This is a genomic window from Flavobacterium daejeonense DSM 17708 (assembly GCF_000425425.1).
GTDB classification, from domain to species: Bacteria; Bacteroidota; Bacteroidia; order Flavobacteriales; family Flavobacteriaceae; genus Flavobacterium; species Flavobacterium daejeonense.
The window spans coordinates 57,672-114,433 of record NZ_AUDK01000014.1 but is presented as its reverse complement, the minus strand read 5'-3'; the positions used below and the strand labels follow the sequence as shown (position 1 = coordinate 114,433).

At 34.0% G+C, this 56,762-nt stretch carries 59 protein-coding genes and 1 other RNA gene (1 of these 60 only partly in view); 34 read left to right on the top strand and 26 right to left on the bottom strand.

The window, feature by feature from the left end:
- From H599_RS0111220 to H599_RS0111205, 4 genes are all read right to left on the bottom strand, one after another.
- Positions 1-2,396 (bottom strand): alpha-2-macroglobulin family protein (locus tag H599_RS0111220; protein ID WP_026714224.1); only part of this gene is annotated, 2,396 nt, incomplete at its 3' end.
- 307 nt (positions 2,397-2,703) lie between these two features.
- Positions 2,704-4,365, bottom strand: a complete 1,662-nt coding sequence (gene menD, locus H599_RS0111215; RefSeq protein WP_026714223.1) for a 2-succinyl-5-enolpyruvyl-6-hydroxy-3-cyclohexene-1-carboxylic-acid synthase — start codon at positions 4,363-4,365, stop codon at positions 2,704-2,706.
- A 179-nt stretch (positions 4,366-4,544) separates the two neighbouring features.
- A complete protein-coding gene (locus H599_RS0111210) occupies positions 4,545-5,141 on the bottom strand; it encodes a glutathione peroxidase (RefSeq protein WP_026714222.1) in 597 nt (198 codons plus the stop codon).
- A 74-nt stretch (positions 5,142-5,215) separates the two neighbouring features.
- Entirely contained in the window at positions 5,216-7,429 is a 2,214-nt protein-coding gene (locus H599_RS0111205; RefSeq protein ID WP_026714221.1) for a TonB-dependent receptor, read from the bottom strand.
- A gap of 192 nt (positions 7,430-7,621) precedes the next feature.
- Here H599_RS0111205 and H599_RS0111200 point away from each other — a divergent pair, with 192 nt between their 5' ends.
- Positions 7,622-8,152 carry an RNA polymerase sigma factor gene (locus H599_RS0111200; RefSeq protein ID WP_026714220.1) on the top strand — a complete coding sequence of 177 codons (531 nt, stop codon included), beginning with the start codon at positions 7,622-7,624 and terminating at the stop codon, positions 8,150-8,152.
- Positions 8,153-8,156: 4 nt separating this feature from the next.
- On the top strand, positions 8,157-8,942 hold the full coding sequence (locus H599_RS0111195; RefSeq protein ID WP_026714219.1) for an anti-sigma factor: 786 nt from the start codon (positions 8,157-8,159) through the stop codon (positions 8,940-8,942).
- 73 nt (positions 8,943-9,015) lie between these two features.
- On the opposite strand, the gene H599_RS21105 is transcribed toward H599_RS0111195, so the two are convergent.
- Together H599_RS21105 and H599_RS21100 are read right to left on the bottom strand one after the other, a co-directional pair.
- Positions 9,016-9,201 (bottom strand): hypothetical protein, encoded by a 186-nt coding sequence (locus H599_RS21105; RefSeq protein ID WP_211253751.1) that lies wholly within the window; start codon positions 9,199-9,201, stop codon positions 9,016-9,018.
- Positions 9,170-9,391, bottom strand: a complete 222-nt coding sequence (locus tag H599_RS21100) for a hypothetical protein (RefSeq protein ID WP_051590716.1) — start codon at positions 9,389-9,391, stop codon at positions 9,170-9,172. Before H599_RS21100 ends, H599_RS21105 begins: the two co-directional genes overlap by 32 nt.
- Positions 9,392-9,655: 264 nt before the next feature.
- Between H599_RS21100 and H599_RS0111185 the strand changes: the two genes are divergently transcribed.
- The 3 genes from H599_RS0111185 to H599_RS0111175 all read left to right on the top strand — a co-directional run bounded on the left by H599_RS0111185 (position 9,656) and on the right by H599_RS0111175 (position 15,303).
- A complete protein-coding gene (locus H599_RS0111185) occupies positions 9,656-13,174 on the top strand; it encodes a nitrate reductase (protein WP_026714218.1) in 3,519 nt (1,172 codons plus the stop codon).
- Between the two features lie 107 nt (positions 13,175-13,281).
- Positions 13,282-14,724, top strand: coding sequence for a rubredoxin (locus H599_RS0111180; RefSeq protein WP_026714217.1), 1,443 nt, complete (start codon positions 13,282-13,284; stop codon positions 14,722-14,724).
- Between the two features lie 27 nt (positions 14,725-14,751).
- The gene (locus tag H599_RS0111175; protein WP_026714216.1) at positions 14,752-15,303 is read left to right on the top strand and encodes an acyl-CoA thioesterase; all 552 of its coding nucleotides are present in this window, start codon (positions 14,752-14,754) and stop codon (positions 15,301-15,303) included.
- Between the two features lie 203 nt (positions 15,304-15,506).
- Here the strand turns inward: H599_RS0111175 and moaA are convergent, their stop codons facing one another.
- From moaA to rocD, 10 genes are all read right to left on the bottom strand, one after another.
- Positions 15,507-16,514: a GTP 3',8-cyclase MoaA gene (moaA, locus tag H599_RS0111170; RefSeq protein WP_026714215.1), complete on the bottom strand. Its 1,008-nt coding sequence runs from the start codon at positions 16,512-16,514 to the stop codon at positions 15,507-15,509.
- Positions 16,501-17,415, bottom strand: a complete 915-nt coding sequence (moaCB, locus tag H599_RS0111165) for a bifunctional molybdenum cofactor biosynthesis protein MoaC/MoaB (RefSeq protein ID WP_026714214.1) — start codon at positions 17,413-17,415, stop codon at positions 16,501-16,503. Before moaCB ends, moaA begins: the two co-directional genes overlap by 14 nt.
- A 3-nt stretch (positions 17,416-17,418) precedes the next feature.
- A complete protein-coding gene (locus H599_RS0111160; RefSeq protein WP_026714213.1) occupies positions 17,419-17,850 on the bottom strand; it encodes a molybdenum cofactor biosynthesis protein MoaE in 432 nt (143 codons plus the stop codon).
- A gap of 69 nt (positions 17,851-17,919) precedes the next feature.
- The gene (locus tag H599_RS0111155) at positions 17,920-18,990 is read right to left on the bottom strand and encodes a HesA/MoeB/ThiF family protein (RefSeq protein ID WP_026714212.1); all 1,071 of its coding nucleotides are present in this window, start codon (positions 18,988-18,990) and stop codon (positions 17,920-17,922) included.
- Positions 18,991-19,018: 28 nt separating this feature from the next.
- A complete protein-coding gene (locus H599_RS0111150; RefSeq protein WP_026714211.1) occupies positions 19,019-19,255 on the bottom strand; it encodes a MoaD/ThiS family protein in 237 nt (78 codons plus the stop codon).
- On the bottom strand, positions 19,255-20,055 hold the full coding sequence (gene cobA / locus H599_RS0111145) for a uroporphyrinogen-III C-methyltransferase (protein WP_026714210.1): 801 nt from the start codon (positions 20,053-20,055) through the stop codon (positions 19,255-19,257). Before cobA ends, H599_RS0111150 begins: the two co-directional genes overlap by 1 nt.
- A 5-nt stretch (positions 20,056-20,060) precedes the next feature.
- Complete coding sequence (locus tag H599_RS0111140) at positions 20,061-20,630, bottom strand: molybdenum cofactor guanylyltransferase (RefSeq protein WP_026714209.1); 570 nt, start codon at positions 20,628-20,630, stop codon at positions 20,061-20,063.
- 7 nt (positions 20,631-20,637) lie between these two features.
- Positions 20,638-21,810, bottom strand: a complete 1,173-nt coding sequence (locus H599_RS0111135) for a molybdopterin molybdotransferase MoeA (RefSeq protein WP_026714208.1) — start codon at positions 21,808-21,810, stop codon at positions 20,638-20,640.
- A 219-nt stretch (positions 21,811-22,029) separates the two neighbouring features.
- Positions 22,030-22,992, bottom strand: a complete 963-nt coding sequence (locus tag H599_RS0111130; protein ID WP_026714207.1) for an arginase — start codon at positions 22,990-22,992, stop codon at positions 22,030-22,032.
- A 5-nt stretch (positions 22,993-22,997) separates the two neighbouring features.
- Complete coding sequence (gene rocD, locus H599_RS0111125; RefSeq protein ID WP_026714206.1) at positions 22,998-24,248, bottom strand: ornithine--oxo-acid transaminase; 1,251 nt, start codon at positions 24,246-24,248, stop codon at positions 22,998-23,000.
- A gap of 216 nt (positions 24,249-24,464) precedes the next feature.
- Between rocD and H599_RS0111120 the strand changes: the two genes are divergently transcribed.
- The 5 genes from H599_RS0111120 (at position 24,465) to H599_RS0111095 (ending at position 28,347) form a co-directional block, all read left to right on the top strand.
- Positions 24,465-25,481, top strand: a complete 1,017-nt coding sequence (locus H599_RS0111120; RefSeq protein ID WP_026714205.1) for a M28 family peptidase — start codon at positions 24,465-24,467, stop codon at positions 25,479-25,481.
- A 105-nt stretch (positions 25,482-25,586) separates the two neighbouring features.
- Positions 25,587-26,237 carry an HAD family hydrolase gene (locus H599_RS0111110; protein ID WP_026714204.1) on the top strand — a complete coding sequence of 217 codons (651 nt, stop codon included), beginning with the start codon at positions 25,587-25,589 and terminating at the stop codon, positions 26,235-26,237.
- Positions 26,238-26,253: 16 nt separating this feature from the next.
- On the top strand, positions 26,254-26,889 hold the full coding sequence (locus tag H599_RS0111105; protein ID WP_026714203.1) for an HAD family hydrolase: 636 nt from the start codon (positions 26,254-26,256) through the stop codon (positions 26,887-26,889).
- A gap of 11 nt (positions 26,890-26,900) precedes the next feature.
- The gene (locus tag H599_RS0111100) at positions 26,901-27,449 is read left to right on the top strand and encodes a DUF1697 domain-containing protein (protein ID WP_026714202.1); all 549 of its coding nucleotides are present in this window, start codon (positions 26,901-26,903) and stop codon (positions 27,447-27,449) included.
- A 199-nt stretch (positions 27,450-27,648) separates the two neighbouring features.
- On the top strand, positions 27,649-28,347 hold the full coding sequence (locus tag H599_RS0111095; protein ID WP_026714201.1) for a Crp/Fnr family transcriptional regulator: 699 nt from the start codon (positions 27,649-27,651) through the stop codon (positions 28,345-28,347).
- Position 28,348: 1 nt separating this feature from the next.
- On the opposite strand, the gene H599_RS0111090 is transcribed toward H599_RS0111095, so the two are convergent.
- On the bottom strand, positions 28,349-29,398 hold the full coding sequence (locus H599_RS0111090) for an AMP-binding protein (RefSeq protein ID WP_026714200.1): 1,050 nt from the start codon (positions 29,396-29,398) through the stop codon (positions 28,349-28,351).
- 3 nt (positions 29,399-29,401) lie between these two features.
- Positions 29,402-30,325 (bottom strand): CPBP family intramembrane glutamic endopeptidase, encoded by a 924-nt coding sequence (locus H599_RS0111085; protein ID WP_026714199.1) that lies wholly within the window; start codon positions 30,323-30,325, stop codon positions 29,402-29,404.
- A 95-nt stretch (positions 30,326-30,420) separates the two neighbouring features.
- Here H599_RS0111085 and arsC point away from each other — a divergent pair, with 95 nt between their 5' ends.
- Positions 30,421-30,771, top strand: coding sequence for an arsenate reductase (glutaredoxin) (gene arsC / locus H599_RS0111080; protein WP_026714198.1), 351 nt, complete (start codon positions 30,421-30,423; stop codon positions 30,769-30,771).
- Between the two features lie 88 nt (positions 30,772-30,859).
- Positions 30,860-33,427: an outer membrane beta-barrel family protein gene (locus tag H599_RS0111075; RefSeq protein ID WP_026714197.1), complete on the top strand. Its 2,568-nt coding sequence runs from the start codon at positions 30,860-30,862 to the stop codon at positions 33,425-33,427.
- A gap of 139 nt (positions 33,428-33,566) precedes the next feature.
- On the opposite strand, the gene H599_RS0111070 is transcribed toward H599_RS0111075, so the two are convergent.
- Positions 33,567-33,758: a hypothetical protein gene (locus H599_RS0111070; protein ID WP_162174256.1), complete on the bottom strand. Its 192-nt coding sequence runs from the start codon at positions 33,756-33,758 to the stop codon at positions 33,567-33,569.
- A gap of 152 nt (positions 33,759-33,910) precedes the next feature.
- On the opposite strand from H599_RS0111070, the gene fumC reads away from it, so the two are divergent.
- Positions 33,911-35,296, top strand: a complete 1,386-nt coding sequence (fumC, locus tag H599_RS0111065; RefSeq protein ID WP_026714195.1) for a class II fumarate hydratase — start codon at positions 33,911-33,913, stop codon at positions 35,294-35,296.
- 139 nt (positions 35,297-35,435) lie between these two features.
- Here fumC and H599_RS0111060 read toward each other — a convergent pair whose 3' ends face one another.
- Positions 35,436-36,638 (bottom strand): NAD(P)-dependent oxidoreductase, encoded by a 1,203-nt coding sequence (locus H599_RS0111060; RefSeq protein ID WP_026714194.1) that lies wholly within the window; start codon positions 36,636-36,638, stop codon positions 35,436-35,438.
- Between the two features lie 202 nt (positions 36,639-36,840).
- Between H599_RS0111060 and H599_RS0111055 the strand changes: the two genes are divergently transcribed.
- From H599_RS0111055 to H599_RS21370, 5 genes are all read left to right on the top strand, one after another.
- On the top strand, positions 36,841-38,049 hold the full coding sequence (locus H599_RS0111055; protein WP_026714193.1) for a serine hydrolase domain-containing protein: 1,209 nt from the start codon (positions 36,841-36,843) through the stop codon (positions 38,047-38,049).
- 75 nt (positions 38,050-38,124) lie between these two features.
- Positions 38,125-38,522, top strand: a transfer-messenger RNA (tmRNA) gene (ssrA, locus tag H599_RS20575).
- A 246-nt stretch (positions 38,523-38,768) separates the two neighbouring features.
- Positions 38,769-38,963 carry a hypothetical protein gene (locus H599_RS21420; RefSeq protein ID WP_394330977.1) on the top strand — a complete coding sequence of 65 codons (195 nt, stop codon included), beginning with the start codon at positions 38,769-38,771 and terminating at the stop codon, positions 38,961-38,963.
- A gap of 50 nt (positions 38,964-39,013) precedes the next feature.
- Entirely contained in the window at positions 39,014-39,289 is a 276-nt protein-coding gene (locus tag H599_RS21375) for a hypothetical protein (protein WP_316930443.1), read from the top strand.
- On the top strand, positions 39,265-40,017 hold the full coding sequence (locus tag H599_RS21370; RefSeq protein WP_316930444.1) for a site-specific integrase: 753 nt from the start codon (positions 39,265-39,267) through the stop codon (positions 40,015-40,017). The genes H599_RS21375 and H599_RS21370 overlap by 25 nt, the downstream gene beginning before the upstream one ends.
- A gap of 140 nt (positions 40,018-40,157) precedes the next feature.
- On the opposite strand, the gene H599_RS0111040 is transcribed toward H599_RS21370, so the two are convergent.
- Both H599_RS0111040 and H599_RS0111035 read right to left on the bottom strand, forming a co-directional pair.
- Complete coding sequence (locus H599_RS0111040; RefSeq protein ID WP_026714191.1) at positions 40,158-41,216, bottom strand: sensor histidine kinase; 1,059 nt, start codon at positions 41,214-41,216, stop codon at positions 40,158-40,160.
- Positions 41,217-41,841: 625 nt separating this feature from the next.
- Positions 41,842-42,219 (bottom strand): Fur family transcriptional regulator, encoded by a 378-nt coding sequence (locus tag H599_RS0111035; protein ID WP_026714190.1) that lies wholly within the window; start codon positions 42,217-42,219, stop codon positions 41,842-41,844.
- A gap of 262 nt (positions 42,220-42,481) precedes the next feature.
- Between H599_RS0111035 and H599_RS20310 the strand changes: the two genes are divergently transcribed.
- The 10 genes from H599_RS20310 to H599_RS19545 all read left to right on the top strand — a co-directional run bounded on the left by H599_RS20310 (position 42,482) and on the right by H599_RS19545 (position 50,699).
- Positions 42,482-43,435, top strand: a complete 954-nt coding sequence (locus tag H599_RS20310; protein ID WP_051590715.1) for a CobW family GTP-binding protein — start codon at positions 42,482-42,484, stop codon at positions 43,433-43,435.
- Between the two features lies 1 nt (position 43,436).
- On the top strand, positions 43,437-43,967 hold the full coding sequence (mog, locus tag H599_RS0111020) for a molybdopterin adenylyltransferase (protein WP_026714189.1): 531 nt from the start codon (positions 43,437-43,439) through the stop codon (positions 43,965-43,967).
- Between the two features lie 2 nt (positions 43,968-43,969).
- Positions 43,970-45,904, top strand: a complete 1,935-nt coding sequence (gene thrS / locus H599_RS0111015; RefSeq protein ID WP_026714188.1) for a threonine--tRNA ligase — start codon at positions 43,970-43,972, stop codon at positions 45,902-45,904.
- On the top strand, positions 45,905-46,435 hold the full coding sequence (gene dcd / locus H599_RS0111010; protein WP_026714187.1) for a dCTP deaminase: 531 nt from the start codon (positions 45,905-45,907) through the stop codon (positions 46,433-46,435).
- Complete coding sequence (locus H599_RS0111005) at positions 46,422-46,826, top strand: phosphoribosyl-AMP cyclohydrolase (protein ID WP_051590714.1); 405 nt, start codon at positions 46,422-46,424, stop codon at positions 46,824-46,826. Before dcd ends, H599_RS0111005 begins: the two co-directional genes overlap by 14 nt.
- Before the next feature lie 22 nt (positions 46,827-46,848).
- On the top strand, positions 46,849-47,502 hold the full coding sequence (gene folE / locus H599_RS0111000; protein WP_035141473.1) for a GTP cyclohydrolase I FolE: 654 nt from the start codon (positions 46,849-46,851) through the stop codon (positions 47,500-47,502).
- A 194-nt stretch (positions 47,503-47,696) separates the two neighbouring features.
- A complete protein-coding gene (locus H599_RS0110995) occupies positions 47,697-48,452 on the top strand; it encodes a hypothetical protein (protein ID WP_035141483.1) in 756 nt (251 codons plus the stop codon).
- A 29-nt stretch (positions 48,453-48,481) separates the two neighbouring features.
- On the top strand, positions 48,482-48,961 hold the full coding sequence (locus H599_RS0110990) for a hypothetical protein (RefSeq protein WP_026714183.1): 480 nt from the start codon (positions 48,482-48,484) through the stop codon (positions 48,959-48,961).
- 12 nt (positions 48,962-48,973) lie between these two features.
- Positions 48,974-49,381 (top strand): 6-carboxytetrahydropterin synthase, encoded by a 408-nt coding sequence (locus tag H599_RS0110985; RefSeq protein ID WP_026714182.1) that lies wholly within the window; start codon positions 48,974-48,976, stop codon positions 49,379-49,381.
- 76 nt (positions 49,382-49,457) lie between these two features.
- Entirely contained in the window at positions 49,458-50,699 is a 1,242-nt protein-coding gene (locus H599_RS19545) for a GTP-binding protein (RefSeq protein WP_051590718.1), read from the top strand.
- A gap of 38 nt (positions 50,700-50,737) precedes the next feature.
- Here H599_RS19545 and H599_RS19540 read toward each other — a convergent pair whose 3' ends face one another.
- From H599_RS19540 to H599_RS0110960, 4 genes are all read right to left on the bottom strand, one after another.
- Positions 50,738-51,142 (bottom strand): OsmC family protein, encoded by a 405-nt coding sequence (locus H599_RS19540; protein WP_035141472.1) that lies wholly within the window; start codon positions 51,140-51,142, stop codon positions 50,738-50,740.
- A gap of 83 nt (positions 51,143-51,225) precedes the next feature.
- Positions 51,226-51,978 (bottom strand): SDR family NAD(P)-dependent oxidoreductase, encoded by a 753-nt coding sequence (locus H599_RS0110970; RefSeq protein WP_026714181.1) that lies wholly within the window; start codon positions 51,976-51,978, stop codon positions 51,226-51,228.
- Between the two features lie 85 nt (positions 51,979-52,063).
- A complete protein-coding gene (locus tag H599_RS0110965; RefSeq protein ID WP_026714180.1) occupies positions 52,064-52,351 on the bottom strand; it encodes a hypothetical protein in 288 nt (95 codons plus the stop codon).
- Between the two features lie 85 nt (positions 52,352-52,436).
- The gene (locus H599_RS0110960; protein ID WP_026714179.1) at positions 52,437-53,327 is read right to left on the bottom strand and encodes an AraC family transcriptional regulator; all 891 of its coding nucleotides are present in this window, start codon (positions 53,325-53,327) and stop codon (positions 52,437-52,439) included.
- 146 nt (positions 53,328-53,473) lie between these two features.
- Between H599_RS0110960 and H599_RS0110955 the strand changes: the two genes are divergently transcribed.
- The 6 genes from H599_RS0110955 to folE (H599_RS19530) form a co-directional block, all read left to right on the top strand.
- Positions 53,474-54,532 carry a flavin monoamine oxidase family protein gene (locus H599_RS0110955; protein ID WP_026714178.1) on the top strand — a complete coding sequence of 353 codons (1,059 nt, stop codon included), beginning with the start codon at positions 53,474-53,476 and terminating at the stop codon, positions 54,530-54,532.
- 30 nt (positions 54,533-54,562) lie between these two features.
- Positions 54,563-54,898, top strand: coding sequence for a hypothetical protein (locus tag H599_RS21220; protein ID WP_051590713.1), 336 nt, complete (start codon positions 54,563-54,565; stop codon positions 54,896-54,898).
- Complete coding sequence (locus tag H599_RS21415) at positions 54,820-55,029, top strand: Ldh family oxidoreductase (RefSeq protein WP_394330978.1); 210 nt, start codon at positions 54,820-54,822, stop codon at positions 55,027-55,029. Before H599_RS21220 ends, H599_RS21415 begins: the two co-directional genes overlap by 79 nt.
- Positions 55,030-55,107: 78 nt before the next feature.
- Entirely contained in the window at positions 55,108-55,491 is a 384-nt protein-coding gene (locus H599_RS0110940; protein ID WP_026714177.1) for a hypothetical protein, read from the top strand.
- Positions 55,492-55,572: 81 nt separating this feature from the next.
- Complete coding sequence (locus tag H599_RS0110935; protein ID WP_211253750.1) at positions 55,573-56,214, top strand: sigma-70 family RNA polymerase sigma factor; 642 nt, start codon at positions 55,573-55,575, stop codon at positions 56,212-56,214.
- A 23-nt stretch (positions 56,215-56,237) separates the two neighbouring features.
- Positions 56,238-56,762 carry the 5' portion of a GTP cyclohydrolase I FolE gene (folE, locus tag H599_RS19530; protein ID WP_081810546.1) on the top strand. 24 nt of this gene lie beyond the right edge of the window, so the window shows 525 of its 549 coding nt (coding positions 1-525); its start codon is at positions 56,238-56,240; its stop codon lies off the right edge, out of view.

The window sequence follows — 56,762 nt, the reverse complement described above, 5'->3', positions numbered from 1 at the left end:
CCTGTAATTCCTTCCAGAGCTACTTTTACTTTGGTTACTACTTTCGAATTATAAAATTCTACACTTGTACTTCCTGCTTTGTCAGGATGTACATAAGGATTCCAATAAATAGTATTTCTTATAGCTGCATTTTTATCCAACTCTGTATTAGGTTTTTCAGGATCTGGCGAATAAAAAACACGAGCGGTGTAAAAGCCTACTATTTCTTTTTTAATAGATTGATTAGGTGTTTGTTTAAGCTTATTACCTGTATTTTTATTTGTATAAATTGCTATAATAACTCCATTACCTGCTTGGGAACCTTGAAACAAAGCTACTTGAGCCCCTTTTACAGAATCAATTCTTAATACATCAGTAGGTATAATTACATCTAATTGAGACTTCTCAAAAATTCTATAACCATCGACTAAAATTATTGGTGCATCGACAACAAAAGAATCTTCTTCAATCCTAACATGTGGAATTTTTTGTGAAATAAGCTCATAAATATTACTATATGAATTAGTGTCTTCATCTCCAATATAACTAAAATCAGCAAATCCATAATTGCCATTACTAGCTACCATCATAGCTGTTTCAGTTTTTATCGAAGAAGATCTAATAGCCACCTCTTTCAAAACATTCTCTGGTTTAACACCAAAAGCAGTTAATTTTTTCAAAACATTTTCTGCCAATGTATTGGTTGGTTCTGATAAATCAATATCCTTTTTTTGCAACGAAACATTCATCGGTGAACGTTCGATAGAATCCAAAAGCATTTCGCCTTTGAATTTCCCTTTTTTATCCCGTGTATTCAAATACATTTTTGTTTTTCCGGAAAATTCCAGATTTTCAAATTGAAAACGTCCAATAGAATCGGTCACGGCACTGAAAATTCCGTTACTCTTTTTTCCCATTAAAGCCAAAGTCACATTATTATTTACTAATGGTTTGTCAGCAAAAAGCTGTTTCACTCTGCCGGAAATTGTGATTCCTTTTTCTTCTTTATAAAGATTAGATTTGTCAACTTGGGGTATAGTTTTCCAAACAAAATCCCGCCATCCTTGCGTTAACAATAAATTATCTAAATGTTCTAAACGTTTCGGATTTCGCGTATCAAAATAGTAGCCCGGATGATGTACTTTTCCTCTTATATCTGATTCCATTAGAAAATAAGAACAAATGTTTGATTCGTAAGCATCATCTTCTATACCATTTGTATCGGTAACACTCAATGAAAAACTCGCTGATTTTCCTTCTCCGGATTTCAATTTAGAAGAAACAGAAACAACAGCCTTTTCGTCAGGTTCGTAAGTACTCTTATCAGTAGAAAGCTCTACTTCTAAATCTTTATCTTTCTCAAAATAAACCAAGCGTTCACTTTGAGGTTTATTGGTTGCATCAAATAAAGTAATTTGGCTGATACCGTCCGAAATTTTGTCTTTTGGGATTTCAAAAGACAAACTGGTTTCGATTAAATTTTGCGTAGTTTCTAAAAAGGAAACTCCTCTGGATTTGCAAACAATTTTAAATGTTGCATTTGGATTTTGGGCTAAAGTTTCGGAATTGGTACTAATACTTACAATATTTTTCCCTTTAAAATTGCGATAACTTAAAGTATAACCCAATTTTAATGGTTTTGGGAAATCCTGTTGGAATTCAAATCCGCTTTCGGTTTTCATTTTCGCATAATAACTTTTGCCTTCAATGAGTAGCAATTGTGTTTTTCCCATGCCATCATGTACACTTTCAAAAGCACTGACTAACTCATTATCCGAATCATAAATTTCGCCTTTAATATTTATTGGTTTTCCGTTAGCATCTACGGCTTTAAAACCGATTACACTGGCTACATTTTCTATAAGCGAACCACCTTCGGGGAAAAAATCTATTTTGTAAGGATTTTGTTTGGCTACTTCACTATTCGATTTTTTAGTTTCCAAAATCGATTTTTGAGCAACTTTTGTGTTTTCTTTCGATTCAAAAACATCGATGATTTCAATATCTTTGGTAAACACAAAATCATTTCCAAAATTCCGATTCCAATTCGTATAAGCTCTTAATTGATATTTCCCTGGTTTCACTCCAACAGAATCAGCCAAGTGAAAGTCACCATTTCCTAAGCCAATTGTTAATTTGGTTTTATTACGGGCAATAATTTTGGCTTCCGGCGAAATCAATTCGACGTACAAAATTCCACTTAAATCAAACAATAAATTATTGGTTGCCCTTACCACATAGGCCTTATACCATAAATCCTCGCCCATAAAATAAGTACTTCTGTCCGTGTGCAGGTAGATTTTTTCGATATCAGAAATGGATTTAGTATCCTGTGCCTGAACGAAAATCGGAAATAAAAACAAATAGAGAAAACAAAACAAAGCTTGTTTTTGGCAACAAATAGCTTCTTTAATCATATACGTTAATTTAATGATGAACTAAAAAAGAATAAGAATAACTACCAATTACCCAATACAGCATTTAAACCAAAAACGTATATTCTTAAAAACCACAAAAAAACACTTGCAATTATTAAGCCAAACACTACAAAATTAACTTTAATTTTTTAAGAAAAACTTTAAACTCGTACCACAAAACAATCTGGATCTTTAAAAAGTAGACAAAAAAAATATCGGAAATCTATAGAAATTAATATTCTTAAGATTCCCGATATTGCTATAAACTATCAACTAACTGTTAAAAATCAGTCAGCGATTTCAATTTTTAAACCAACTCTTTAAAAAACTGTTTTAAAATAGTATCATTTTCTGTGGTTGGGGTGAAAATTTCTAAAATAGATGGTTGATTGTTATTCGCATACAACTGATTCAAACCACTTTCTAAACTTTTTTCATCGCTAGCTTTGAAATAATTCAATCCGTACATTTTAGCTAAATGTTCCGCTGTAAGTTGGTGTGAAGTTTCGAAAAAAGTATTAAAAACAGGATTTTCTTCATGCCCCGGTAAAATCCGGAAAATTCCTCCGCCTCCATTATTAATCAAAATGATTTTGAAATTTTCTGGAATATAGGCATTCCACAAGGCATTACTATCGTATAAAAAACTCACATCACCAGTAATAAATACCGTTGGCTTTTTACTTGCAACCGCCGCCCCGATAGCCGTTGATGTACTGCCGTCAATTCCACTGGTACCACGGTTGCAAAACACTTCAATTGAAGGATCAATTTCTATTAATTGCGCATAACGGATTGCCGAACTGTTACTGATTTGCAACTGCGAATGTTGTAGTAAACTTTTAATAATCGTATCAAAAACCAGAAAATCCGAGAATGGAATTTTGCTTAAATAGTACTGTTGTTTTTCTTTTCTTAAAACTTTTAACTCTGAAGCTTTTGAAAAATAATCACTTTTAACCGCTTTAGTCAAAGGCAAAAATGATTCGAAAAAAGTATTAGGATTGACTTCAAAATGCTTAGTCAAAGCATCAAAAGTATCATAAGCACGTAAGGAATCGATGTGCCAATGTTCTTTGGGTTGATATTTGCGTAAAAAAGCTTTGATACGTTTAGAAACAATCATTCCTCCAAAAGTGATTAAAATTTCCGGACAAAAATCCTCAAAATCACTTTCAGTAAATGGTGTAATGATCGTATCAATATTCGAAATAAAATCAGGATGATGCAAATTAGAAGTCGTTTCGGTCATCACCACAACCGATTCGTCTTTGGCTAAAGTTTGAATGATTTCATTCGAAATTAAATAGGGATCATTGGTGCCTACTAAGATTAATTTCTTCGTGGATTGATTCCATATTTCGACAAAAGGGGCTAAATCTTCCAATGTCTTCATCGAATTCAAACTGGCAAAATGATTGACCATCACATCAACCGTAAGCTCCGACACTGTTTCGTACAAAGGCTCTTCAAAAGGCGCGTTGATATGTACCGGACCTTTTTTATAAAAGGCTATATCTATGGCTTCGTTGACTTTATGGTCATTTTCTTTTGAGGCTTCTTCGGTTAAATTAGCATTGTACAGCGAATGATTTTCAAAAACATTTTCCTGACGGATGGTTTGTCCGTCGCCAATATCAATTTTACTTTGTGGTCGGTCTGCCGAAATAACAATCAAAGGAATCTGACTGTAAAAAGCTTCGGCAATAGCGGGATAATAATTCAATAATGCCGAACCCGAAGTACAAACTACGGCTACCGGACGCTTGATTTGTTGCGCAATACCCATAGCAAAAAATGCCGCACAACGCTCATCAGCAATACTATAACAATTAAAATCAGGATTATTGGCAAAACCAATTGTTAGTGGTGCATTTCTGGAACCTGGAGAAATGACAATATCGACGATTCCTTTGGCTAAACAAATCTGAAGAATGCTTTGCGCTAAAGGTTTTTTGGGATAAATCATTGTTTTTATTTCAAAAAAAATCAAAGATACAAAGATGCCATTAGTTTAGTATAAATTATTTGTATTATAATGTAAATAATTTATATTAAAATCATACTATTTTGTATATCTGAATATAAACAAAAAAGCGATTTCTAAATTCAATTAAAAATCGCTTTTTAGATATAATTTAAAATCAATTATTGTTTAATCCAGTTTACAATTTCCGGAGCATCAGGCTTGGTTTTAGAATAATAGACTTCTACTAAATGTCCTTTTTCGTCAATCAGGTATTTTTGAAAATTCCATTTTACTTCCGAATCTTTCACTCCGTTTTTTTCTTTTTGTGTTAAAAACTTATATATCGGACTCATATCTTCTCCTTTTACTGAAATTTTTGCCATCATTGGAAAAGTAACCCCATAGTTTAATTTGCAAAAACTGGCAATTTCAGCATTAGTTCCCGGCTCCTGTCCGTTAAAATTGTTCGCAGGAAAACCCACAATTGTAAAACCTTTGTCTTTGTATTCTTTATAAATCGCTTCTAATTGTTCGTATTGTGGCGTATACCCACATTTGGAAGCCGTATTGACAATCAATACTTTTTTGCCCTTTAATTTCGAGAAATCAAATGTTTCTCCTGATAAATCCTCAACTTTAAACTGATAAATACTTTGGGTATCCACTGCTTTTTCTTTTTTTACTATTTTTACTTTATCTGCTTTTTTACTCTGTGCCTCAATATTTCCACTTAAAAACAATAATGCGGTACAAAGGCTAAATACAATTTTTTTCATAGGTTTCTTTTTTGATAAAATTAATCAAATCAATTCTTTTTAACTGCTAAAAAAGCAAACAAAAACTGTACCTTTTAGAATCGATAGGTAATTTTAGCTTTTAAATTAAAAGGTGTTCCCGGAGTAAAATGAATTTCATCAACAGGACTAACTTCGTTTTTTAATCTTGATTCAGTTGCAAATTGGGTTTCGTTCCATTCGGTATTAAATAAGTTTTGAATGGATATACCAAAACTAACATTTTTCAAATCATAATTCAAATTCATATCGGTCACAAAATAACCTTCGGCAACAATAGAATTATCTTCGTTAGCAGGACGATTTTTAATGTAACGGTAACGAATTCCTCCTGAAAAACGGTGCCAATTTTGAAAACTTATCCCTCCTGCTGTAGTAAAATCAGGCGATAACGGAACATAATCCCGTCCTTTCGGTTCATCAATGCTTCTGGCAAAAGTATAATTGGCATCCGAATAAATATAAAAAATCTCATTTAAATGATAGCGGATTCCAAAATCGGCTCCCATTCTTTTAGTTCTTCCACTTGGCTCAATGGTTCCTCCATCGCCGGAATACACAAATTCCTGTTGCAGGTACATGTACCACAAAGCCGAATTGATAATTAAATTATGAGAAGGTTTCCAAATTGTCCCAATATCAGTCCCAATAGCTGTTGGCAATGTTTTATATCCGTTATTCGCAACCACAACGCGGGTATCATTCGAATGAAAGCCCATTCCTGATTTTAAAAAAAACTGCAAATTGTTATTGTAAGAATAAATAAAATTCAATTTTGGAGAAAATTTCACTTCACTTTCCGATTGATTCGTATAGGTATCACTTAGTTTATCCTGATAATTAAATTTAAAATAGTCGAAACGCAAGCCCGGATTAATCATCCATTTCCCAAAAACAAATTCTGAATTCAAATACACATATTGATTGCTTTCGTCGATATCCCCTAATTTAATATGCTCCAAAGTTGTTTTTCTGCTCAACGTATGGGACAATTCACTGTCTTTTGTAGCATCGGATCTAAAACCAAGTCCTAGTTGGTAATTAATATCCCAAATATTATTTTTAATTTTTTTATTGATTTCGGCATTCATTCCATAAAGCATTCTGCTCTCTTTTTGCCTGATTTGATCTCCGTTAACCGGATCCTTCAAGAAAAAAGTAAAATTAGAATACAACTCCAATGCATACTTGCTAAAAAAAGTATTGACTTTTACAAAGGTATTTTTGTCTATTGGTTTTACCAAAGAAGCAATGATATTACTTCTGGAAGTGTTTCCTCCCTCGGTATCATCGACAGCACCAAATCGGGAAATAGTCCCATCATCTACTAATCGCTGCGGAATTTGCCCGGAAGCATCCCACTTACTAGAAAAATGCGATGCCGAAATCGAAAATTTGCTATTCAGTCCTAACAAATAAGTATATTTTCCCAACAAGTTAATACGATTGAAATTTTGAGGAGATTCAAAAGGTCCATCGGTCAAAAAATATTCTGTGGCAATGTAAGCTCTTTGATTCTTAGTATTGTCCAAAAGATTAAACAAACCTACTGTACGTTTCATATTAAACTGTCCTGCCTCTACACTGATACTACTGTAATCAAGTTTTTCTTTAGTTTGAAAACCTACGTATCCAGCTGTGGCAAAATCGCCTTTATTGGCATAATACGTTCCTTTGCCATAATCTATTTTGTCTACTGTTTCCGGAATTACAAAATGCAAGTCGGCATAACCCTGACCATGCGCATGCGAAACCATATTTATTGGCATTCCATCTACTGAAATGGCTACATCAGTCCCGTGATCGATATCAAAACCTCTTAAAAACATTTGTTCGCTCTTACCTCCGCCTGCATGCTGACCAATGAACAATCCGGGTACTTTTTGCAAAATTTCCTGAGAAGTATTCACCGGTGAAGTCTGTAAATCTATTTTCGAAATTAGATTCATCGCCGAAAGTTTGTGCTGAATGACAACATCATTTAGTTTCAAAACACCATCAGCCAATATAATTTTATTCTCGCCATCAATGACAACATGATTTTTTATTTTAAATCCTAAAGCGGTAATTCTTAAAACATCACCAACATTGGTTTCCTCAATTGTAAATTCCCCCGAATCATCAGTATGCGAATGGGATTCGGTGATTGGATTCATGATAAAAGCATTTCCAATCGCATTTCCGTATTCGTCAATAACAATTCCTTTTTGTGTTTGAGAAAAAGTACAAAAACCTATAAAAACAGCAAATACTGTAAAAATATGTTTCATGAAAATTATATCATTTTAGTTGGTCTGCTGGTCAAATATAAAATGTTAAACAAAGAATAGTATCCTGTATATCATGATAAACTTGATTTTCATCATAATAAAAAGAAAAATAAGATTTTTATTCTGAATCTAATAAAAGCTATACTTTCTTAAATTAAGTTTGCATAAGTTTGTAAAACAAAAATCAAAACAATGACTCAAGACGAATTATTAGTTTTAATCCATCAAAAAGACGAAAAGGCGTTTACCGTTCTTTATGATATGTATGCCAAAAGTCTTTTTTCGGTAATTAGTGTTCTAATTAAAAATACCGAAGAAGCCGAAGACGTACTGCAGGAAGTATTTGTAAAGATCTGGAAAAACTTAGACAGTTATAACGAAAACAAAGGGCGTTTTTACACTTGGATAATTAATATAGCCCGCAATACAGCTATAGACAAACTGCGTTCTAAGAACTTTAACAACAGTCAAAAAAACCTTTCTTCTGATAATTTCGTAAATCTATTAGAAGACAATAATAAATTGACGAATAAAGTGGACGGAATAGGTTTGCAGGAATTCATCAAACGATTAAAACCTAAATGTATTCAAATCATTGATTTATTGTTTTTTAAAGGCTATACCCAACAAGAAACTGCGGACGAACTGGAAATCCCTTTAGGAACGGTAAAAACGCACAACAGAAACTGTATGAATGATTTAAGAAACTATTTGAAAGTATAGCACAATGGAATTGAAAGAATATATAGCATCAGGGATATTAGAACTTTATGTTTACGGCTCATTATCTGAAACAGAAAATGAAGAAGTAGCCGCTATGGCAAAAAAACATCCGGAAATTCAAGCTGAAATTTTAGCTATTGAAAAAGCAATACTGGCACTTTCTTCTAGCTTTTCTCCTTCGCAATCAGTTGAAAATTATGCTAAGATTAAAGAAAAATTAGCTCTAAACCAAACTGAAGTTATTCCCTTTACTCCGAAGCGAAATTGGGCTCAATATCTTGGTTGGGCTGCGGCGGTACTTTTACTGGGAGGAATTGGTTTTCTTTACAATAAATTGCAACAAAGTAATCAACAATTGGTAAACAGCACTGTTGAAAAAACAAAAACCAATACAAACCTTAAACAAATTGAATTGGAAAAAAAAGCGCTTGAAACCAATCTGGCTATAATAAAAGACAGTAACAATACGGTAATTGCACTTAGTGGTCAAACTGTTTCTCCGGAATCTTCGGCTAAAATTTATTGGAACAAAGAAACTCAAACGGTTTATGTTGATGCTTCCGGCTTACCGGAACCACCTAAAGGCATGGTGTATCAGGTTTGGGCTTTAAAATTAAACCCTTTAACTCCTGCCAGCATCGGATTATTGGATAAATTCGAAGACAATAGCCAACGCTTTTTTGCTGTCAACAACACTGCTGAAGCCGAAGCTTTCGGAATTACTTTAGAACCTGCCGGCGGAAGTATTACGCCAACATTGGAACAATTGTATGCTTTAGGGAAGGTGTAATTTTTACCATTAAGAACTTAAGTTTTTAACTAAACTTAATTTCTTAATGGTTTTACTTTAAAAATGAAATTCTTTAAACTTTTACAAATCGCATATCTACTTCTATTTCGATAAAATTCCACTCTTCTGTTTTTCGAAGTTTATACAAAAGTTCTTCAAAAGCTTCTTCATCAACAGGAGCATATTCGAACCAGATTAAAAAATCAAAAGGCTCTCCAATGTCCCGACTATGGAATAACTTTCGGGCAATGGCCGGCAAAAGTCGCTGATGGTCTTCCTAAATCTTCCTGAATGGCGACCAATTGTTCTTTTTCTGCCTTTTCAGTATATCTCAGATGACTTACAATTCCTTTTAAAGTCCAAATTCCTTCTTTAGATTGTTCCGAAGAAGCTGGTACTTTTTTTAAATATTTAATAATTTCCAGCGATTCTCCCTTTAAAAGCTGCATATTTCTTAGCTTCCATTCCCCTCATTCTCCTCCAATGAAATCAAAAATTGTTGCCGACATAAATTTTGTTTTTAATTAATACTTATTTTTTGAGCTAAAAAAAAGATAATAAGCATTATTTTAGACTTCTATTATCTTTTTATCAAACTTACAAAATATTTTAAAAAAATAAGTATTTATACGTAATTAATACGTATTTTTACACTATCAAATTTAACATTAAGTTTAAAAAAAGAAGTTCGCCATTAAAAAACACAAATGATAATGCAAAATTCAGAAATCAAAACTACCTGTTCGTATTGTGGTGTAGGATGCGGAATCATTGTCAGCAAAGATTCCGGTAACGGAGTTGCTGTTAAAGGAGATATAGATCATCCGGTAAACCGAGGAATGCTTTGTTCTAAAGGAATGAATCTACATTATGTAGCCAACGATACCTCTGACAGAATTCTTTTTCCCGAAATGCGCTGGAGTAAATCCCATCCTATGGAGCGCGTGAGTTGGGATGAAGGATTGGATCGTGCAGCGGCAGTTTTTTCTTCTATCATAAAAAAATATGGGCCTGACAGTGTTGGTTTTTATATTTCAGGGCAATGTTTGACTGAAGAATACTATTTGGTAAACAAATTGGTTAAAGGTTTTTTAAAAACGAATAATATCGATACCAATTCCCGTCTTTGTATGAGTTCGGCAGTTGCGGGTTACAAAAAAACGTTCGGAGAAGATTCGGTTCCAATTGCTTATGAGGATATCGAATTGGCCGATACTTTCCTGATTACCGGAGCTAATCCGGCCTGGTGCCACCCTATTTTGTTCAGACGTTTGGAACAACATCGGGAGAAAAATCCAAAAGTAAAAGTTATTGTAATCGATCCGAGAAAAACCGATACTGCACTTTCTGCCGATTTACATTTGCAAATTCTACCGGGAAGCGATATTATTTTATACCACGCCCTAGCCAAAAGAATTATTGAAAAAGGCTATACCGATAATGATTTTATCAAAAAACACACTGAAAATTTTGAAGCTTATAAAGAATTAGTCTTAGCTACTTCTCTAGAAAAAGCTTCTCAGTTGTGTGGTATCTCTATCAAAGAAATTGATCAGGCTGTTGATTTAATCGGAAAAGCCGAAGGCTTCCTTTCACTTTGGGCTATGGGACTGAACCAAAGTGCTGTGGGAGTTGATAAAAACACCGCCTTACTTAATATTTCACTTTTAACGGGACATGTTGGGAAACCGGGATCCGGACCATTTTCACTGACCGGACAGCCTAATGCTATGGGCGGACGAGAAGTGGGTGGAATGGCAAATTTATTAGCGGTTCACAGAGAATTAGCTAATCCGGAACACCGTCAGGAAGTAGCCGATTTTTGGGGAGTGGACAGCATTTCTGAAAAACCGGGACTCACCGCCACCGAAATGTTTGAAGCCTTAGAATCCGGAAAAATGAAAGCGGTTTGGATTATTTGTACCAATCCAATGGTAAGTTTGCCAAATTCCAGACAGGTCGAAAAAGCCTTGAAAAACGCAAAATTCGTAGTCGTTCAGGAAATCTCACATAAGGCCGATACAGCTAAATACGCCGATTTATTGCTTCCGGCTGCGGGATGGTTAGAAAAAGAAGGAACAATGACCAATTCGGAAAGACGAATTTCTTATTTGCCGAAAGGGATTAATGCTCCGGGAGAAGCTCTTCCTGATTTTGAAATCCTTACCCGTTTTGCTAAAAAAATGGGATTCAAAGGATTTAATTTCAATACACCGGAAGAAGTCTATAAGGAATATTGTCAAATGACAAAAAACACCAATATTGATATTTCTTACCTGAATTACAACCGATTAAAACACGAAGGTACTTTCCAATGGCCGGTTCCCGATTACGGACATCCGGGTACACCTCGTCTTTTTACCGATAAAAAATTCTATACGCCTTCGCAAAAAGCCATTTTCAATTTACCAACAACTATTGAAAATACTTCGGTAAAACCAGATGATAAATTTCCACTGATTCTGACTACAGGACGTATTCGCGACCAATGGCATACGATGACTAAAACCGGAAAAGTATCCCGATTATTGTCGCATATTCCTAATCCGTATTTGGAAATTAATCCTATTGATGCTTTTAAAAACGGAATCGAAAACGGAGATATCGTGGTGGCAAGCAGCCGAAATGGCGATGTTCGTGTCAAAGCAACGGTTACCGATACTATTAAAGAAGGTGTTGTCTTTTTGCCAATGCATTGGGGAAAACAATTAGAAAATGATTTAAACCGAGCCAATAATCTAACAAATACCTTAGTAGATCCGGTTTCTAAAGAACCTGATTTTAAATATACGGCGGTAGCAGTAAAAAAATACGAAAAACCATTTCAGAAAATTGCCATTGTGGGTGCCGGTGCCGCTTCGTTCCGATTTATACAAAATTACCGAGAGTTAAACATTACCGATGAAATTGTAGTTTTCTCTAATGAAGTCAATCCTTTTTACAACCGTGTATTGTTGCCGGAATATGTAACCAACGAATTGTCCTGGGAAAATTTATTAAAAATCAGGAATGATGATGGTTTAAGCAAACTGAATATCACTTTGAAATCTGGTGTAGGTATTGAAAATATTGATACTACCTATAAAACCATCAAAGACAGTCGTGGCGAAATCCACACTTTTGACCGCCTGATTTTGGCCACCGGAAGCCGTCCTTTTATTCCGGAAAATGCTCAGTTACACCTTCCGGGACGTTTTACCATGCGTAGAAAAGAAGACGCTGACCGATTGAAAAATTATTTGGATCAAACTAAATTGGCTCCTGAAAACCAACACGTGGTAATAGTCGGTGGTGGTTTATTAGGACTCGAATTGGCTGCAGCCTTAAAACATAAAAAAGTAAAAATCACCATAATCCAAAGAGCTTCCCGATTGATGGAACGCCAACTGGATCGTATTTCCTGTAAATTATTAGCCGAAGAAGTGCAACTTCGTGACATTCAAATCTATTTTGATAATGAAGTAAGCACTGTTTTCGAATCCGATCATCCAAATGAATTGGAAATTGCACTGAAAAGTGGTCGAATTTTAACTGCAAATGCCATTGTTTACGCCATTGGAACCGTTCCAAATATCGAAATTGCCAAAGAAGCCGGAATTGTTTGCGGACGCGGAGTGAAAGTCAACCAATATTTACAATCCTCTAATCCTGATATTTTTGCTATTGGCGAAATTGCTGAATTTGAAGGCAAATTATTCGGAATTACATCGGCTGCCGAAGAACAGGCAGATATTTTAGCCAACTATTTTGCCGGCGATATCAGTAGTTTTTATAAAGGCTCCATTTTAATGAATATTCTAAAACTGGAAGATATTAATCTGTGCAGCATTGGTGATTTGAGCATTCCTGAAAATGATGACAGCTATGAAGAAATCATTTTTTCGGATATGAAAAAACGTTATTACAAAAAATGTATTGTTAAAGACGACTTACTCGTTGGTGCTATTTTAATGGGAGATAAAAACGAATTTGCCGAATTCAAAACCATGATTGAAAGCAAAATCGAATTGTCAGACAAACGAAACCAACTCCTGAGAGGAAATGCTGCTGCTGCCAAACCTGTAGTTGGAAAACTGGTTTGCTCCTGCAGTCAGGTTGGAAGTGGAAACATAGAAGAAACCATCAAATCCGGAACAACCAATTTTACCGAACTATGTAAATCAACCGGTGCCGGACTGGGTTGCGGAAGTTGTAAAACCGAAGTAAAAGAGATTTTAGCAAAATGCAAATAAGTAACTAGTAAATAGGAATTTGATTAATCCTAATCACTTTTCACTACTCACTTTTCACTATTCACTATTCACTATTCACTATTCACTATTCACTAAAAAGAAACAACATGGAATTAACACGATTGATAGTAAAAGGAGGCGTTATTTCGCCGGGAGAGTTAAGAAACATTGTCAACCTGAGTTTAGAACAAGGTTTGAAAAATATTTCTTTTGGTTCCAGACAGGATATCATTTTTCCAAATGGTTTCGAATATTCTGAAACCGAAAATAATGGCAAACTGCACATTGTGTATCCCAATGAACAAAGCGGAAATAATATTGTTTCTTCTTATGTTTCGACCGATATTTTCAGAAACACGCCCTGGCTTACGGGCAATAAATTTCTGTATGTATTGGAACAATTTAAAGAGCAGCCTGTTCTAAAAGTAAATATTACCGATCCTAAACAACAATTGGTTCCGCTATTTACAGGTCATATCAATTTTATCGCTTCGGAACACGAAGATTATTGGTATTTGTACATTCGATTGCCTAACTGGCAGCGCATGGAAGTTTATCCGGTGTTGATTTACAGCTGGGATATTGCCGAAATTTACTACGAAATTGAGCGTCTGGTGAGCGAAGAATCGATGGGAATTGATATGATTTTCAATTTGGTTAGTGAAAATATTGATTCTAATAACCGAACCATTGACAAACCGTTAAATGTTCCTTTTTATCCTTTTCCGTATTACGAAGGAATGAATCGTCTGGGAATTGACCAATATTGGTTAGGCTTATACTGGAGAAATAACCTCTATGATTTAGAATTTCTAAAAGAAATGTGCGATTTGTGTTTTGATTGCAAAATTGGGAAAATATGTATTACCTCTTGGAAATCTTTCATTATTAAAGGTATCCCGAAAGACCGAAAACTGGATTGGGAAAAATTCCTTGGTAAAAAAGGAATAAACGTTCGTCATTCTCTTTTGGAATTAAACTGGCATTTACCAGTTGCTACCGATTGGTCTTTGAACCTGAAAACTTTTTTGGTGAGAACTCTGGATCAGTTTGACATTAGTACCTACGGACTTACATTTGGCATTTCCGCTTACAATCGTGAAGGGCATTATTTTACTTCTATTGTCATTGAAAAAAACAAGTTGCCTAAAGATTTGGAATCCATCAAAATCAGAGACACCTATAATGTTTTGTATGCCAAACATTTCGACCCAAATACCCGGGAATATATTGTTCACACTCAGGATATTGACAAGCTGGAATTGCCAAGTATTCTTATCGAATTGAGTAAAAAATACTTTAACGAATTAGGAAGCAACACAACAACTGACAATAATACGGCTGCAACAGTTAAAAAAGAAAATCCGGAATATGATGTTTATCAATGTTCCGAATGTTTGACGGTTTACAATCCGGAATTTGGTGATGCGGTACAAAATATCGCCAAAGGTGTTCTGTTTGAAGATTTACCTGATGATTATTGCTGTTCTTTGTGCGAAGCTCCAAAATCTAATTTTGTACTTTTAACAACCGAAAAACAAGATATTTAAAACCAAAACTATCCAAAAATACGATTTATGAGTATCGAATACAAAACTGTTGATTCTTCTAAAATAACCATAACCGAATTAATGCTTCCATCGCATACGAATTTCAGTGGAAAAATTCACGGAGGTTATATTTTATCCTTAATGGACCAAATTGCCTTTGCCTGTGGTTCTAAATTTTCAGGAAATTATTGTGTAACGGCTTCTGTGGATACGGTAAACTTCCTAATGCCTGTTGAAGTGGGCGAATTGGTCACCATGAAAGCCAGCGTAAATTATGTAGGAAACAGCTCGATGATTATCGGTATTCGGGTAGAAGCCGAAAACATTCAAACCGGAGTGATTAAACATTGTAATTCGTCTTATTTCACCATGGTTGCCAAAGACAAACAGGGAAAAAATGTAGCCGTTCCGGGATTGATTTTAACCACGCTGAAAGAAGTAAGCCGTTTTCAAAATGCCTTGCGTCAGATTGCTTTGAAAAAAGAAAAAGAATACCAAAAAACCATTGCTACTTTTGGTTCCATTGAGAACATCTTAAAATCAAAAGAATACAAAGTAAAAGTCGATTTTGAGAAATAAGAGTTGGATAGACCCGACCGGTTTTTTAAATCGGCCGAATCTATAAACAACATCTAAAAACGCGAAAAGCACAGTGTAATGCTGTGCTTTTTGTATTTGTACCGATTTTGTTTCTATTGAAAGACTAAAATTAATTAACCGCAAATTAACGCAAATCTATTTGTGAAAATTTGTGTAATTTTCGGTTAAAAAACTTTTCAAATCTACCCCCCAATAGCAATCATAGAACGATTGTCCTGATTTAAAACAGGATTATCAACATCTTCAATAGTTGTCATTCCAGATCTAATTTTTTTCTTATTTTTAATAGCTGTGGCAATTATACTCTCGATTGCTTCTCCATTTCTGTAAGCAGTAAGTAAATCGGTTTCTGAATTAGAAAACAGGCAATTCTTGATTTTTCCATTTGCCGTAAGGCGGATTCTATTACAACCATCACAAAAAGGATTCGTAATCGAACTAATGATTCCGAAGCTTCCTAAATGATTTTTAATTTTAAATTCTCTGGCGGTGAAGTTTTTTTCGTCATGTAATTTTTCCAGATTCGATTCAGAAAAATGAGCGGAAACCTGATTTAAAATTTCTGCTTGGGAAACCATTTTGCTTCTGTCCCACTGATTTCCGGCAAAAGGCATGAATTCAATAAAACGAATCGAAACCGGTAAATATTCAGTTAATTTGATAAAATCAATGATTTCATTATCGTTAAATCCTTTAATCAAAACCACATTTACTTTGACCTTAAAATCATTATTTAGCAGTAAATGCAAATTATCAATTACCTTTTCAAACTGATTACGAAGCGTAATCGTATTGAATTTGGCAGCAACCAAAGTATCTAAACTCAGGTTAATTTTTTTGATGTTAAATTGTTTCAAAACATCAAGATGTCTGTCGATTAAAATTCCGTTTGTGGTGATGGAAATCTCTGTTTCTAATTGAGCCAGTTTTTCAATAATTTCAGGAAAATCTTTTCGCAACAGCGGTTCGCCTCCTGTTAATCTTATTTTGTTAACGCCATTATTTACGAATGTTTGGGCAATAGCAAAAACCTCATCGGCGGTCATTAACTCTTTTTTTGGAGATAATGTAATTCCCTCGGCAGGCATACAATAGGTACAACGCAAATTGCATTTTTCAATCAAGGAAATACGCAAATAGTTGTGTTTACGACCAAAATCATCCGTCAATATGGTGTTATTTGGTATCATGATTACTCCCTTTTAGGATGTGAAAAACATGCAGTACATGTGGAAAAACAGCATCCATAGATTCTTTGGCTCCGTTAACCGAACCCGGCAAAGCCAAAACCAAACTGTCTCCGATTGTTCCCGCCACCGAACGCGAAAGCATGGCATACGGCATTCGGTCCTGCCCATAATTACGAATCGCTTCTTCGATTCCCGGGATTCTGTTTTCTAACAATGGTTCTAATGCTTCCGGTGTTACATCTCTTGGTGAAAGCCCGGTTCCTCCGGTAAAAATCACCAATTGATTGTCCTGAGAATATTTTAAAGTTCGCTCCCGAATAAAGTCGATTTCGTCCGGAATAATTTCGTAATGCGAAGTTGCTACTCCGTAAGATTCTAATTTTTCTACAATAATTTTCCCCGAACGATCTTCTTTTTCTCCTGCAAAAATAGAATCCGAACAAACAAAAACAGCCGCTTTTAAAACATCACGGAATCGGTTTTTATAAGACGATTTTCCGCCTTTTTTCTCTACTAATTTAATGGTAGAAATTTCAATATTTTTGTCAATCGGTTTCAGCATATCATACATCGTCAACGCCACAATAGACGCTCCGTGCATGGCCTCCACCTCTACTCCTGTTTTGTAAACGGTTTTTACCGTAAACAAAATAGCAATCGTTAAATCCTTGATCTCATAAGCCACCGCCGTATATTCAATTGGCAGCGGATGACAATCCGGAATAGATAAATGCGTATTTTTTACTGCAAATAAACCCGCTGTTTTTGCCATTTCAAGCACATTGCCTTTGGGAACTAAATTTTTCTCAATAGCTTCAATGGTTTCCGGCAAACTTACTTTTACTGTTGCCATCGCAGTTGCCGAACGTAAGGTATTTATTTTATGGGTGATATCAACCATGTTTTATTTATTTTGCTTCCAAATGAAGTTTTCGTTTTCAAAAATTTCTTTACCAAAGATAGGCACTTCGGTTTTAATCCAGTTCACAATTGTTTCGGTCGCTTCATAAACCTGTGTACGATGTCCGGCAGAAACAAAAACAAACAAACAGATTTCGCCAGCTTTTACAACACCCAAACTGTGATAAATATGCATGCAAACCAAATCAAATTGGGCAAAAGCTCTTTCTCTGATTACACTTAAAGCTTCATTCGCCATTTCTTCATAAGCAGTATATTCAATGGCTTTTACCACATTTTCCTCATGAACATCGGCGCGAACCTGACCCAAAAAAATATTGTGCGCACCAATAGTATGTTTTCCCTGGTGTTTAGCAATCGAATCGGCTATAAATTCCGGAGTAATGGCTCCTTCAATGAAAACTTTTTTGCTCATAATATTATTTTTTACCGCAAATTCGCAGATTTTAAATAATTATAATTTGTGAATCTGTGGCTATTATTTTTAAATAGAAATAGTGTTAGCGGCTATAACTCCTTCCAGTTTTAAAGCACCACCAGCAATACTTTGTACTTTTGAAAACGAATGATTTCTTAAGATTTCAACCGCTCTTTTACTTCTAATTCCCGATTGACAATAAACCAACAGCTTTTTATTTAAATCTAATTCCGATAAATTGTCTTCTAAATCAGCTAATGGAATTTGGATATGATTTGGCAAACTTATTTTTGGAAATTCCTCTTCATTTCTTACATCCAGAAAAAGAACTTCCAAATCATTTATTTGTTCCAAAGCTTCATTAGCTGTTATTTCCAAAGTAGTATTTTCAACAGCATTGTATTTTTTTTCGAAATCCAATCGGCTTAATGAACTAGTATTACTTTTAACCAACTCAAATTTTTGTTGGTCATTCGTCAGCATATTGTAAATTAACAATTCACCCGAAAGCACTTTTCCTATTCCAAGAACCATTTTCAACACTTCATTAGCCTGAAACATCCCAATAATTCCAACAGAAATTCCCATCACTCCTGCATCGACACAATTTTTACTGTTAGATTTTTCATCCGGAAAAAGACAGCGGTATGTAGGTCCGTTTTGATAATTAAACACCGAAACCTGCCCTTGGAATTTATAAATTGAGCCGTAAACAAAAGCTTTGTTGGTTACCACACAGGCATCATTAATCAAATATTTGGTTTGTAAATTATCGGTAGCATCAACCATAATGTCATAATACTCGAATAATGCAATGGCATTTTTAACATTCAAAGTATCCGTAATGGCATTAATTTGTATCGAAGGATTTAAAGACAAAGCCATTTCTCTAGCTTCCAGAGCTTTTGATTTTCCTATGGCATCATTTCTGTAAATTACCTGACGTTGCAGATTAGTAATTTCGATGGCATCATTGTCAATAATACCTATTTCACCAATTCCGGCCGCTGCCAGATACGGTAAAATTGCCGCACCTAAACCACCAGCACCAATGATTAAAACTTTAGCCTGAGTTAATTTTTCCTGACCTTTTTCGCCAACTTCAGAAAGTATAATTTGTCGATTGTATCGCATCATTTCTACCAATTAAGAAATAGTATGTTTTTTAACCTCCGGCAAATGGAGGTAACAAAGCAACAACATCATTGCTTATTAACATATAACTATTTGCATCTTGCACTATTTTTTGATTAACCGCAACGCTATAAGAAAGCGAAGCCAAATCATATTTTTGTTCTAATTCATCTACTAATTCCTGTAAAGATAAATTAGAAAAAGGAATATTCTCTCCTTGAATCTTTGTTTTTTCGGCTACAGCGCCAAAATATTTTACACTTAGCATTATTCGGTTACATTTAGATTTTGAAAAATAAACTCGTCATCACTATAAGCCGCTTTAGTAAAAACGGATAATTCAGAAGTGTGATTCACTACCTCGCCTATCACGATAATTGCCGGAGAAGACAATTGGTGCTCGGCAACCAATTTACTAATGCTGCTAACTTTACCAATCACTTTTTTCTGAGTGTCTTTAGTTCCGTTTTGAATAATAGCAACCGGCAAATCATCAGTTCGGTTATTTTGATAAATGGCTACAATTTCGTCCAGTTTATGCATCCCCATTAAAATTACAACCGTAGCCGAAGATTGCGCCGCCAAACTCACATCTGTCGATAATTTGTGAGCCGAAGTGGTTCCGGTAATAACCCAAAAACTTTCTGAAATTCCTCTTTGCGTTAAACTAATTCCATTAGAAGCCGGAACTCCTAAAGCTGAAGATATTCCCGGTACAATTGCGGTTAACAAACCGTGATTTTGAGCAAATTCAATTTCTTCACTTCCTCTACCAAAAACAAATGGATCGCCTCCTTTCAATCGAACTACGTGACCGTACTTCTGAGCCATAACCACAATTAATTCATTAATTTGATCCTGAGTATAAGCATGACAACCAAAACGTTTCCCTACAAAAACAATTTCTGCTCCTGCAGCCGCATATTGCAATAAATCCTCATTCACCAGTGCATCATAAAGCACTACATCTGCATCGCCCAGCGCTTTAATGGCTTTAATGGTAATTAACTCTGCATCACCAGGCCCCGCTCCTACTATAGTCAATCTTGCTGTGTTTGCCTTTTTCATAATCTTCAATTTTGGATGTTCAATTCCTTTAATTCGGCAGGAGAATTTACATTTCTAAATTGTCCGCTTCTCTCATCTGTCACTTCTATTAGCTGATGTTTTACTTTTTCCAGCAAACGCATCATTTTTAAATCATTATCTTCAATTGCCTTTTGCAAAACCGGAATTATTTTCTTCGAATAAATTCCTATCAAAGGGTGAATTTTATTAGTATCTGAAAAAACAGAAACTTCAAATTCTGCCTGATGTTTTGCTATCAATTCCTGCAAAATTTCCGTTGAAATCAACGGAATATCGCAACTTAATATCAAATTCATTTGAGATTCCGAATGAACCAAAGCTGAATAAATTCCGCCAACAGGTCCCTTATCTAATTCAATATCTTTTATTTTCGAATAGGACAAATAATCGTAAGCCGATGTATTGGTCACTAATTGTATTTCCTTACTAATAGGCAAAGCCGCTGCAATAATATGCTCTATAAATGGCTTTCCCTGAAAAAACACCAATCCTTTTTCCGACTGCATTCGGCTGCTTTTGCCTCCGCATAAAATTGAGATGGTTACTTTTTTCATTTTTTTTTTAATTAAAAGGCAAAACTACCACTTTCTCATTCGCCTTAACATGAGCAATATCATGTGGTATGACAATTAAACCATTTGCAATCGAAAAAGTATTCAGCATCGCCGAACTCTGACTCTCCAGAACCGTTACTTTTTCCTCATCACACAAGGCTTTTAAAAATAAGGTTTTCCCTGATGTATTATTAAAATCGGTATTAATTTTTCGTTTAATTTCCTGCAAATGTATCGCTTCAAATCCCATCATTTTTTTCAATGCAGGCAAAGCATACACATAAAAACATGTCAACGACGAAGCCGGATTTCCCGGTAAAGCAAAAACGATTTTGTTTTCTTTTCGACCAAAAAACAAAGGTTTTCCGGGTTTTTGATTGATTTTATAAAACAACTCCGTTACGCCATTTTTCAACAAAGCCTCTCTCACATAATCATAATCTCCTACCGAAATTCCGCCGGAAACCAACAATACATCATAATTTTCTAAACAACTCTCGATAACTATTTTAGTTTTTTTCAAACTGTCTTTTACTTTAAATACCGTCGTTTTCTTAATGCCGATGGCTTTCAAAGCAGCTTCCAGCATCACTGAGTTACTTTCGTAAATTTTTCCTTTTGGTAATTTTTTTCCCGCTGAAACCAATTCGTTTCCGGTAACCAAAATAGCTACTTTTGGTTTTTCGTAAACCTTAATTTTGGTTATTCCCAAACTGCTCAAATAACCGATAGCCGCAGCTGTAATTACAGTATGGACATCCAAAACCAATTCGCCTTTTTTAATTTGCTCTCCCTTCGCTCTCACATTTGCGTAAGCGACCGGCATTTTGTCTATTTGCAACAAATTATCGGTAATTCTTGTATGCTCCTGCATCACCACCGTATCTACATCATCAGGAACAAAAGCACCGGTAAAAATGCGAACCGCTTGATTTTCTTCAATTTTTTCATCTAAAAAATCTCCCGCCTGAGCCATTTTTACCACTTCAAACTGATTCAAACCGCTATGCGTAAAAGCATATCCATCCATCGCCGACTGACGGAAAGGAGGCATATTTATAGGAGAATAAACAGCTTCTGCCAAAACAAATCCCAGTGATTTACTCACTTTGATTTTTGAAATTGGCATTTTGCAACTATTCTCAGCTATTATCTTTAAAGCATCGGCTACCTGAATCATAAAACTTAAAATTTTAAAAACTAAGTACTAATACTTAGCAAATATACGTAATTTTATTTAGTACCACTAAAAAAAGAGTTTCTAAAGCGGCGAAATACAACATTGGAAATTAATTTGCTATAAATTGCGAAAAAAATAATCTTTAATTCGTTTTAATGTTAAATCTACAATCCAAACTTAGCAGAATTGTTATAAAATTCTAACAATTGAGGCAAAAAATCATTCGAAAGGCAGAATTAATGAAGAGGTAATTTGTTCCAAAACCTCAAAAGCTGCCTCAGCCATTTTATTTCCTTTGGTATCTAAAAGCGGATTGATTTCGCAAACTTCGACACAAACTACTTTTCGAGAAGCAATAATCTGATTGATAATGGCTATAATTTCATATTGATCAAAACCTTTGGAAACCGGCGTTCCGGTACCGTTAGAAATCAAATCACAATCCATAGAATCCACATCAAAAGACACATAAATCATATCACAATGAATTAACTGTGCCAGGGCTCTTTCTACACAATTCTCCAAACCTTTATAACGCACTTCCTCCACTTTGAAATTCTTAATACCTAACTCGGCAATTTGAATATCTTCTGCTTCCTCAGTATCGCGAACTCCAAAATAAATCAAATGTTCCGGAGTTAATTTAGCGCCTTCAATCCCGATATTTTTAAGTTCTTCCCAATGTTGCTGTGTTTCCTGAATAACCTCATTAATCTGACATTTGCGATTATCAAATCCCAAAGCCGCCGCCAATGGCATTCCGTGAATATTTCCGGAAGGAGATGTATAAGGAGAATGCAAATCGGCATGGGCATCAATCCAGATTACGCCTAAAGTTTTATCAGGATACTCTGTTTTGATTCCGCTTATAGTTCCTAATGCTGATGAATGATCACCTGATAAAACAATAGGAAAAAAATGTGCTTCTAAATTACGTTTTACAGCATAAGAAACCCTCGTACATTGCTCCAAAACAAATTCAATTCTCTTAGCAAATGTATTTTGAGTCTTGTCATAAATGGTCTCGTTATGGGTTTTGACATCTTCAAAAGTATATTGATTAAAATAATCACTTCCTCTATTAATCGCAGCAATTTCCAAGGCATCAATGCCTAAATCAGAGCCACGTGCGCTACCTCCTATATCAGAGCGGTTTTTAATCAATTTAATAAGACGTTCCATAAAAATTATTTAAAATCGTTTAGTGCTTTTTCAATAATAGAAAGACAATCTTTAATTTGCTCTTCGGTGATTACTAATGGCGGCGCTAAACGGATTTTGTTTCCATGAGTAGGCTTAGCCAATAAACCGTAATCTCTGAATTTTAGACAAATTTCCCATGCTAAATCTGATTCTTCGTCACAATCAATCACAATGGCATTCAACAATCCTTTTCCTCTTACTATTGCTACTAAAGGATTTCGGGCTGCAATTTCGTTTAATCCTTTTCGTAAAATTACCCCTAACCGTTCTGCGTTTTCAGCTAATTGTTCATTTTTAATCACTTCTAAAGCAGCCACAGCAACAGCAGCCGCTACCGGATTTCCACCAAAAGTAGAACCATGTTGTCCTGGTTTAATAACATCCATAATAGGATTATTAGCTAAAACCGCCGAAACCGGATACACGCCGCCCGAAAGTGCTTTCCCTAAAATTAATATATCCGGCTGCACATTTTCATGATGCACCGCCAATAATTTTCCGGTACGGGCAATTCCCGTTTGCACCTCATCAGCAATAAATAAAACATTATGTTTTTCACATAAAGCTTTGGCTTTCGCCAAATAACCTTCGCTCGGCACATAAACTCCTGCTTCTCCCTGAATAGGTTCTACTAAAAATCCGGCGATATTTTTAGACGATTCCAATACTTTTTCCAAAGCTTCGATATTGTCATATTCAATTTTGATAAATCCATCGGTAAACGGCCCAAAACTTTTTCGCGCCGTTTCATCATTTGAAAAAGAAATAATCGTAGTCGTTCTTCCGTGAAAATTATTTTCGCAAACAATAATTTGCGCCTTATTTTCGGCAATTCCTTTTACTTCATACGCCCATTTTCGGCATAATTTCAAGGCGGTTTCAACGGCTTCCGCACCAGTATTCATTGGCAAAACCTTATCAAAACCAAAATAATTCGTCACATATTCTTCATAAACACCCAATTGATCGTTGTAAAAAGCACGGGAAGTCAAAGTCAACTTTTGAGCCTGTTGCACCATTGCCCCCACAATTTCAGGATGACAATGTCCTTGATTCACAGCCGAATATGCCGATAAAAAATCATAATATTTTTTTCCGTCCACATCCCAAACAAATACACCTTCTCCTTTTTCAAGAACTACCGGCAACGGATGATAATTGTGTGCACCATAATTATTTTCTTTATTGATTAAAGCTTCTGATTTTGACGATAGCATTTCTTGTATTTGTTCCATGATATTTATATTAATTCTAATATTACAAAATTACGTATATTTTATTGCCTTTCAAAACCTTAGTAAGTTACTCAAAAAGTAAATAAACCTGCCGTTTTTCAAAGTTTTTGTATAATTCCGATAGAAGTTTTTTTCGGCTTCAAAAAATCAATTTTTTATTAGATTAATTTTCAGATATTTGTATTTATGCCTTATCTAACTTCTAGTATTTACAGAATGAAAAAATTAATTTTACTCCTTGTTTTCAGCGGTATTGCATCCTGTCAGGGGACTAAAGATGTTGCAGCAAAAAACACATTAAATCCCACAAAATTTATTAATTCCATCACTGCCGACGAACTCAAAACACATTTGTATATCGTAGCAAGTGATTCTATGGAAGGAAGAGAAACTGGTTCGGTGGGACAAAAAAGAGCCGGAAAATATCTTATTAGTCAATATCAAAAAGATAAAATTCCTTTTCCAAAAGGCGCTCAAAACTATTACCAGCACATTCCTTCGGCTTTTTTAAATAGCCGTAAAAATGAAAATCTGCCGGATTCGGAAAACATTTGGGCATTTATTGAAGGTTCGGAAAAACCGGAGGAAATCATTGTTATTTCGGCACATTACGATCATGTGGGAACTAAAAACAATGCGATTTTTTATGGCGCCGATGACGATGGCTCCGGAACTGTTGCCCTGCTCGAAATTGCTCAGGCATTCAAAATTGCTAAAAAAGAAGGTCACGGTCCTAAACGTTCGGTTTTAATTCTTCACGTTACCGGAGAAGAACACGGTCTGCACGGCTCTCGCTATTATACCGAAAATCCTTTGTTTCCCATAAAAAATACCGTTGCCGATATTAATATTGACATGATAGGACGCCGCGATGATTACCATCCTAATTCCAGCAATTATGTGTATTTAATTGGTGCCGACCGTCTTTCGAGTGAATTGGATGAAATTTGTAAAACAGTTAATGACAAATATGTTCATTTAGACTTGGATTACAAATACAATGCGTTGAACGATCCTAATAATTTTTATCGTCGTTCCGATCATTATAATTTTGCGGCTTTAGGCATTCCTTCCGTTTTTATTTTTAACGGAACTCACGCCGATTACCACCGAAAAACCGACACTCCCGATAAAATTGAATATAATGCTTTAGTCAAAAGAACCCAACTGGCTTTTGCGATTGCCTGGGAATTAGCCAACCGAGAAAACCGAATTGTAGCGGATAAAAAGTAAACAACTTATTTTTATAAATAATAAAAATGGATAAAATGCATTATCTGCTTTTATCCATTTTTCATTTTTTATCTTTGTTCCAAACTTCTTATTTAAAAATCAAAAATGAAATTTAAAGCCGTACTATTTGACTTAGACGGAACCTTAGTCAATTCCTTAAAAGACATCGCCGATTCTATTAATAAAGTATTACAAGAAAACAATTTACCTACGCACAGTTACGAAGTAGTCAATAATTTTATTGGCAGCGGACTTCGTGTTTTGGTAACCAAAGCACTTCCGGAAAGCCATCGAAATGAAGAAAATATTGAAAACTATTTTCAGGCGATGATGAGCAACTACCGCGAAAATTGCACCAACAAAACTTATGCTTACGAAGGAATTCCGGAACTTTTAAAGGAATTAAAATCCAAAAATGTAAAACTGGCTATTTTATCCAATAAAGCAGATGAATTGACCAAAAAAATTGGAGAAACTTTGTTTCCTGATTATTTTGAAATTGTGATGGGTTTGAAAAGTGAATTGACCAAAAAACCAAATCCAATTGCAGCGGTAGAAATCAGTCAGGACTTGGGTTATTCTCCTGAAGAATTCCTGTATGTTGGCGATTCCGGAATTGATATGCAAACCGCCAAAAATGCCAAGATGCACGCTGTAGGCGTACTTTGGGGCTACCGTCCAAAAGAAGAATTGCTTGCCGAAGGTGCGCAATCTATCATCAGTCATCCTTCGGAATTAATGGCGCTTTTAAACTAAGATTCAGACTAAAACCATGAAATACAAATGCATCATTTTTGACTGCGACGGCGTTTTGGTCGATAGCGAAGCGATTTCTATTGGTACTTTGGTTACTATGGCAGAAGCACATGGCGCCAAAATTGACCTCAATTATGCACATCAGTTTTTTTTAGGAAAATCACTCGAATTTTGTTTTGATTATATTGCAGAAATCGCCAATAAAAAATTACCGGAAACTTTTGAAGAAGAGTTCAGAGAACGCACTTTTGAAGCTTTTAAAAACGAACTGCAGCCTATAAAAGGAATTCACGAATTTCTGGCTAAAATAAAAGTTCCAATTGGCGTAGCTTCCAATGGTCCTGCCGATAAAATAAAACTCAATCTAACCACCACAAAGTTAATTGATAAATTTAACGGAAATATCTTTAGTGCTTACGACATTAACAGCTGGAAACCCAATCCTGAATTGTATCTCCATGCTGCTAAAACCATGGGATTTGAAGTAAAAGACTGTGTAATTATAGAAGACAGTCCCGCCGGAGTTCAGGCGGCTCTAAGCGGCGGTTTTACTGTTTTTGGCTTTACGAATCATGCGAATTTAGATGCCTTACAACAAATGAATATTCCGCTTTTTGACGATATGGAAAACTTAGAATTACTCTTACAATAAAACACCTAAAAATGACTACATATTTGGCTTTACTTCGCGGTATCAACGTTTCCGGACACAACATGATGAAAATGGATGCTTTGCAAAAAATGCTCGAAAACATGGGATTTACTAATGTGAAAACCTACATCCAAACCGGAAATGTTTTTGTTACTACTGAAGAAGAAAATCCGGCTGCTGTGGGTTTTAAAATCAAACAGGAAATTTTCAAAACTTTTGGTCATGATGTGCCTATTGTGGTAATTAACAAAGACGATTTAACAACCTGCCAGCAAAACAATCCTTTTTTGAAAGAAAAAAATGTGGATACCAAAAAACTATATGTTGCCTTCGTTTCGATGAAATTACACAAAGACCGCATTCACGACCTTAAAATGAGCGCCGTAAAACCGGATGAAGTACATATTGACCAAAACAGAATTTTTATTAAATATGCTGTTTCGGCTGGAAAAACAAGATTAGACCAAAAATACATCGAGAAAAAACTCAATCTTACTGCTACAATACGAAACTGGAATACGGTAACACATTTGTTAAAAATGTATGAAGAAACCGAATGAAAAAATATTTTGAGTACGAATTTAGTATAATTTCAATCTAAAAAATAAGAATCTGTCAAAAAGCAGTGCTGCAATTTCTAAATCCATAAAAGTGACTCAAACTAAGTAATTCAATCTTTTAAAAATACGTATTAATACTTATTTTTAATTACATTTGTTCTAGTTAAAACCGAGTTCAACTCATCAATACCAAGAACAAATGAGAGGAATTACCACAGAATGTACGAACTGTATCAACACCAATTGCTTTATCAAAAAGCATCTGCATCTGGAAAAAATGCAGGATTTTGTGTTGGAAAAAACCAATTATACCTGCAAAAAAGGGCAACAATTCATGATTGAAGGAGCACCTATTCAAGGTTTATATTTTATTCAAAAAGGTAAAGCTAAAGTACTTAAAACAGGAATTTACGGCAAAGAACAAATTGTTCGTCTTTGTAGTGATGGAGACACCATTGGCTTTAGAGGATTTGGAACCAGTAATCGCTATCTGATTGCGGCTTCAGCAATTGAAGATACTGTTTTGTGTAATTTCAGTAACGATGTCATGTATTCAATTCTAAAATCGATTCCTGAGTTCACTTATGACATGATGCTTTTTTATGCCGAAGAATTGAACAAAAGCGAAAACAGAGTGAAAAAAATTGCTCAAATGAATGTTCGCGAAAGAGTCATTGATATTTTGCTTTATTTACTTAAAAAATTCGGTCACACTAATAGTTTACTCAACATCAACCTGTCCCGAAAAGAAATCGCCGATTTTGCCGGAACGACTGACGAACAGGTTACCCGAATTCTTTCGAGCCTGAAAAAAGAAGGTATTATCAAAATTGTCAATAAAAAAATTGGTTTGCTGCATGTTGATAAATTAAACGCTGAAATTATTGAGCACAAATAAATCAAGACAAGCTTTTTAAAATTGCTTTTCGCTTTATTTTTCCGCTTTCGGTAACTTCAAAATTAGGCACAAAAAAGACCGCTTTGGGTTTTTCGTATTTATCTAATGTTTCAAAAATAGTTTCGGCTAATTCTTTTTTTTCACCTTCGATAACTAAAACTAACTTTTCACCTAAAACCGCATCCGGAATTCCGCCTACAAAAAAACGTTCGTTAATGAACAGACTTAATTTTTCTTCAATTTTTTCAGGAATTAATTTGACCCCGCCACTATTTACTACATTGTCGATGCGTCCCAAAAGTACAAACTGATGTTCATTGAGAATTTTGACCAAATCATTAGTAAACAAACGTTCGTCACTAACCAAAGGTGCATCAATAACCAAACATTCTCTTTCATCCTGTGCAATACTCACATGTGGCAAAACCGAAAAAGCTTCCACTCCAATTTTTCTGGCTGCAATATGCGTGATAGTTTCGGTCATGCCATAAGTTTCATAGACTTTGGTTTTAATTCCCTGAAGTTTTTGCTCTAACGCACTATCCGTTTTAGCACCGCCTATGATGAGTTTTTTTACCTTATAGAATTCTTTTAAGGAATTTTGAACCTGTAAAGGAACCATCGCTACAAAATCATATTCTTTGTTCAGCTGAGCCAACGGATTCGAATTAGGTGCGACAACATCAATGGCTAAGCCCAGAATAAAACTTCTAACCAACATCATTTTCCCGGCAATAAACTGAATTGGCAAACAACACAAAGCTGTATCTCCGGGTTTTAATTCGAAAAAATCCCCTGTTGCCAAAGCCGAATTCACCAATACCTGTTTGTTTTTCCTGATGATTTTAGGAGTCCCCGTTGTTCCTGAAGTTTGTAAATCAATAAAAGATCTGTCATCAAACCAATCCAATAAAAATTCCCCCATGGCTTTTTCGTGCGCATCTCCTTCTTTTATCAAATAATAAGCCGCAACCCGCAAGCCATTACTGTCAAAATGAACTCCGTTTAATTTAAAAAAATTGTGAATGTTTTTATAAGTCACTTTTCTCATGAGTTAATTATCTAAATGGATATTTCCGGTTAATTTTTCTTTCCAATCACTCCAGTTGTATTTTCTACTAAAGATAAATAAAAGCAAAGGGTAAACCAATACTACCGGCATAATAATATCATATCCCGCCTGTGGTTCGGACACATCTTTAAAAACAGAATGCGTTTGAAAAGCCGACCAGTCCGACGTTAGCAACAAAGCTCCAATAAGATTATTCGCTGCATGAAAACCCAACGCCAGCTCCATACCTTCATCCATCAGCGTGACAATTCCTAAAAACAATCCTGTCCCGATATAATACACAAAAATGATATTCCCGATTTTTGAAACTTCCGGATTAAAAAAATGCATCCCGCCAAAAATCAGCGAAGTCATCAATAACGGAAACCATTTATTTTTTGCCAAATTTCCAAAACCCTGCATCAGATAACCTCTGAAAACATATTCTTCGGTACTGGTTTGCACGGGAACCAAAAACACAGCAATAACAAATAAAATGGCAAAAGGAACGGGTTTAAAATCCAAAATATACAATTCGGGATTTAGAAAATGATACACCAAAGTTGAGCCAATGGTAAAAACAGCCCAAAGTCCGAAGGAAAACCAAATTCGGCTCCAATCGACTTTTTTTCGGGAAGTGGTCACCGAAAGCAATGTTTGATTATGCAAATACTTCACTACAAAATAAATTCCTGCAAAAGCAAAAACAAAGGAAATCAATAATAAAAACAAGGTCAGATTCGCATCTAAAAAATGCATCATTCCGTCATTTGTCGTCGGATAAGCTTCACCTGTTGCAAATGTTTTCCAAATAACCGCAACTAACAAAGGAAGTTGTCCGATAAACGACATTAAAATAATCAATCCTGAACCCAGTAAATATTTCCAAAATTTATTCTCCGAACGAATGCCTTGCTCTATAAACATTTATTTATGATTTAAAATAATACTAATTCACTTTCAAAAGCTATTTTTGCTTCTTCGAAAATAACTTTTTTATCCAAAATTTAAAAATAGAATTCATGATAGAAGTATATCACAATCCAAGATGTGGAAAATCCAGAAACTGCCTGGCTTTTTTAGATAACAGCAACCAGGAATATAAAATTACCAAATACTTAGAAGAAGCTCCCAGTGCTGAAACATTAAAGGTTTTATTAGAAAAATTACAAATCAAAGCAATTGATTTGGTACGCCAAAAAGAGAAAATTTGGATTGAAAATTACAAAAATCAGAAAATGACCGATGAAGCCGTTATTCAGGCAATGGTTTTACACCCTATTTTAATCGAAAGACCTATTATAATCAAAGGGAACAAAGCAATTATAGCCCGTGAAATGGACAAAATCGAAGCTTTCTTTAAAGAGAACTAAAATTTTTAACAGTTTTTTAATAAAACTGGTTTAAACCAAATTGCTTTTTTGGACTCCAAACACAAAAACAATAATAAAAATTTAAAAAATGCGACAAACCTTAAAATTAATTTTAGGGCTCAGCTTCTTTTTTTCTTTTTGGACAACTTATGCTAAAATAGAAAAACCAATCGCTGATCCTGTAAAAGAAAAAGTGAAAATCTCGGGGACTGTTATCGAAAAAACGACTAAACAACCGCTTGAATATGCCACAGTAACTATTACAGATACGAAAAATCCGAAAGCCATAACCGGAGGAATTACCAATGCGAAAGGAAATTTTGCCATTGAAGTCGCACCTGGAATTTACAATATTAAAATTGAATTTATCTCTTTTAAAGCAGTAGAATTCAACCAACGCAATCTGCAAAAAAATCTTGATTTAGGAACAATTTCATTAGTCGAAGATGCTGCACAATTGAACGAAGTTGTGGTTCGCGCCGAAAAATCAACGGTTGAAATCAAGCTGGACAAAAAAGTGTACAACGTTGGTCAGGACATGATTGTAAAAGGTGGAACGGTAAGTGATGTACTTGAAAACGTGCCTTCGGTTACGGTAGATGTGGAAGGAAATGTAAGCTTACGTGGCAACGAAAATGTGCGTATTTTTATTGACGGACGTCCTTCAAACTCTTTAAATATGGCTGAGGCTTTAAAACAAATTCCTGCCGATGCTATCGATAAAGTGGAAGTAATTACGAACCCTTCTGCCCGTTATGATGCCGAAGGTGGTGCCGGAATCCTGAATATTGTTTTGAAAAAAGGAAAAAATTTAGGTTTCAACGGAAGCTTCATTGCTTCTACCGGTATTCCTGAAACTTACGGTTTGAGTGCCAATTTGAATTACAAAACCGAAAAAGTAAACTTTTTTACTTCAACCGGATACGATTACAGAACCAGTGAGGGAAGAGGTTTAACGCATTCTACTTTGTTTGACGATAATAAAAATATTATTGGATATACCAATGAGGACAAAGATACCGAACGTCTTAGAAAAGGAATTTCGTCTAAAACCGGTGTGGAATGGACCATTGCTCCTAATACTTATTGGACTAACTCTATCAGTTATCGCGATAACCGAGGAACTGATAGCGATTTAGTATATTACAATTCATTTGATGCAGATAAAAACTTTATTTCAAAACGTTACCGTTTAAGTGAAGGAAGTGACAATTCAAAAGACATTGAATTAGCTTCTAATTTCCTGAAAAATTTCAATGATAAAGGCCATAAACTGACTGTTGATTTTTCTTATTCGAAAAATAAAGATAAAGAAAACTCCCTGATTACCGATGAAACTATTGATAGTGGAAATCCGGCATCAACAGATGAAACGCTAGAAAACAGAACTCAAAAACAATTTCAGGTTCAGACTGATTATGTTTTACCATTTGAAAACGGTAGTCAGTTTGAAGCTGGATATAAAGGAAATTTTAACAACCTGGACAGTCAAAACCTTATTAGTGAAGATGGTACTATTGAAGAAGGTACAATAAATGACTACCTTTCTAACATCTTAGAATATAAAGAGCGAATTAATGCGCTTTATACACAATATGGATTCAAATTAAACAAATTTTCGTATTTATTTGGTCTTAGATGGGAAGATACAAACATTGAAATCAATTCCTTACGAGAACCAAATATCAGTTACAATACTAAAAAATACAACAACTTTTTCCCAAGTGCTTTTATCAACTATGAAATATCTGATGAAAGCAGTGTGTCTTTAAGTTATAGCAAACGTTTAACCAGACCAAGAGGTCGTTTCTTAAATCCGGCAACCAACTTTTCAAGTAATATCAATTTATTCAGAGGAAATCCGGATTTGAATCCTTCTTTTACCGATAAATTTGATATTGGATATTTAAAAAAATGGGATAAAGTAACTTTCAGTACTTCAATGTATTTTGAAAATACTAAAAATGTATTCTCTTTTGTCAGAACTCCAACTGGAGATTATGTAATTACTGAAATACCAAATCCTGATTATGATTCAAATGACCCTGATAGCCCAGAATATTTGGAAACTAAAAACCCTGTAATCTTAAGCAGTCCGATTAACTTAGCCAAAGAGCAACAATTTGGTTTCGAATTTACCTTAAACTACAATCCGTTTAAAATATGGAAAATCAACAGTAGTTTTAACTTATCCAATTCAAAAACTACAGGAAGTTATACTTATACAAATGTAAATGATGAAGAAATCACGCAAGACTTAAACAACGAAACTTTCGCCTGGTTTTCACGTATCAACTCCCGTTTGACACTTCCGGCTAAAATTGACTGGCAGTTAACCGGAATGTATTTTAGTCCCAGAACAACTGCTCAGGGAAAAAACTTAGGGAATTATGTGGTAAATATGGCTTTCAGTAAAGATATCTTAAAAGACAAAGCCACTCTTGCACTAAACGTAAGCGACTTGTTTAATTCCAGAAGAATGAAATCGGAAACAAACTTAACCAGCGTAATGTCTTACAGTGAATTTCAATGGAGAAAACGACAAATTAATCTTTCTTTCACTTACCGTCTGAACATGAAGAAAACAGACAAAGACAAAAACATGCCTCGAAATAACGGTGGTGATGACAACGGTGGAGGTGAATTCCCGGGATAATATGTAATAACTTCCAAAATTTTAAATTTCAAATTCCAAATATAACAGTTGGAATTTGGAATTTTTTTTTTTACAGAAAGTACTTTTGGGGAATAAAAAAAGGATTCGTAAAAACGAATCCTTTTTTATTAAATCTCAATTATAGAGATTCTTGTTTTTTTGCTTTCTTTTCTTTGAAACGCTCCCAAGCTGCTCCTCCTACCCAGTAAGATACGAAGCTAACCAAGAAAAACATCAACCAAAACCCCATTGTAAGGATGGTTAAGAAAAGTAAAAAGCCTAAATACTGTGAAAATTCAAACATGTTTTCCGGAATTTTGAATGTAGCCACAAATGTAACAGTTAATTTTTTTCTTAGCAATAAAAACCGCCTTCAATTTTCATAAAAATACATTTATGCGTACATTTAAACAGCTTTTTGTTAATTAAAAAAAAATTCAATTCGTCTTTGCGTTAAAAATAGCCAACTTTTATTCAAAAATCATGAAATACCGAATCGAAAAAGACACACTGGGCGAAGTTCAGGTTCCTGCCGATAAATATTGGGGCGCACAAACCGAACGTTCCCGAAACAATTTCAAAATTGGACCATCAGCTTCAATGCCCATGGAAATTATTATGGGTTTTGCTTATTTAAAAAAAGCCGCTGCCTTTAGCAATTGTGATTTAGGCGTTTTATCTTCTAAAAAACGCGATGCCATTGCCGCTGTTTGTGACGAAATTTTAGGAAGAAAACTCGATGATCAGTTTCCTTTGGTGATTTGGCAAACCGGTTCCGGAACCCAAAGCAATATGAATGTCAATGAAGTGATTGCTAACAGGGCTCAGGTTTTAAAAGGATTAGAAATTGGCGCAGACGAATCTTTTCTGAAAGCCAATGACGATGTCAATAAATCGCAGTCTTCCAATGATACTTTTCCAACAGCCATGCACATTGCGGCTTACAAAGCCATTGTTGAAAAAACCATTCCCGGAGTCGAGAAATTAAGAGATACTTTAAACATTAAAGCCAAAGCATTTCAAAAAGTCGTAAAAATAGGCCGGACTCATTTAATGGATGCCACTCCACTAACGCTCGGACAGGAACTTTCCGGCTATGTTGCCCAACTCGATCACGGCATAAAAGCTTTAAAAAATACTTTGTCCCATTTAGCAGAATTGGCCTTAGGTGGAACCGCCGTAGGCACCGGGCTAAACACTCCCAAAAGCTATGATGTAAAAGTAGCTGAATATATAAGTCAGTTTACAGGATTTGCTTTTATAACTGCTAATAACAAATTTGAAGCCTTAGCGGCGCACGATGCCATAGTAGAATCGCATGGAGCATTGAAACAATTAGCGGTTTCTTTGAATAAAATTGCCAATGATATTCGAATGCTGGCTTCGGGACCACGCTCAGGAATTGGGGAAATTCTCATTCCGGAAAACGAACCTGGCTCTTCTATTATGCCTGGAAAAGTAAACCCAACACAATGCGAAGCTTTAACAATGGTTTGTGCTCAGGTAATGGGAAATGATGTTGCTATTTCTATTGGAGGCATGCAGGGACATTATGAACTAAATGTTTTCAAACCGATGATGGCAACCAACTTCCTGCAATCGGCAGAATTATTAGGAGATGCCTGTACTTCATTTGACAAGCATTGTGCTCAGGGAATTGAACCAAATTACAAACGCATCAAAGAATTAGTCGATAATTCGTTAATGTTAGTTACGGCTTTAAACACTAAAATTGGCTATTATAAAGCTGCCGAAATAGCGCAAACAGCTCACAAAAACGGAACAACTCTTAAAGAAGAAGCCGTTCGTTTGGGTTATGTAACTCCTGAGGAATTTGACCAATGGGTAAAACCGGAAGATATGGTATGATTTTTAACCACAAAGTCCGCAAGGCTCTTTCTTCTTATTGTTTTGAAAAAAGCAAAGTTCACAAAGCTTTGCACACTTTGCGCTTTTATTTAAACTTTCCTAAGCAATTTCTTAGCGCGCTTTGCGGTAAAAACCAGACCTATTTATTATCTGCAAAATCTTGCAAATAACTAAATCTTGGTGTCAATTTACCGTTTTCGGTGATTTTTGCTCTTTGTAAAATACCGTCTTTGTCACCATTAAAAAAAGCAGGCAAAACCTTTTCGAAAAACATTTCTCCAAAACCTTCGCTGGCATCTTTGGGCAATTCGCAAGGCAAATTATCGACTGCCATTACCACAATTGCAGCCGGATGAAACAAATCGACTTCCTTATTTTCAAAAGGTAAATAACCATAAAAAGGATCTTCAATAGTACTGGAGCGTAATGTAGAAGCAATCGGTCCGTTAATATCACAGGAAATATCACCTACAATTTTTACCTTACAATCTTTAGCCTTTAACATTTCCTGAGTTAAAATTAAAGGCGCTTCATTAGCATGAAAATGCGCGGTAATCACAATATCGGAAACTTTAGTAAAGCGTTCAAAGTTGCTTTCATAATCCTGCGGATTTTGGAAAAAATAAGCTGAATCTAAAACGGCTCCGTCTTTTCTTTGGTTATAATCTAAAACATCAATTTGCGTATAAACGGACTGCGAATATTTTTTTGTCAAAAAATTATCTACCGTAACGGATTTAACCTTGATAGCATCCAGAATTTCCTTAACCCCGCCTCCTACTTTTCCGGTTCCGGTTACAACAAATTTTAATGGTGGCAGCATATTTCTTTTCAAAGAACGAATCAAATCTTCTTTTCCGGAGAGTGTATCGGCTTTGGGTAATTTGAACAATTCAAATTTAATTCCAAAAGCCCGGATACTATTGTAAACTCCTACCATTCCGGCATATCGTCCAAAGCCAATCAAACGGTTATTTTGAGTGTCAACCAGCGTTTCGTGGTCATAAAACGTTATATTTTTTGCTAATAAATTCTGCAATAAAGTTCTGTTATAAACCTGTTTTTTAATCGTATGTGAAAAAAAGAAATAGGCTTTATCAGGAATTAAATTTTCAACCGGAACTTCTTTTACACCAAACAAAACATCACAATCACTAAGATCACTTACCACTTTTATCCCTGCATTTTCATAGTCAGCATCACTAAAAACTCTAACATCCGAACTTTCCACAGCAAATTCTAATTCCGGATAAAGCGTCTGGATTTTTACCAATTGTTCAGGAGAAAAAATAACTCTCCGGTCGGTCGGTTTTTTTCTCTCTTTTATAATTCCAAATTTCATATCTATTAAATTTTTATTTTCAATTTACTTATTACAAAAACCACTTTTGTACTAAAATAAACGGTTCAAAACATTAAAAGCTGAAAGCCAAAAACATAGCAAAAATGCCTTAAAAAAACTTTCAAAAAATTCTGTTAACGTTAAAAAAAACGACTATAAAACGCGTTCGATTCTATATATTTGCCCTTATAGCCCTCACAAAATGATTTTCATAAAAAAGACAAATATACTACAATTACTCATGCTTATTCTGGTTTTGAGTTCTTGTAATCAAAAGAAAAGAACTAACAATTTAGAATCCAACATTCCTAAGGATACCATGCCGCACATGGAACCTCCTACTCAAAAATTACCTAAATTATCGGCTCAGTATATTAAAAGTAAAAGAAATGCTATTGAACATTTTTACAATAAAAACTGGTCTCACAACTGCATGAACGGAAGTTTTTTAGTCGCTCAAAATGGACAAATTATCTTCGAAAAATACGAAGGCATGGCTAATTTCAGAGACAAAAGACCTATTACAGCCACGACTCCGCTCCATTTGGCTTCAGTTAGTAAAGTATTGACCGCATCGGCAATTTTGAAATTAATTGACGCTAAAAAAATTGGTCTAGACCAAAAAGTAAATACCATCTTACCCCGATTTCCTTTTCCGGAAGTTACAGTAAAAATGCTACTAAATCACCGAAGCGGTATGCGTAATTATGCTTATTTTACCGACAAAAAAGACGGAGTTTGGGATAGACACAATATCCTTACGAACAAAGATATTGTAGAATTAATGGCAACTAAAAACGTTGGTTTAGAAGCCAGAACCAACACCCGTTTTGCCTATTGCAATACCAACTATGCCGTTTTGGCACTTATTATTGAAAAAGTAACCGGACTAAGCTATAAAAAAGCTATGGAGCGCATGATTTTTAAACCTTTGGGAATGAATCACACCTTTGTTTTTGATTATGATCAGGACAAAGACAGCATTGTTCCTTCTTATAAAGGCAACAAAGTGGAAATAGGAAAAGACTATCTTGATAAAATTTACGGAGACAAAAATATTTATTCCACTCCAAGAGATTTATTAAAATTTGATTTAGCACGAAATAATCCTAATTTTTTAAGCCCCAAATTATTAAAATTGGTTTATACTCCTTTTAGTCAGGAACGTAAAGGAGAAAAAAATTATGGTTTAGGAATTAGAATGATTAACTGGGAAACCGGTCAAAATTTCTACTTCCACAACGGTTGGTGGCACGGAAACACTTCGGCTTATATTACTTTATTAAAAGAACATGTTACCATTATTGCTTTATCAAATAAATTTACTACCAGAACTTATCAGGTAAAAAAAATAGCACCTTTGTTTGGTGATTATCCTTTCAAATTAAGTAAGGAAGAAAAAGAGGAATAATTTTTGCATTGAGACTATTTGATAGTCATATTAAATTGTATATTCGCACACTCAAATTTTTTGAGAAAATAAACTGGGGTCGACTGGTTTTGACAGCAAGTCGAATTGAACAGTAAGCACGTCGAGCATTGAGACCTTGCTCGTAAATATAAGATTTCGAACTTTTAAACGGCGAAAATACTTACGCTTTAGCTGCATAATCTGAATTATAGTACGATTACGCCACGTCCCTACAAGGTAGGGAAGCTGGATTCTCCTTGAAAGCCTTGGTTTATGGCGGTCAGTACAGGGGAACCGTAAAAATAGACCTAGATTTCCGTTAGCTTCGGACGGATTTCGAAAATTAAGAAGCTAAGTAGTATGTGGTTGTTTCTGGCCTGGCATCCTATCGAAAATTCAATCAGGAAATAAGCGTGTAGAAAGCTCTTTAGTTGCTTGTTTGGACCCGGGTTCGATTCCCGGCGACTCCACAAAAACAAATTCAAATTGGTTCAAAAGCCTGTAAATCGTATGATTTACAGGCTTTTTTGTTTTTGGTGCTATCCAAATTATCTATTAAATCTCAAATCATTGGTGCTAAAATCGGTTACCCTAAAAAACATCAAAACAGGGTAACCGAATTTCTCGCAAAGCCAGTGATAGCAAGCAGTTCAAAAGATGAACATCTTGACAAATGAGCATTAAATAATTAATTTGAATAACATTAAAGTCACCACAAAATGAAACACAAAATATCAATACTTTTCTACGTAAAAAGTTCTAAAGCATCTAAAAACGGTTTACTTCCCATTTATCAGAGAATAACTATTAACGGTACTCGTATTGAATTAAGCACCTCTAAGTTTGTAGAAAAATCAAATGGAATACAGCGGCAGGCAAAATCAAAGGAAATTCAGAAGAAGCCATACTGTTAAATAGTTACCTTGATATTCTTAAAAACAAAGCCTATGAAATAGAAAAATGGATGGTAAATAACAACCAGGAAATTAATGCCCAAACTTTCAAAAATAAGCTTTTAGGTATTGAAGAAAAACAAAGAAAATTAATTATTATTTTTGAAGATCACAATAAACGCATGAAAGAGCTAATCGGTAAAGAATTCTCGATTAACACTTATAAGAAATATGAAACATCTCTCAGTCACACGAAAGAATTTCTAAAGTATCAATATTCTATAAATGACATTTCAATAAAACAAGTAGATATAGCTTTTTTATTAATGATTTTTATTTTTACTTAAGAAACATCAAAAATTGCAACAATAACTCAACAATAAAGTATGTTAGAAACTTTGGCAAAATAGTAAAGCAGTGTTATATTAATGGATGGATTGAAAAGGATCCATTTATAAATTACAAGGGTAAAGTAAAAGAAACAGAAAGAACCTATCTCACTGAAAATGAAATTGATTCATTACTGAATAAAAACTTTAAAATAAAGCGCTTAGAATTAGTTCGAGATATGTTTATTTTTTCCTGTTTTACAGGTCTTGCTTATATTGATGTTTTCAATTTAACAAAATCCAATATTGTGCTTGGTATAGATGGTGAAAAATGGATTTCAACTCATAGACAGAAAACGGAAAGTGCTTCTAAAATCCCAATCCTTCCGGTAACACAAATGATTATTGACAAATACGAAAATCATCCACAATGCAATAATAAAAACAAGTTACTCCCTATTCTATCCAATCAAAAAATGAATGCTTATTTAAAAGAGTTAGCTGATATTTGTGAAATAGACAAAGAACTAACATTCCACATTGCCCGACACACTTTTGCAACCACCGTAACGCTTACCAATGGTGTTCCTATTGAAAGTGTAAGTAAAATGTTAGGACATAAAAATCTGAGAACTACCCAACACTATGCTAAAGTATTGGATAGAAAAGTAAGTGAGGATATGAAAATACTAAAGAATAAATTCACAATAATCAATTGTAACAATTCAAAAAAACAAGCTAATTGATTTTCTATATCCAATAGACTACCTCAGGACAGAGCCTCTGAGGTAATTTATTAAATTTTCAAAAACATTCTGTAACATCATAACTAGCATTGTTTTTCTTTAAATCATCTTATCTAATTACCTCTTTAATAAAAGACATTTTAGTTAACAATTGAAGTTATTTCATTAATTCTATTTGGCAAATAAATAGTAAAAGTGGTACCAATATTTTCTGTGCTTTCAAATTTAATATGCCCTCCGACTTTCTCAATACCATATCTAAGAGTGTAAAGACCAATTCCACTACCACTGGCCTGATTAGTTGCCCGATAAAATAATTTAAAAATGTTTTTTTGTAAATTTGCAGCTATCCCTATTCCATTATCAGTAATTATAATTTTTGTGAAATTATTATCTGCTCTTGAAACATTAATTTTTATATGTGAATCATTTTGTCCTTCCTTTCGATATTTTATTGCATTATCAATGAGATTTTGAAATAAAGAATTTACAATAAGTTTATCGAAATAAAAATCCGGTATTATTTCTATATTCTCTTCAAATCGTATCGTGTTATAACCAGGTAAATAAGCAAGCGATTTTTTGACGTCAAGTATAATTTGTTTAAAATTTATTAATTCTAAATGGGTATTCCCTTTTTGAATTCTTAGCGTTTTGTTAACCTGATCTAAAGTGTCCATTAGTTGTTTTATGCTTTCCTGCACTAATTCAAAGTACATTTTTAATTCATCAGCATCATTAGGTTCATTAAGGGCTAGATCGGTAATTCCTAATATACTTGCTATTGGACTATTAACATCATGGGCTACTTTATAAGAAAACAACTCCAAAGCACTTATCGTGTTTTTTAACTCTGTTATATTTGATGCGGTTACACCAATACCGTCCCCTACTTTAAATACTTTTAGCCTGTTATGTTGGTTTCCGTATTTTGGGTGGCTTAAACTATCTTCAATAATAACTGGATTTCCTGTTCTGATTACCTCTAGGTATTTGTCATATAATCCTTTTTCTTTTACATCGGGTCCAACTTCTAAAATATTTTTACCAATGATTTCATTATAATCCAGATGATAGTATTTAAGCATGTTATCATTTATATCAATTATATTTAAATCCTTATCAAATACTATAAAATGTAAATCCGCATTATTAAAAAAATCTGAACGAAGATTTTTTAAATCATTTTCTTTTGTCATGGTGATACTTGTATATTAATTGTGCTAAAGAGAAAACAAGTTGTTGTGTAATTAACAAGTTATGATTTTTTTGTTATATTTATTCAAAAAAATTTGACTTTTTTGTAGTAACAATACTATTATTAATGATTATTTGTTCCAATGAATTTTTTCTCTGTAGATTTTAATTTATTAGCAAAAAAAACTTTCTTTATACTACTATTCTTTAAATATTAGGAGGCATTTTTTTTCCTATTATAATTGTGCCGTGACCAGAAGCTATAGTTAAATCTGTTAGTCTGTTTATTGGTCTAACTATAGTTTATATTCAGGAAACATCATCAATGGCTTGAATTTTTGTATTAGGTAAATGCATCGAATATTTGTTGCCCCGACAAATAATAACCTAGATTAATATGAACCTGTTTCCTGTGGTACATGGTATTCTAAAGGTATTAGACAAAAGTGAATGAGGATGATTTTAAGAGATAAATTTATTTCAAATCCAATTTTACAATCCAAAAAAAATATTTAAGAACAAATTCATTTTGAATATTATGTTATCCTATAAAATGAATAAATTCAAATTAAAAATTGGATTTAATAAAACATAATTCATTTATTGGTTCTCTAACTCATAAATATCTTAAATGCAATTAGGACACAAACCTGTCAAAGTAAAATTTACTCCTTTAATTAAATAATTATCTGGCAGTTTAAACATTGGAACCACATTTTCTAAACAAGTCACGGATTTACATTTTTCGCAACTAAAATGAACGTGGTTATGGGAATGATTTTCATGCGAATGACTACAGCTGGCATATTTTACCGTTCCGTCTGTAGTAGCAATTTTATGAATCACGTCTTCGTTGACCAAACGGTCTAAAACCCTGTAAATGGTTACCCTATCACATAAATCTCCTGTCAATTTTTGAATTTCAGCATGTGACAATGCTACTTCAGAATGGGTTATTAATTCTAAAATAGCGGCTTTGGCAATGGTATTTCGGGTTGTTTTCATATTTCACAAAAAATAACGCAACATTGTTGCGTTTAATAAATTATCAAGTACATTTGCAACTAAATTGCATTAAGCAAATATACAAGAAAATGAAGAAACAGCAACAACAACCGCTAATTTCAAATATTCACTGGATTGATACTTTTTTTCCTGTATTGGATTGTAGTCTCAAAACCAGCAATGAAGTGGAATCGGAATGGTAGTTGGACTTTTTTTGAAGCATAAATAACATTTTAAAATCACATTCGAAATAAATAATCCAATGGAACAACTAAAAAAAATTAACGTTTACATCATCACAGGTTTTTTAGGCTCAGGAAAAACAACAGCGTTGAACAATTTGTTACAACAATATTCTGCTGAAAAAAATGTAGTGATAGAAAACGAATTTGGAAAAATAAATATTGATGCAACGCTGGTAAACGGAACATTTGAAAACGTTTATGAACTCACAAATGGTTGTATTTGCTGTTCGATAAACAACCAATTGCTAGAAACCTTGACTCGAATTATTACTTTAGAAAACCAGCCTGACAATTTGTTTATAGAAACAACAGGTATTGCCGATGCTGGAGAAATTGCAGCAAATTTCACTTCTCTTTTTGTGTCAGAAGTCTTTGATTTAAAGAAAATTATAACCGTTGTCGATGCAGAAAATTTACTTTTCTATAAAGATTCTAACCCTGAAGTACAAAAGCAAATTGTAGCTGCTGATTGTGTCATTATCAATAAATCAGCCTTGGTTACAACCGAAATTATTGGAGCTATAAAAGATTTCACACAAGCTGTAAATCCGTATGCCTCTATTATTTTATCCAATGATGGTTCTCTTGACCGAATGAATTTGGAAACAGCAAACACTCAAAAAATACTAACGCCTACCACAATTTATAAATCCGAAAGCGTTCATAAAATCAAAACAATGTTTTATGAAACAGATTCTTTTTTTGACATTCAAAAATTAAAATACGAGCTTTTTAAAAATCTGTATTTATACTACCATCAAATTTATAGGATAAAAGGCTATGTTTTAAATGCAAAAAATGAAGTTTTATTAGTACAAACTACAGGAAAAACAGTAGTCATTACGCCAGCCAAAAACCAAAAGATTTCAAAAAGTCAGTTAGTTTTTATTGGAAAAGAATTAGAATTAAAAACTATAGAGCGTTTACTCAAAAGTGCTATTGTCAAAAATAAAAAAATACAAGTATCCTAAAATGGAAAAGATAAAAATAGGAATCCTTACTGTGTCTGACCGGGCCAGCAAAGGAATTTATGAAGATATATCTGGTGCCGAAATTAGAAAAGTAGTTGACAGTTATACAAATGACAGCGGTGATTTTGCCTGTTCCATAATACCGGACGAAGAAGATTTAATACTCGAAAAATTAATTTACTTATCCGATGTCGAAAAATGCAACCTGATTTTTACTACTGGCGGAACGGGTCCAGCATTGCGAGACGTAACACCCGAAGCAACTGAAAAAGCCTGTCAAAAAATGCTTCCCGGTTTTGGCGAATTGATGCGTGCAGCAAGTCTTGCTTATGTTCCCACAGCTATATTATCAAGACAAACGGCGGGAATCAGGAACCAAACATTAATCGTCAATTTACCCGGAAAACCCAGTGCCATCGAAACCTGCCTGAAAGCAATTTTTCCAGCCATACCCTATTGCATTGATTTACTCGAAGGCCCATTTATGATTTGCAATCCAGAAACTATTTCCATTTTTAGACCTGAAAAATAATTATGACTACCATATTCTTACCTTTAAATACACAAAAATCATTCCGCCAAGAATGGGTTACTTTAGTGGATGTTGCTCAATCTATAAGCAATTCGTTAGCCAAAGAAGTCCTCGTGGCAAATGCAAACGGACAAATTATAGACCTAAATACTAAGATTGAAAATGAATCCAAAGTTAATTTGCTGACCTGGAAAGACGATGAAGGCAAAAATGCCTTTTGGCATACTACTGCTCATTTGCTTGGAGCGGCTTTGCAGGAATTATATCCGGGTATACAACTGGGAACAGGCCCGGCAATAGAAAACGGATTCTATTATGATGTTGATTTTGGCGAATACAAATTTACCGATGCCGATTTTGTTAAAGTCGAAAATAAAATACTGGAATTAGCCCAGCAAAAATTATTGAACGTGAGAAGAGAAGTTTCAAAAACTGAAGCTACCACATTTTTTACAAAACAATCCAACAAGTATAAATTAGAATTAATTGAAGGTTTGCCTGACGGGACAATTACGTTTTACGAAACAGGAAATTTTACCGATTTGTGTGCAGGTCCTCATATTCCGAATACTTCATTTATCAAAGCCGTAAAACTTATTGCTATTTCCGGAGCGTATTGGCGTTCCAACGAAAAAAACAAAATGCTAACTCGTGTCTATGGAATTTCGTTTCCTAAAAAAATGGAACTTGACCACTATCTCGAAGCTTTAGAAAAAGCAAAACAACGTGACCATCGTAAGCTGGGCAAAGAATTGGATCTTTTTTATTTTGATGAAGAAGTCGGAATGGGGTTGCCGTTATGGGCTCCAAAAGGCGAAGCGTTACGCCAAAATTTAATTGGGTTTCTCAAAAAAATACAAATGCGGGCAGGTTATCAGCACGTAGCAAGTCCGCATATTGGTAAAAAAGAATTGTATATCACTTCTGGACATTATGCCAAATACGGTCAAGATGCTTTTCAGCCTATAAAAACACCTGCCGAAAATGAGGAATTTTTTCTAAAACCAATGAACTGTCCGCATCATTGCAAAATATACGCCGCCAAACCCCGAAGCTACAAAGATATGCCTATAAAATATGCCGAATTTGGCACCGTATATCGCTATGAACAAAGTGGGGAATTGCACGGACTAACTCGGGTGCGAGGATTTACCCAAGATGATGCCCATATTTATTGCCGACCAGACCAACTCAAAGCCGAGTTTTTAAAGGTAATCGATTTAGTAAACTTGGTCTATGGGAAATTAGGATTTACTGATTTTCAGACCCAAATTTCTTTGCGCGATACTGCAAATAAAGAAAAATATTTAGGTACAGACGAAATGTGGAATTTAGCCGAAAATGCCATTATAGAAGCCACACAAGAACGAGGGATGAAAACCACCACCAAGGAAGGCGAAGCGGCATTTTATGGGCCAAAACTCGACTTTATGGTGCGTGATGCCATTGGACGAAAATGGCAAATTGGCACAATCCAGGTGGATTATATGATGCCCGAAAATTTTGATTTGACTTATACCGGAACCGATAATGCCTTGCACAGACCAGTAATGATTCATCGGGCATTGTTTGGTTCCATGGAACGATTTATTGCACTTTTAATTGAACATACTGGGGGTAATTTCCCCGTTTGGCTCGCACCAATCAAAGTAATTCTGTTACCTATTGCATCCAAATACATTCCCTATTGCCAGGAAATTGTCAATCAAATCAACGAGGAATTCGATTTGCAAATTGAAGTCGATGAGCGGGAGAAAAAAATTGGACGCAAAATCAGGGATGCCGAAACACAAAAAATACCCTATATGCTTATCGTGGGCGAAAAAGAGAACCAAGAAAAAAAAGTTTCGATTCGGATACACGGTCAAGGCGACAAAGGAGCTGTTTTGATTTCGGAATTTATGGCAAATTTTAGACAGGAACTAAAAATAATCTAGATGATTTTAAGCGGAAAAGAAATAGAAAAAAAGCTCGGAAAGGATATTTCGATTGAGCCTTTCGATGCAAAACAACTCAATCCCAATAGTTACAATTTGAGATTGCACGAGGAATTATTGGTCTATGACACTACCATTTTAGATATGAAAATGGAGAATAAAGCGTCGATAATTAGTATCCCAAAATCGGGATTGCTTTTAGAACCCAATAAACTCTATTTAGGAAGAACCGTAGAATATACCAAAACCCATAATTATGTGCCAATGCTGGAAGGCAGAAGCAGTATTGGACGTTTAGGAATGTTCATACACGTTACGGCAGGTTTTGGCGATGTTGGTTTTGAAGGCTATTGGACACTTGAAATCTTCGTCATTCAGCCTTTGATTATTTATCCCAATATTGAAGTTTGCCAAATTTATTACCACACTATCGAAGGCGAATTTGAAACGTACATAAGTGGAAAGTATCAAAAAAACGATTGCATCCAACCGAGTTATTTATTTAAAGACTTTGAAAATGAAAATTGGTAACGCCGAATTAGAAGAAACTGACGAACTCAACCTGCAATTTCAAAAAAGAAATGGACTACTTCCTGTTGCTGTTCAGGAAACAAGTACAGGACAAATATTGATGTTGGCTACCGTAAACAAAGAGGCTTTCGAAATTAGCATAAAAACCCGAAAAGCAACCTTTTATAGCACGTCAAGAAACGAAATATGGACAAAAGGATTGACCTCCGGTAATACGCTAAAAATAGACAATATACTGGTAGATTGTGATCAGGACGCATTGGTATATCAAGTTACGCTGGAAAAAGGTGGGGTTTGTCACACCTTTAATCAAAAGGGAAAGAACAGAAAAGCTTGTTTTTATCGAAAAATAAATTGGACAGAAAGTAAGCTGGATTTTATAGAAGAATAAAACTATTTAAAAAGAAATACCTATGAAACAACAACATAAAATAGCAGATAGTATTGGCGATAATCATATTAGTACATCAGCAGAAACTCCGTTGCGAGCCGATGCCTTTGTGATGCCTGATGACCAAAAAATAGAAGCCATTGCAGAACACTACAAAAAAATAATGGAAATTTTGGGACTCGACTTAACGGATGATAGCTTGAGAGGAACACCATATAGAGTGGGTAAAATGTATGTAAAAGAACTCTTTTCTGGTTTAAATCCCAAAAACAAACCCGAAATTTCGGTTTTTGACAACAAATACCAATACAACAAAATGCTGGTAGAGAGCCAAATTACATTTAACTCCTCCTGCGAGCACCATTTTTTACCCATTATTGGGGTAGTTCACATTGGGTATATTTCTTCGGGAAAAGTAATTGGACTTTCAAAAATGAATCGAATTGTAGCCTATTACGGCAGACGACCGCAAGTACAAGAACGAATGACCATTCAGATTTTTAATGAATTAAAAACAGCCTTACAAACCAATGATGTTATTGTTGTCGTAGAAGCCGAGCATCTTTGTGTATCCACCAGAGGTGTGAATGACAAAACAACCAAAACGACAACTCTTGAATATGGAGGGAAATTTGAAGAAGATCAAGTGAGAAATGACTTTTTTAAGATGATTTAATTTTAAGAATAATGTAACCAACCGGATTTTCATTACTATTTAAAACTCAAAATATTGATTATCAAAACTTATTTGGTTTTTAATTTCCTGCACGGTCACTTTTTGACCTAGTCCGTCTCAATTTTCAGAATTTTAATACCTACACAGTTTTGAAAACCTTGCAGGAAAATCAAAACTCATACAAAATCAAAGCCATGAATAAATTTGTTTCAAATGAATTTCCAAATGCAGAAACAGGTACTGCTGTAACCAATAAATACCTTCACTTTTTAGAAAAAGAATATGGTGCTGATTTGTCTAAAATGTTATTTGCCACCTCACTTTGTTCTGATGATGTCAATGTTTCTACCGATTTTAGAAAAGTACTTTCCCGCCCTTTTTCTATGGGAGGTTTGGGAGGTTTACCCTATGCTGGTTTTACCGGCATGGCGGCTTTTGCCCATCATATTCCTGACGGAGGTGATGCCTTTATTTTCTACGGGCCACATATCGGAATTACCGATGAAGGTGAATTAGGAAAAATGATACGACCAGGACAATCGCGATTAACAAATAGTTGTGGAGCATTGATGCTTGGACTAGAACGATTGCAACAGCAAAGTGAGGTATATGTGCCCATCAATTCGGAAATGGATTATCAACAAATATTGTTGGAACGAACCATAATGCCTTATAAACAAAGGATTCTGGAGGCAAAGAATTCCAAAAAAGAAATAACCGAAGTTTTCTATGAAGAGATTCATAAAAAGATCCAATTGCTGGTCAAAATGTCTAAAAAGGAATTTCAGTGCGAACGTATTTTTTTATTAGGAGGCATTATCATTAATACGTCGCCAGAGTTTAATGATATGGTAGATGTGAGAAATTTTCAGGTGGTACATACCAATGAGATTGAAGTGAAAACTTTTGACATTTCTATTTTAGAAACACCTGCTTTTAAAGATTTGTAAAAAAACAATCAACTAAAATAAAAATAGTAATGCAAAAAACAGCCTGCCTAAATCCTGAAGAAATTCAACTACTGGACGACTTTAATTCTAAAAAAAACATTCTTTCTGTTTTCTATTATTATTGGATAAACTCATCAAATCCTGACGAACATTATAGTTTTATAGATGTTATTGAACTTGTTTTTGATGATAATTCTTCTTTGTTTTTTAAACTTAATGAAGATGATTCCGGAATTGCAATAACCTCCGAATTTGAATTTGAGAAATACAAAAAAAATTTACAAACCGAATTTCTACAGCAAATAAGACTTCAAAAAACAGAAGCTACCCCATTAGAAATTTGGGAATCTACATTGACGAATTCTTTTCAGGAAATAACAGCCATTAGAGAGAAAGGTCATTTTTTGAGTTCCACTTTTTGGATCGCTTTCCAAAATCAGAAAATTGAACTTTATTTCCATCCAATAGAAGGATTGGTTGTAACAGAATACGAGGAAGTTTTGGAATAAAAAAAACAAGAAATGAAAATAACCATTTGTCGAAAAGCCTACTTTAACGCCTGTCATAGAATGCATAACCCTAATTGGAGTGATGCCAAAAACAAAGAAGTATTTGGTGTATGCAACAATCCTAGTTATCACGGACATAATTTTGAATTAATTGTAAAACTAACAGGCTCCATAAACCCCGAAACAGGATACATTATAGACATGAAAGTTTTGGGCGCCATTATAAAAACCGAAATAGAAGACCGTTTTGATCATAAAAACCTCAATCTTGATTGTCCGGAATTTGCTAATACAATAGCTTCTACCGAAAATTTAGCAGTAGTGATTTATACTATTTTAAAATCGAAGTTAGATAATCAATTGAAACTAGCTATTGTGCTTTTTGAAACCAATAAAAATTTTGTGGAAATCACTGAATAACATAAAAGCAACATTGTTGCATTAACGTAAAAAAAAACAATATATTTGCAACATAATTGCAATGACAAAAAAAATTATGAAAAAGCTACCCGTAACTGTACTCTCTGGTTTTCTTGGCGCAGGAAAAACCACTTTGCTTAACCACATTCTTCATAACAAAGAAGGATTAAAAGTTGCTGTAATCGTAAACGATATGAGCGAAGTCAATGTTGATGCCCGATTAGTAAAAGACGAAATGACTTTATCGCGCACTGAAGAAAAGTTAGTTGAAATGAGTAATGGTTGTATTTGTTGCACTTTGCGTGAAGACTTAATGCTCGAAGTAGAGAAATTAGCCAAAGAAAATCGTTTTGATTATTTGTTGATAGAGAGTACAGGAATAAGCGAGCCTATTCCCGTGGCACAAACTTTTACGTTTGTCAACGAGGAAGAAAATATTGATTTATCCCGATTCAGTTACATCGACACCATGGTTACGGTTGTTGATGCGTTTAATTTTTTTAAAGATTTTGGCTCGGCAAAAACCTTACAAGATATTAAAGCATCAGATATTGAAAATGATAATCGCACCATAGTTAATTTGTTAGTTGACCAAGTCGAATTTGCCAATGTAATTATTTTAAATAAAACCGATTTGATAACTCAGGAAAAATTAGAAGTTTTAAAAGCTTCGATTACAAAACTAAATCCAATTGCTAAAATCTTAACTTCTCAATATGGAAAAGTAGATTTGAAAGAAATTATCAATACAGCTCTTTTCAATTATGAAGAAGCTGAAGCTTCAGCAGGATGGATGCGAGAATTAGAAGGTGAACACACACCCGAAACCGAAGAATACGGTATAACAAGTTTTGTATTTAGAGACCATCGCCCGTTCCATCCAAAGCGATTTTATGATTTTATAACAACTAATTTTCCACAAACTGTTATCAGAAGTAAAGGTTTATTTTGGATTGCTTCCCGTCCTGCACAAGCCATTAACTGGAGCCAGGCTGGTGGATCAATGAAAGTTGAAGGAGCTGGTATTTGGTGGGCAAGTATGTCTTTTGGTGAACGCATTAAATTCCAAAACTTTGTTAATTATCAAGATAGTATTGAAGAGCGTTGGGATAAAAAATTTGGTGACAGATTGAACGAATTAGTTTTTATAGGTATTGACTTAAACAAAAACGAAATTTACAATCAATTAACACATTGTCTTTGTACCTCCGATGATATTATGGATTTAGAAGATGGTTTTTTTTCTAATAGAGACCAATTCCCTATACCAAATCCATTTACTAAGAATCAAAATACTGCAGTTTTTCATAATTTATAAACAAATTTGGTTAATTGTTTAGAAATTAACCTTAGAATTCACCACAAATTATTTTTAGAATTGTAAGTGAACTCATATTTGCGTTCGATATTATGATCAAGACTATTACCTACATGACAATAATTAACAGCAGCTGTTTCAATTACTTCTTTTTGACTATCTGTAAAATCGTTACTTAATAGTATATTAATTTCCATTTGTCCTACTCTAGTTTTATCTTCACTCATAGAAAAAGTGATTTCACTTTTAGTATCAGCTATATCAAAGTGATTTTTTCGTGCTGCTGAATCTATTGTCCCAAGTAAGCAACTACCATATGCTGTCACTAATAAATCCACAGGGGTATAAGTATTTGCATTTACGGTAATGGGTTTTTCATTTAAAGGAGCTTCAGTAGCTGAATAATATTCCCCTAAATATTTTGTTTTTATGGTTTTAGCCATCTTATTCGATTTTTTAATTTATATTAATTTTGTTTAAACTATCCGAGACTCCATTCTAATTTTAGTATTCGCTGGAGGTATTTTTAGTTTCTACCAGCCATAACACCACCATCAATATCCCATATTGCACCTGTAACCCATGAACTGTCATCAGATAATAAGAAGTCTATGGTTTTCGCAATATCTTCAGGTCTTCCAACTCTTCCAATTGGGTGAAAAGCATTAAATCCTTGTAATGTTTCTTCAATTTTAGCTTCTTCGATAAATGAACCGTAAATAGGTGTTACCACGACAGCAGGAGAAACAGCATTTACACGAATATTACTATCAGCCAATTCCATTGCTAAATGTTGTGTAAGACTGTGTAAACCAGCTTTAGCCATCGAATAAGCAGATGAAGGTGTAGCTTTAATAGCTTGTTTAGCCCACATAGATCCAATATTTACGATAGAACCACCACCATTTGAAGCCATTACTTTAACAACCGATTGGGTTATAAAGAAAAAAGCTTTGTTGAAGTTGTGATAAATATCATAATCTTGTTCTGTATGTTCTAAAAATGACTTCGGACTAAAATATCCTGCTGCATTTACCAGGTATTTTAAATTTGGTAATTCTTTGGACAATGAGTCCGCAAACACTTTTACCTCATTCATATCAAAAAGATTAACTCCCATTGTTTTTACAGCTCCAAAAGAAGCTAGCTCCCCTTTAGCAGTCTCCAGATTTTTATCCGCTCTACCAACAATAATAACTTCGATACCTTTTTTTAATAATTCTTGTGCGGTGGCTTTCCCCATCCCGGTTGTACCACCAATAATTAATGCTTGTTTCATAATATTTCCAATTTTGGTATTAATATTTTATTTTGCCAATACTTCCATAAAAAATGACAGCATTGGCAAAAACAGTGAAGAATACTTATGCAATTGTATAAATCCTTACATCAGGATTGTCCTTCAGGTAAGGTTTTAAAGCGATTACAACATCATTGTTGAACAACTCACTTGAAAGATAGTTTTGTGCATCTTCTGCTGTTTCAAAACCATGTAACACCTGTACATCCTCATCTCTTATTAAAAGCTCTTTAGATGTTGCTCCCTTGATCCCGTTAAGAAATGGGGTTTTGTATTTATTGTAAACACCAGCTGCATTTCCACGGTCTGCATTATCAATTTTTAAACTGATTTGTAAATAAGATTTTGCCATTATTTTGTCATTTGAAATTTATTTCACAAAATTCAAAATAAGCCAGTAGGCTCACAAGGGACAAAAGAGAAAAGAAATGGTAATATTAAGAAATGGATTTTCTAAATTCTGAAGGAGAAATTTCAGAATGCTTTTTAAAGAATTTCACAAAATAAGAAGGATCATCAAAACCCAATCTATAACCAATCTGGTTAATATTAAGGTCTGAATGTAATAACAATCTTTTTGCTTCCAATATGATACGTTCATATACCATTTGTGAAGGTGTTTTATTAAGATTCTTACTTATTAATTCTGACAAGGTTCTTGTAGAGATATTCATTAATTGAGCATATTCAGCTACGGTAAAACCTTTATTATAGTTCTCGTCAATTAGATTGACAAATTTGATAAGCTGAATTCTCTTCTCGTTGATAATATGATTATTATCTTTCTCATCAACTTCAATTTTTCTACGTTGTATCTGAATTAAAATTGCTTTTAAGTAAGTTCTCAATAATTCTTCTTTACCAAACTCAATTTTATTATTCAATTCCTTTTCTATTTGAATAATATATTCATCTAATAATTCTACACCATTATTCACACAACAAGAAGGTTGTTGATAAGGGCTGTTAAAGAGGTTATACTTTAGAAAAAAATCAACTTCACTATCATTTTGCACCAAAAAAGATTCATTAAAATGGATTAAGAAACCTTCATAATCAATAGTCTCATCAAAATAGTGAACTTGATTTTTGGCAATTAAAAAAATAGCGTTTTCAAATACATCGTAACCTTTAAAATCAACATAATGAATACCGCTACCTTTTTTAAACCAAATTATTTGATAAAAACTGTGAATATGAGGTTTTGTAGTATTGCCATAATGCTTCCTTAGATAATCATTCAAATTATGAACTCTAAATCGAGGCTTATCATAATGCTCTTTATTAAGATGATATTCATTAATGACTGAATCCTTTTTTGTACTCATAGCTTTAATTTGAAGAGAAGCAAATTTACAAAAAAGCATACAATTTGATGCCATTTATATCAATATGGCTTATAAATGTAAATTTATACCATAAATTTTCTCATTTTTCTATTAAAATTATTTTTTATAAAATAGAATTTTGCACTATGAAAACAAATGAAAAAATTATAATCGTAGGTGGTGGTTTAAGTGGTCTTACTTTGGCTTATTTACTATCAAAAAAAAATATTGAAACTACTATTTTAGAGGCATCAGACAGACTTGGTGGTAGAATTCAAACCATAAAAGGAATTTCAGATACTCCTTTAGAATTAGGTGCAACTTGGTTTTCAGACTTCCATTCGAATCTAATTTCATTACTTGAAGAATTGAATCTAAAAAAATATCCACAATATTCAAGAGGCAAATCATTGTTTCAAACCAAATCATTTGAACCGCCTCAAGAATTTTATGTCCCGGAATCTCAAAATCCTTCCTATAGAATTGCTAATGGTACACAGGCTTTAATTGATACTTTAGCAAAAAAAACACTTTTTGAAAATATTCTTTTGAATACAGAAGTTAAGTCAATTAATGAAATTGCTGATAAAGTGGTAATAGCAATTGCTGATGGAAGAGAATATAAAGCAGATAAAGTTATTATCACTATTCCTCCTCAATTAGTAGCCTCCAAAATCAAATTTTCACCAATCTTAGATAATTCATTAGTTGAAGTCCTTCCTACTGTGCAAACTTGGATGGCAGGAGCGATTAAATTCACATTGGAATATTCGGAACCATTTTGGAGAAATGAAGGTTACTCTGGCATGTTATATAGCCACGCAGGCATTGTTACGGAAATGTATGACCATACTAATTTTGAAGAAGATAAATATGGCTTTACTGGTTTTCTAAATGGAGGAGCTACATCATATAATCAAGAAGTTCGTAAAGAATTTGTATTGCGGCAACTTGGAGAATTACTAGGAATTAAAGCATTAAATCCTATTGCTTACTTTGATAAAATTTGGACAGATAAATTTGTATTGTCAGGTAATCCAATCATTCATAGACCACATCAAAACAATGGGCATCCTTTATTGCAAAAAGAGTATCTAAATGGTAAACTTTTATTCTGTGGCACAGAAACGGCGAGTGAATATGCAGGATACATGGAAGGAGCAATTATTGCGGCAAAAAAAATAACCAATAAAATAATTAACTAATTTGTTCTCAAATCATTAAATAATAACTTTTTGAACAACAAAGCCTCACATCTACTTTCTAAATTAAACGAGCAATTAAACTTTACAGACTTAGAAATAGATGATCCAATTCATAGAAGTGAAAATGCAATAAATATTATTATAAATTCAATTGAAAAATTGAAGAATACTTTTGAAAAAGAGAAAAATAAATCACAAGAAATAGAAATAGATTTTTTTAAAAACATCAAACCAAAATTCACTTCAAAACTTATTTATTACAATATGGATATGCAAATAAAAACTGCATTTATCCTGAAATTTTTAATGATAAAAATCTACAAGAACGACTTATTAACGAAATTATCGATTATACACATGATGTAGAACCCATGAATCCGGGAGACAAAATTTATTATCCAGGAGAAAGAAGTGCAGCAACTAGAAATAAAAATATAAAAGACGGAATTCCAGTTGACAAAAGTATTTGGAAAAAAATAATGGAATTATCAGCATAAATTTTGTAACCTTTTTGTCTTTCATTAACTCTAAAGTAATATAAACCGATTTATTATATAACTTTAAAAAGAAAAAAAATGGAAAGCGCTAACAAAATTCAAATTATTAAACCAACGTATCATTTATTAAAATTCACTTTCGGAATTGTACCCATTGTTGCCGGATTAGATAAGTTTACCAATATTTTGACTAATTGGGAAAATTACATTAATCCTTCCTTAACAGCTATAATTCCTTTTGATAGTGGTACTTTTATGATGATTATTGGTTTAATTGAAATCATTGCAGGTATTATTGTTTTGAAAAAAACAGAGATAGGATCTTATATCGTTGCAGCTTGGCTTACCTTAATAGCACTAACTTTAATTGCCAGTGGGAATTATTTAGATGTAGCTGTACGTGATTTAGTTATGGCAATTGCTGCATTTTCAACTGCTAAAATTGCCAAAATTATAGAATAATAAAAATGGTTTCTATAAATAAAATAGAAACCATTTTTTGTATAATCTGAATTAATTCCAATAGGTTCAAAAACAATAATGATGAATCAATATAACGATACCGAATTAATAAATAAAATTCTGGAAGGAGAATTAGCTTTATACGAAATCCTTATCAGGCGGAACAATCCTTTTTTATATAAAATAGGAAGAAGTTATAACTATAATCACGAAGATACCCAAGATTTGATGCAGGATACATTTATTGATACTTATCTTAATTTATCCAAATTTGAAAATCGCTCTTCTTTCAAAACTTGGATTATTAAAATCATGATTAATAATTGTTATAAAAAGCTACACAAGTTAGGCTACAAAAATGAAATTATAACTGAAATTAATGAAAAAGCAATTCCTATGTTTTCTGATAATTCACATACAGATACCAATAAAGTAATAATGGCTAAAGAGCTGAATTTTGTAATTGAGAATGCTTTAATTCAAATTCCTTTAGACTATAGAATAGTTTTTTCTTTAAGGGAAATTACAGGATTAAATGTTGAAGAAACGGCTCAATCCCTAAACATCAGCGAATCTAATGTCAAAGTGCGTCTGAATCGTGCCAAAGCAATGCTCAGAAAACAAATTGAAAAATCATATACTGCAACCGATTTATATGAATTCAATTTAATTTACTGCGATGCAATGGTTCTTAATGTTATGAATAAAATAAAAAAACTATAGAATGTCAACAGAAAAAACTTTAAATAAAATCGATAAAAAATCATTTACTTAATCCAATTCGTAAAGATGCTTTTGAACTTAATGACAATCAAAAAATAGATTTGATCCAAAATCATTTCAAAGAAATTATGCATATTCTTGGACTCGACCTAACTGATGACAGCATACAAAATACGCCCAGGAGAGTTGCTAAAATGTATGTTGAAGAAATTTTTAGTGGCATTAATCCTAAAAACAAACCAATAATTACCCTTTTTGAAAACAAGTATCAATATGAAGAAATGTTAATCGAAAAAGACATTACTCTTTACTCTTATTGTGAACACCATTTTGTTCCAATTATTGGAAAAGTCCATATTACCTATATTTCTAATGGAGCCGTAATTGGACTATCCAAAATAAACAGATTGGTACAATTTTACGCCAAAAGGCCTCAGATTCAAGAAAGACTTACAAACCAAATTATACAACAAATTAATGATGTAGTGGGTAAATGGGCAACATTCGCCGAAGAAACCAAGGTAAATAAAGACTTTATGGAGCAAATT

Coding starts and splice junctions, on each gene's coding strand:
- menD (WP_026714223.1), bottom strand. CDS start 4,365: ATGATTTATCCCAAAAAACCTTTAGCGCAAAGCATTCTTCAGATTTGT.
- H599_RS0111210 (WP_026714222.1), bottom strand. CDS start 5,141: ATGAAAAAAATTGTATTTAGCCTTTGTACCGCATTATTGTTTTTAAGT.
- H599_RS0111205 (WP_026714221.1), bottom strand. CDS start 7,429: ATGAAACATATTTTTACAGTATTTGCTGTTTTTATAGGTTTTTGTACT.
- H599_RS0111200 (WP_026714220.1), top strand. CDS start 7,622: ATGACTCAAGACGAATTATTAGTTTTAATCCATCAAAAAGACGAAAAG.
- H599_RS0111195 (WP_026714219.1), top strand. CDS start 8,157: ATGGAATTGAAAGAATATATAGCATCAGGGATATTAGAACTTTATGTT.
- H599_RS21100 (WP_051590716.1), bottom strand. CDS start 9,391: ATGCAGCTTTTAAAGGGAGAATCGCTGGAAATTATTAAATATTTAAAA.
- H599_RS0111185 (WP_026714218.1), top strand. CDS start 9,656: ATGCAAAATTCAGAAATCAAAACTACCTGTTCGTATTGTGGTGTAGGA.
- H599_RS0111180 (WP_026714217.1), top strand. CDS start 13,282: ATGGAATTAACACGATTGATAGTAAAAGGAGGCGTTATTTCGCCGGGA.
- H599_RS0111175 (WP_026714216.1), top strand. CDS start 14,752: ATGAGTATCGAATACAAAACTGTTGATTCTTCTAAAATAACCATAACC.
- moaA (WP_026714215.1), bottom strand. CDS start 16,514: ATGATACCAAATAACACCATATTGACGGATGATTTTGGTCGTAAACAC.
- moaCB (WP_026714214.1), bottom strand. CDS start 17,415: ATGGTTGATATCACCCATAAAATAAATACCTTACGTTCGGCAACTGCG.
- H599_RS0111160 (WP_026714213.1), bottom strand. CDS start 17,850: ATGAGCAAAAAAGTTTTCATTGAAGGAGCCATTACTCCGGAATTTATA.
- H599_RS0111155 (WP_026714212.1), bottom strand. CDS start 18,990: ATGATGCGATACAATCGACAAATTATACTTTCTGAAGTTGGCGAAAAA.
- H599_RS0111150 (WP_026714211.1), bottom strand. CDS start 19,255: ATGCTAAGTGTAAAATATTTTGGCGCTGTAGCCGAAAAAACAAAGATT.
- cobA (WP_026714210.1), bottom strand. CDS start 20,055: ATGAAAAAGGCAAACACAGCAAGATTGACTATAGTAGGAGCGGGGCCT.
- H599_RS0111140 (WP_026714209.1), bottom strand. CDS start 20,630: ATGAAAAAAGTAACCATCTCAATTTTATGCGGAGGCAAAAGCAGCCGA.
- H599_RS0111135 (WP_026714208.1), bottom strand. CDS start 21,810: ATGATTCAGGTAGCCGATGCTTTAAAGATAATAGCTGAGAATAGTTGC.
- H599_RS0111130 (WP_026714207.1), bottom strand. CDS start 22,992: ATGGAACGTCTTATTAAATTGATTAAAAACCGCTCTGATATAGGAGGT.
- rocD (WP_026714206.1), bottom strand. CDS start 24,248: ATGGAACAAATACAAGAAATGCTATCGTCAAAATCAGAAGCTTTAATC.
- H599_RS0111120 (WP_026714205.1), top strand. CDS start 24,465: ATGAAAAAATTAATTTTACTCCTTGTTTTCAGCGGTATTGCATCCTGT.
- H599_RS0111110 (WP_026714204.1), top strand. CDS start 25,587: ATGAAATTTAAAGCCGTACTATTTGACTTAGACGGAACCTTAGTCAAT.
- H599_RS0111105 (WP_026714203.1), top strand. CDS start 26,254: ATGAAATACAAATGCATCATTTTTGACTGCGACGGCGTTTTGGTCGAT.
- H599_RS0111100 (WP_026714202.1), top strand. CDS start 26,901: ATGACTACATATTTGGCTTTACTTCGCGGTATCAACGTTTCCGGACAC.
- H599_RS0111095 (WP_026714201.1), top strand. CDS start 27,649: ATGAGAGGAATTACCACAGAATGTACGAACTGTATCAACACCAATTGC.
- H599_RS0111090 (WP_026714200.1), bottom strand. CDS start 29,398: ATGAGAAAAGTGACTTATAAAAACATTCACAATTTTTTTAAATTAAAC.
- H599_RS0111085 (WP_026714199.1), bottom strand. CDS start 30,325: ATGTTTATAGAGCAAGGCATTCGTTCGGAGAATAAATTTTGGAAATAT.
- arsC (WP_026714198.1), top strand. CDS start 30,421: ATGATAGAAGTATATCACAATCCAAGATGTGGAAAATCCAGAAACTGC.
- H599_RS0111075 (WP_026714197.1), top strand. CDS start 30,860: ATGCGACAAACCTTAAAATTAATTTTAGGGCTCAGCTTCTTTTTTTCT.
- fumC (WP_026714195.1), top strand. CDS start 33,911: ATGAAATACCGAATCGAAAAAGACACACTGGGCGAAGTTCAGGTTCCT.
- H599_RS0111060 (WP_026714194.1), bottom strand. CDS start 36,638: ATGAAATTTGGAATTATAAAAGAGAGAAAAAAACCGACCGACCGGAGA.
- H599_RS0111055 (WP_026714193.1), top strand. CDS start 36,841: ATGATTTTCATAAAAAAGACAAATATACTACAATTACTCATGCTTATT.
- H599_RS21420 (WP_394330977.1), top strand. CDS start 38,769: ATGAAACACAAAATATCAATACTTTTCTACGTAAAAAGTTCTAAAGCA.
- H599_RS21375 (WP_316930443.1), top strand. CDS start 39,014: ATGGTAAATAACAACCAGGAAATTAATGCCCAAACTTTCAAAAATAAG.
- H599_RS0111040 (WP_026714191.1), bottom strand. CDS start 41,216: ATGACAAAAGAAAATGATTTAAAAAATCTTCGTTCAGATTTTTTTAAT.
- H599_RS0111035 (WP_026714190.1), bottom strand. CDS start 42,219: ATGAAAACAACCCGAAATACCATTGCCAAAGCCGCTATTTTAGAATTA.
- H599_RS20310 (WP_051590715.1), top strand. CDS start 42,482: ATGGAACAACTAAAAAAAATTAACGTTTACATCATCACAGGTTTTTTA.
- mog (WP_026714189.1), top strand. CDS start 43,437: ATGGAAAAGATAAAAATAGGAATCCTTACTGTGTCTGACCGGGCCAGC.
- thrS (WP_026714188.1), top strand. CDS start 43,970: ATGACTACCATATTCTTACCTTTAAATACACAAAAATCATTCCGCCAA.
- dcd (WP_026714187.1), top strand. CDS start 45,905: ATGATTTTAAGCGGAAAAGAAATAGAAAAAAAGCTCGGAAAGGATATT.
- H599_RS0111005 (WP_051590714.1), top strand. CDS start 46,422: ATGAAAATTGGTAACGCCGAATTAGAAGAAACTGACGAACTCAACCTG.
- folE (WP_035141473.1), top strand. CDS start 46,849: ATGAAACAACAACATAAAATAGCAGATAGTATTGGCGATAATCATATT.
- H599_RS0110995 (WP_035141483.1), top strand. CDS start 47,697: ATGAATAAATTTGTTTCAAATGAATTTCCAAATGCAGAAACAGGTACT.
- H599_RS0110990 (WP_026714183.1), top strand. CDS start 48,482: ATGCAAAAAACAGCCTGCCTAAATCCTGAAGAAATTCAACTACTGGAC.
- H599_RS0110985 (WP_026714182.1), top strand. CDS start 48,974: ATGAAAATAACCATTTGTCGAAAAGCCTACTTTAACGCCTGTCATAGA.
- H599_RS19545 (WP_051590718.1), top strand. CDS start 49,458: ATGAAAAAGCTACCCGTAACTGTACTCTCTGGTTTTCTTGGCGCAGGA.
- H599_RS19540 (WP_035141472.1), bottom strand. CDS start 51,142: ATGGCTAAAACCATAAAAACAAAATATTTAGGGGAATATTATTCAGCT.
- H599_RS0110970 (WP_026714181.1), bottom strand. CDS start 51,978: ATGAAACAAGCATTAATTATTGGTGGTACAACCGGGATGGGGAAAGCC.
- H599_RS0110965 (WP_026714180.1), bottom strand. CDS start 52,351: ATGGCAAAATCTTATTTACAAATCAGTTTAAAAATTGATAATGCAGAC.
- H599_RS0110960 (WP_026714179.1), bottom strand. CDS start 53,327: ATGAGTACAAAAAAGGATTCAGTCATTAATGAATATCATCTTAATAAA.
- H599_RS0110955 (WP_026714178.1), top strand. CDS start 53,474: ATGAAAACAAATGAAAAAATTATAATCGTAGGTGGTGGTTTAAGTGGT.
- H599_RS0110940 (WP_026714177.1), top strand. CDS start 55,108: ATGGAAAGCGCTAACAAAATTCAAATTATTAAACCAACGTATCATTTA.
- H599_RS0110935 (WP_211253750.1), top strand. CDS start 55,573: ATGAATCAATATAACGATACCGAATTAATAAATAAAATTCTGGAAGGA.